Annotated in this window: 47 protein-coding genes, 2 tRNA genes and 1 other RNA gene (1 of these 50 running past the window's edge); 28 read left to right on the forward strand and 22 right to left on the reverse strand. The window is 74.0% G+C overall.

Translation table 11 applies throughout. The features are described 5' to 3' along the window. Positions 1–176 precede the first annotated feature (176 nt). Together ACWDD9_RS08910 and ACWDD9_RS08915 are read right to left on the reverse strand one after the other, a co-directional pair. Positions 177–860, reverse strand: a complete 684-nt coding sequence (locus ACWDD9_RS08910; protein WP_049650160.1) for a LytR C-terminal domain-containing protein — start codon at positions 858–860, stop codon at positions 177–179. A 271-nt stretch (positions 861–1,131) separates the two neighbouring features. After that, the gene (locus ACWDD9_RS08915; protein WP_030061387.1) at positions 1,132–1,428 is read right to left on the reverse strand and encodes a type II toxin-antitoxin system VapB family antitoxin; all 297 of its coding nucleotides are present in this window, start codon (positions 1,426–1,428) and stop codon (positions 1,132–1,134) included. 192 nt (positions 1,429–1,620) lie between these two features. Between ACWDD9_RS08915 and ACWDD9_RS08920 the strand changes: the two genes are divergently transcribed. Next, positions 1,621–3,201 carry a helicase HerA-like domain-containing protein gene (locus ACWDD9_RS08920; RefSeq protein ID WP_449811180.1) on the forward strand — a complete coding sequence of 527 codons (1,581 nt, stop codon included), beginning with the start codon at positions 1,621–1,623 and terminating at the stop codon, positions 3,199–3,201. A gap of 21 nt (positions 3,202–3,222) precedes the next feature. Here the strand turns inward: ACWDD9_RS08920 and ACWDD9_RS08925 are convergent, their stop codons facing one another. Together ACWDD9_RS08925 and ACWDD9_RS08930 are read right to left on the reverse strand one after the other, a co-directional pair. Next, the gene (locus ACWDD9_RS08925; RefSeq protein ID WP_449811181.1) at positions 3,223–4,389 is read right to left on the reverse strand and encodes a hypothetical protein; all 1,167 of its coding nucleotides are present in this window, start codon (positions 4,387–4,389) and stop codon (positions 3,223–3,225) included. A gap of 115 nt (positions 4,390–4,504) precedes the next feature. Beyond that, positions 4,505–5,164, reverse strand: coding sequence for a rhomboid family intramembrane serine protease (locus ACWDD9_RS08930; RefSeq protein ID WP_449811182.1), 660 nt, complete (start codon positions 5,162–5,164; stop codon positions 4,505–4,507). A 99-nt stretch (positions 5,165–5,263) separates the two neighbouring features. Between ACWDD9_RS08930 and ACWDD9_RS08935 the strand changes: the two genes are divergently transcribed. Continuing rightward, positions 5,264–5,782, forward strand: coding sequence for a YbhB/YbcL family Raf kinase inhibitor-like protein (locus tag ACWDD9_RS08935; RefSeq protein WP_449811183.1), 519 nt, complete (start codon positions 5,264–5,266; stop codon positions 5,780–5,782). A gap of 14 nt (positions 5,783–5,796) precedes the next feature. Continuing rightward, positions 5,797–6,693 carry a hypothetical protein gene (locus ACWDD9_RS08940; RefSeq protein WP_449811184.1) on the forward strand — a complete coding sequence of 299 codons (897 nt, stop codon included), beginning with the start codon at positions 5,797–5,799 and terminating at the stop codon, positions 6,691–6,693. A 23-nt stretch (positions 6,694–6,716) separates the two neighbouring features. On the opposite strand, the gene ACWDD9_RS08945 is transcribed toward ACWDD9_RS08940, so the two are convergent. Continuing rightward, complete coding sequence (locus tag ACWDD9_RS08945) at positions 6,717–7,715, reverse strand: helix-turn-helix transcriptional regulator (RefSeq protein ID WP_380779886.1); 999 nt, start codon at positions 7,713–7,715, stop codon at positions 6,717–6,719. Positions 7,716–7,844: 129 nt separating this feature from the next. Here ACWDD9_RS08945 and ACWDD9_RS08950 point away from each other — a divergent pair, with 129 nt between their 5' ends. Beyond that, positions 7,845–9,353, forward strand: coding sequence for an MFS transporter (locus ACWDD9_RS08950; RefSeq protein ID WP_375876733.1), 1,509 nt, complete (start codon positions 7,845–7,847; stop codon positions 9,351–9,353). Between the two features lie 108 nt (positions 9,354–9,461). On the opposite strand, the gene ACWDD9_RS08955 is transcribed toward ACWDD9_RS08950, so the two are convergent. Continuing rightward, on the reverse strand, positions 9,462–10,106 hold the full coding sequence (locus ACWDD9_RS08955; RefSeq protein ID WP_074001818.1) for an HhH-GPD-type base excision DNA repair protein: 645 nt from the start codon (positions 10,104–10,106) through the stop codon (positions 9,462–9,464). A 646-nt stretch (positions 10,107–10,752) separates the two neighbouring features. Here ACWDD9_RS08955 and ACWDD9_RS08960 point away from each other — a divergent pair. From ACWDD9_RS08960 to ACWDD9_RS08990, 7 genes are all read left to right on the forward strand, one after another. Continuing rightward, positions 10,753–12,072 carry a helix-turn-helix domain-containing protein gene (locus tag ACWDD9_RS08960; RefSeq protein WP_449811185.1) on the forward strand — a complete coding sequence of 440 codons (1,320 nt, stop codon included), beginning with the start codon at positions 10,753–10,755 and terminating at the stop codon, positions 12,070–12,072. 77 nt (positions 12,073–12,149) lie between these two features. Next, the gene (locus ACWDD9_RS08965; protein ID WP_387822386.1) at positions 12,150–12,932 is read left to right on the forward strand and encodes a toll/interleukin-1 receptor domain-containing protein; all 783 of its coding nucleotides are present in this window, start codon (positions 12,150–12,152) and stop codon (positions 12,930–12,932) included. Further along, positions 12,929–14,869, forward strand: a complete 1,941-nt coding sequence (locus tag ACWDD9_RS08970) for a hypothetical protein (protein ID WP_449811186.1) — start codon at positions 12,929–12,931, stop codon at positions 14,867–14,869. Before ACWDD9_RS08965 ends, ACWDD9_RS08970 begins: the two co-directional genes overlap by 4 nt. Further along, a complete protein-coding gene (locus ACWDD9_RS08975) occupies positions 14,866–15,897 on the forward strand; it encodes a hypothetical protein (RefSeq protein ID WP_375876729.1) in 1,032 nt (343 codons plus the stop codon). The genes ACWDD9_RS08970 and ACWDD9_RS08975 overlap by 4 nt, the downstream gene beginning before the upstream one ends. Positions 15,898–16,086: 189 nt before the next feature. Further along, the gene (locus tag ACWDD9_RS08980; protein ID WP_449811187.1) at positions 16,087–18,615 is read left to right on the forward strand and encodes a terpene synthase family protein; all 2,529 of its coding nucleotides are present in this window, start codon (positions 16,087–16,089) and stop codon (positions 18,613–18,615) included. A gap of 128 nt (positions 18,616–18,743) precedes the next feature. Next, on the forward strand, positions 18,744–19,541 hold the full coding sequence (locus ACWDD9_RS08985; RefSeq protein WP_117488588.1) for a VOC family protein: 798 nt from the start codon (positions 18,744–18,746) through the stop codon (positions 19,539–19,541). Between the two features lie 36 nt (positions 19,542–19,577). Continuing rightward, complete coding sequence (locus tag ACWDD9_RS08990) at positions 19,578–20,081, forward strand: DinB family protein (protein WP_049660190.1); 504 nt, start codon at positions 19,578–19,580, stop codon at positions 20,079–20,081. Positions 20,082–20,124: 43 nt separating this feature from the next. On the opposite strand, the gene ACWDD9_RS08995 is transcribed toward ACWDD9_RS08990, so the two are convergent. Further along, a complete protein-coding gene (locus ACWDD9_RS08995) occupies positions 20,125–20,820 on the reverse strand; it encodes an ArsR/SmtB family transcription factor (protein ID WP_449811188.1) in 696 nt (231 codons plus the stop codon). Positions 20,821–20,983: 163 nt separating this feature from the next. Here ACWDD9_RS08995 and ACWDD9_RS09000 point away from each other — a divergent pair, with 163 nt between their 5' ends. Further along, positions 20,984–22,450, forward strand: a complete 1,467-nt coding sequence (locus ACWDD9_RS09000) for a hypothetical protein (RefSeq protein ID WP_449811189.1) — start codon at positions 20,984–20,986, stop codon at positions 22,448–22,450. After that, positions 22,447–23,220: an isocitrate lyase/PEP mutase family protein gene (locus ACWDD9_RS09005; RefSeq protein ID WP_449811190.1), complete on the forward strand. Its 774-nt coding sequence runs from the start codon at positions 22,447–22,449 to the stop codon at positions 23,218–23,220. The genes ACWDD9_RS09000 and ACWDD9_RS09005 overlap by 4 nt, the downstream gene beginning before the upstream one ends. Positions 23,221–23,280: 60 nt before the next feature. On the opposite strand, the gene ACWDD9_RS09010 is transcribed toward ACWDD9_RS09005, so the two are convergent. Beyond that, positions 23,281–24,045, reverse strand: a complete 765-nt coding sequence (locus tag ACWDD9_RS09010; protein WP_049652296.1) for a TetR/AcrR family transcriptional regulator C-terminal domain-containing protein — start codon at positions 24,043–24,045, stop codon at positions 23,281–23,283. A 310-nt stretch (positions 24,046–24,355) separates the two neighbouring features. Here ACWDD9_RS09010 and ACWDD9_RS09015 point away from each other — a divergent pair, with 310 nt between their 5' ends. Beyond that, entirely contained in the window at positions 24,356–25,870 is a 1,515-nt protein-coding gene (locus ACWDD9_RS09015) for an MFS transporter (protein ID WP_449811191.1), read from the forward strand. Positions 25,871–26,017: 147 nt separating this feature from the next. After that, the gene (locus ACWDD9_RS09020; protein ID WP_449811192.1) at positions 26,018–26,758 is read left to right on the forward strand and encodes a helix-turn-helix domain-containing protein; all 741 of its coding nucleotides are present in this window, start codon (positions 26,018–26,020) and stop codon (positions 26,756–26,758) included. Here ACWDD9_RS09020 and ACWDD9_RS09025 read toward each other — a convergent pair. The 4 genes from ACWDD9_RS09025 to ACWDD9_RS09040 form a co-directional block, all read right to left on the reverse strand. Then, positions 26,755–27,168 (reverse strand): VOC family protein, encoded by a 414-nt coding sequence (locus ACWDD9_RS09025; protein WP_380779742.1) that lies wholly within the window; start codon positions 27,166–27,168, stop codon positions 26,755–26,757. The genes ACWDD9_RS09020 and ACWDD9_RS09025 overlap by 4 nt on opposite strands. A gap of 70 nt (positions 27,169–27,238) precedes the next feature. Then, on the reverse strand, positions 27,239–29,677 hold the full coding sequence (locus tag ACWDD9_RS09030) for a helicase C-terminal domain-containing protein (protein WP_449811193.1): 2,439 nt from the start codon (positions 29,675–29,677) through the stop codon (positions 27,239–27,241). 209 nt (positions 29,678–29,886) lie between these two features. Further along, the gene (locus ACWDD9_RS09035) at positions 29,887–30,996 is read right to left on the reverse strand and encodes an NHL repeat-containing protein (protein WP_063780175.1); all 1,110 of its coding nucleotides are present in this window, start codon (positions 30,994–30,996) and stop codon (positions 29,887–29,889) included. A 127-nt stretch (positions 30,997–31,123) separates the two neighbouring features. Then, a complete protein-coding gene (locus ACWDD9_RS09040) occupies positions 31,124–31,750 on the reverse strand; it encodes a TetR/AcrR family transcriptional regulator (protein ID WP_388044988.1) in 627 nt (208 codons plus the stop codon). A 110-nt stretch (positions 31,751–31,860) separates the two neighbouring features. Here ACWDD9_RS09040 and ACWDD9_RS09045 point away from each other — a divergent pair, with 110 nt between their 5' ends. Further along, on the forward strand, positions 31,861–32,544 hold the full coding sequence (locus tag ACWDD9_RS09045) for a hypothetical protein (protein ID WP_449811194.1): 684 nt from the start codon (positions 31,861–31,863) through the stop codon (positions 32,542–32,544). Positions 32,545–32,569: 25 nt separating this feature from the next. On the opposite strand, the gene ACWDD9_RS09050 is transcribed toward ACWDD9_RS09045, so the two are convergent. Next, positions 32,570–33,394, reverse strand: a complete 825-nt coding sequence (locus tag ACWDD9_RS09050) for an alpha/beta fold hydrolase (RefSeq protein ID WP_449811195.1) — start codon at positions 33,392–33,394, stop codon at positions 32,570–32,572. A 204-nt stretch (positions 33,395–33,598) separates the two neighbouring features. After that, positions 33,599–33,683, reverse strand: a tRNA-Ser gene (locus tag ACWDD9_RS09055). Positions 33,684–33,791: 108 nt separating this feature from the next. Between ACWDD9_RS09055 and ffs the strand changes: the two genes are divergently transcribed. The 10 genes from ffs (at position 33,792) to ACWDD9_RS09105 (ending at position 44,157) form a co-directional block, all read left to right on the forward strand. Continuing rightward, positions 33,792–33,888, forward strand: an RNA gene (gene ffs / locus ACWDD9_RS09060) — signal recognition particle sRNA small type. A 78-nt stretch (positions 33,889–33,966) separates the two neighbouring features. After that, positions 33,967–36,201, forward strand: coding sequence for a DNA polymerase III subunit gamma and tau (locus tag ACWDD9_RS09065; protein ID WP_449811196.1), 2,235 nt, complete (start codon positions 33,967–33,969; stop codon positions 36,199–36,201). 159 nt (positions 36,202–36,360) lie between these two features. Beyond that, positions 36,361–36,702: a YbaB/EbfC family nucleoid-associated protein gene (locus ACWDD9_RS09070; RefSeq protein WP_074001802.1), complete on the forward strand. Its 342-nt coding sequence runs from the start codon at positions 36,361–36,363 to the stop codon at positions 36,700–36,702. A gap of 283 nt (positions 36,703–36,985) precedes the next feature. Beyond that, positions 36,986–37,585, forward strand: a complete 600-nt coding sequence (gene recR, locus ACWDD9_RS09075) for a recombination mediator RecR (protein WP_049658152.1) — start codon at positions 36,986–36,988, stop codon at positions 37,583–37,585. After that, positions 37,578–38,291, forward strand: coding sequence for a DUF5063 domain-containing protein (locus tag ACWDD9_RS09080; protein ID WP_241852803.1), 714 nt, complete (start codon positions 37,578–37,580; stop codon positions 38,289–38,291). Before recR ends, ACWDD9_RS09080 begins: the two co-directional genes overlap by 8 nt. Positions 38,292–38,713: 422 nt before the next feature. Further along, on the forward strand, positions 38,714–39,994 hold the full coding sequence (locus ACWDD9_RS09085) for an aspartate kinase (RefSeq protein ID WP_074001801.1): 1,281 nt from the start codon (positions 38,714–38,716) through the stop codon (positions 39,992–39,994). A 60-nt stretch (positions 39,995–40,054) separates the two neighbouring features. After that, on the forward strand, positions 40,055–41,122 hold the full coding sequence (locus tag ACWDD9_RS09090) for an aspartate-semialdehyde dehydrogenase (protein ID WP_449811197.1): 1,068 nt from the start codon (positions 40,055–40,057) through the stop codon (positions 41,120–41,122). Positions 41,123–41,414: 292 nt separating this feature from the next. Continuing rightward, positions 41,415–41,960 carry a SigE family RNA polymerase sigma factor gene (locus tag ACWDD9_RS09095; protein WP_049658157.1) on the forward strand — a complete coding sequence of 182 codons (546 nt, stop codon included), beginning with the start codon at positions 41,415–41,417 and terminating at the stop codon, positions 41,958–41,960. 199 nt (positions 41,961–42,159) lie between these two features. Further along, positions 42,160–43,251: a hypothetical protein gene (locus tag ACWDD9_RS09100; RefSeq protein WP_416873723.1), complete on the forward strand. Its 1,092-nt coding sequence runs from the start codon at positions 42,160–42,162 to the stop codon at positions 43,249–43,251. Between the two features lie 126 nt (positions 43,252–43,377). Continuing rightward, positions 43,378–44,157 carry an SURF1 family protein gene (locus tag ACWDD9_RS09105; protein ID WP_049661142.1) on the forward strand — a complete coding sequence of 260 codons (780 nt, stop codon included), beginning with the start codon at positions 43,378–43,380 and terminating at the stop codon, positions 44,155–44,157. A gap of 112 nt (positions 44,158–44,269) precedes the next feature. Here ACWDD9_RS09105 and ACWDD9_RS09110 read toward each other — a convergent pair whose 3' ends face one another. The 4 genes from ACWDD9_RS09110 to ACWDD9_RS09125 form a co-directional block, all read right to left on the reverse strand. Beyond that, positions 44,270–44,875 (reverse strand): hypothetical protein, encoded by a 606-nt coding sequence (locus ACWDD9_RS09110; protein ID WP_449811198.1) that lies wholly within the window; start codon positions 44,873–44,875, stop codon positions 44,270–44,272. Beyond that, positions 44,872–46,728, reverse strand: a complete 1,857-nt coding sequence (locus tag ACWDD9_RS09115) for a S9 family peptidase (RefSeq protein ID WP_449811199.1) — start codon at positions 46,726–46,728, stop codon at positions 44,872–44,874. The genes ACWDD9_RS09110 and ACWDD9_RS09115 overlap by 4 nt, the downstream gene beginning before the upstream one ends. Positions 46,729–46,923: 195 nt before the next feature. Beyond that, positions 46,924–48,432 carry an MFS transporter gene (locus ACWDD9_RS09120; RefSeq protein WP_449811200.1) on the reverse strand — a complete coding sequence of 503 codons (1,509 nt, stop codon included), beginning with the start codon at positions 48,430–48,432 and terminating at the stop codon, positions 46,924–46,926. A gap of 112 nt (positions 48,433–48,544) precedes the next feature. After that, the gene (locus ACWDD9_RS09125) at positions 48,545–48,922 is read right to left on the reverse strand and encodes a nuclear transport factor 2 family protein (RefSeq protein WP_380739122.1); all 378 of its coding nucleotides are present in this window, start codon (positions 48,920–48,922) and stop codon (positions 48,545–48,547) included. Positions 48,923–49,101: 179 nt separating this feature from the next. Here ACWDD9_RS09125 and ACWDD9_RS09130 point away from each other — a divergent pair, with 179 nt between their 5' ends. After that, positions 49,102–51,870, forward strand: coding sequence for an AAA family ATPase (locus tag ACWDD9_RS09130; protein WP_449811201.1), 2,769 nt, complete (start codon positions 49,102–49,104; stop codon positions 51,868–51,870). Positions 51,871–52,137: 267 nt separating this feature from the next. On the opposite strand, the gene ACWDD9_RS09135 is transcribed toward ACWDD9_RS09130, so the two are convergent. The 4 genes from ACWDD9_RS09135 to ACWDD9_RS09150 form a co-directional block, all read right to left on the reverse strand. Beyond that, positions 52,138–52,211 (reverse strand) — tRNA-Pro (locus ACWDD9_RS09135). Between the two features lie 100 nt (positions 52,212–52,311). Next, positions 52,312–53,256: a metallophosphoesterase gene (locus ACWDD9_RS09140; protein WP_049658238.1), complete on the reverse strand. Its 945-nt coding sequence runs from the start codon at positions 53,254–53,256 to the stop codon at positions 52,312–52,314. Further along, positions 53,256–53,966 carry a CGNR zinc finger domain-containing protein gene (locus ACWDD9_RS09145; RefSeq protein WP_449811202.1) on the reverse strand — a complete coding sequence of 237 codons (711 nt, stop codon included), beginning with the start codon at positions 53,964–53,966 and terminating at the stop codon, positions 53,256–53,258. The genes ACWDD9_RS09140 and ACWDD9_RS09145 overlap by 1 nt, the downstream gene beginning before the upstream one ends. Before the next feature lie 169 nt (positions 53,967–54,135). Continuing rightward, the gene (locus ACWDD9_RS09150) at positions 54,136–55,446 is read right to left on the reverse strand and encodes a helix-turn-helix domain-containing protein (protein WP_449811203.1); all 1,311 of its coding nucleotides are present in this window, start codon (positions 55,444–55,446) and stop codon (positions 54,136–54,138) included. Positions 55,447–56,217: 771 nt separating this feature from the next. On the opposite strand from ACWDD9_RS09150, the gene ACWDD9_RS09155 reads away from it, so the two are divergent. Then, positions 56,218–56,585: the 5' portion of a GatB/YqeY domain-containing protein gene (locus ACWDD9_RS09155; protein WP_049658244.1), read on the forward strand. It continues 85 nt past the right edge of the window; 368 of the gene's 453 nt are visible here — the first part of the coding sequence; it begins with the start codon at positions 56,218–56,220; its stop codon lies off the right edge, out of view.

Genomic DNA, 56,585 nt, shown 5'->3' on the forward strand with positions numbered 1-56,585 from the left:
GCCGAACTCAACGGCCGCCCACGCAAAACGCTCGGCTGGGAAACCCCAGCCGAGCGCCTGCATAAACTGATCGCGGCTTGATCAACTAACCACGTGTTGCAACGACCCCTAGAAACCGCCGCGTCTGCCGGGGGCTCTCGGTGTTCGGTGGTGCCGCGCGTCCGGCCGGTGCCGTCTCAGCAGCTGCCGGTGGCGGTCGGGGCGGGGGAGGGCTTGGTGGCCAGCGCGAGGGCGGCGGCCGCCTGGGTCTCGTCCAGCAGGGCGTTGTAGCTGTCGCCGATCACGAAGTCCACGGTGGTGTCGGTGCGGGCGTCGGCGGTGACAGCGGCCCCGGCGATCTGCGAGCCGACCAGGGTGCCCGCGCCGGCGCCGGCCGGCCCGGCGATCACCTGGGCGGTGCCGGGCACCTTCTTGTCCAGCTCGGCCGGGGCGTTGCCGACCTTGCCGATGACGAAGCCGCGCTTCTTGAACTCCTCGGCCGTCCGGCCGGCCAGCCCGGCCTTGGTGGTGGCGTTGTAGACGTTCACGGTGACGGCGGAGGCCTGCGGGACGGCGTGCGGGTCGCCCTGCGCGGCGGCGGGCGCACCGGAGGCGGCGGGGGTGCCCGGGGCGGCCCCCGGCGTCGGGGCGGCCAGCGGCTTGCCGGACGGGTCCGCGCAGGCCTGGGCCGAGGCGTTCTTGTTCCTGCCGGTGAAGATGTCGTACAGCTGCACGCCGCCGAGCGCGACCAGGGCCAGGGCGAGCAGGCCGGCGAGTGCGGCGATCACCTTGCGGCTCTTCTTCGGAGGCCGGCCCAGGCGCGGGTAGGTGTTGCCGGTGACGCGGTACTGCTTCCCCTTGAGGCCTTGGGGAGTCAACATGCTCACGGTTTGTCTCCCCCTCGTACCAGGGCGGGGTCGGGATGACGGATCGGCCGGGTGGGGGCTTCCCCCGGTGCGGGCGGAATCCCCTGGTCGCGGCCGTAGTCAGCAGCGTAGTGCCGGACAGCCTCGAAGGTACTAAACGATCATCATCTGGCGTACCCCGGTACCCGAAAGGGGGTACCGGGGTACGCGCGGACCGCCCTCCGCCGGGTGGCGAGGGGGCGGTCCGGAAAGCCCGTGGGGGTCCGACGGCCCGGTCGGGGGTCCGTCACTCCATTTCGAGGACGCGGGCGTGCAGCACCTGGCGCTGCTGCAACGCCGCCCGGACGGCCCGGTGCAGGCCGTCCTCCAGGTAGAGGTCGCCGTGCCACTTCACCACGTGGGCGAAGAGGTCCCCGTAGAACGTCGAGTCCTCGGCCAGGAGGGTTTCGAGGTCGAGTTGGCCCTTGGTGGTCACCAGCTGGTCGAGTCGCACCGGGCGCGGGGCGACGTCAGCCCACTGGCGGGTGCTCGTCCGGCCGTGATCCGGGTACGGCCGCCCATTGCCGATGCGCTTGAAGATCACACGGAAAGCCTACCGTTCGGACGGCGGATGGCGCAGCAGCCGAGGCTCCGCCACGCGCGCCGGTGTGAACTGCGCATGGACGAATGCCGCTGTTTGATGGGAAATGTCGCGAACATCGCCCGGTGCCGATCGGGTTCCGTGCCGATGCCGAAGCGTTCCGAAGCGTTCCGATCCGCTCAGGAGTGTTCACCGATGGACTCCGACCTCACCCCGCAGGCCGTCCGGGAGATCGCCGCCGGGTACGCCTTCACCGGCCCTGCCCTCGACCTCGGCGCGGTGCTGCTGGACGGCACCGCGTACCCGGACGCCCAGGTGCGCATCCCGCTGGGCGTGCTCAACCGGCACGGGCTGGTCGCCGGGGCCACCGGCACCGGCAAGACCAAGACCCTCCAGCTGATCGCCGAACAGCTCTCCGCGCAGGGCGTGCCGGTGTTCCTGGCCGACATCAAGGGGGACGTCTCCGGTGTCGCCGCGCCCGGGACGCCGAGCGAGCGGACCGGTGCCCGGGCCGCCGAGGTGGGGCAGCAGTGGGAGCCGCGCGGCTGCCCCGCCGAGTTCTACGCGCTCGGCGGGCAGGGCGCGGGCATCCCGATCCGGGCCACCGTCACCAGCTTCGGGCCGCTGCTGCTGGCCAAGGTGCTCGACCTGAACGAGACCCAGGAGTCCTCGCTCACCCTGGTGTTCCACTACGCCGACGCCAAGGGCCTGGAGCTCTACGACCTCAAGGACCTCACCGCGGTGATCGCCTTCCTCGCCTCGCCCGAGGGCAAGGAGGAGCTGCGGACCATCGGCGGGCTCTCGGCCGCCACCGCCGGGGTGATCCTGCGGGCGCTCACCGTGCTGGAGAACGAGGGCGCCGGGGCGTTCTTCGGCGAGCCCGAGTTCGACACCGCCGAACTGCTGCGGACGGCCCCGGACGGCCGGGGCGTGGTCTCGGTGCTGGAACTGCCCGCCGTACAGGACCGGCCGCGGCTGTTCTCCACCTTCCTGATGTGGCTGCTCGCCGACCTCTACCAGGAGCTGCCCGAGGTGGGCGACCCGGACAAGCCCAAGCTGGTGTTCTTCTTCGACGAGGCGCACCTTCTGTTCAAGGGCGCCTCCAAGGCCTTCCTGGAGGCGATCACCCAGACCGTGCGGCTGATCCGCTCCAAGGGCGTCGGCATCTTCTTCGTGACCCAGACGCCGCGGGACGTCCCGTCCGACGTGCTGGCGCAGTTGGGCAACCGGGTGCAGCACGCGCTGCGCGCCTTCACCCCCGACGACGCCAAGGCGCTGAAGGCCACCGTCTCGACCTTCCCGCGCTCCTCGTACGACCTCGGCGCGGTGCTGACCTCGCTGGGCACCGGCGAGGCCGTGGTCACCGTCCTCTCCGAGAAGGGCGCGCCGACCCCGGTCGCGGCGACCAGGCTGCGGGCGCCGCAGTCGCTGATGGGGCCGATCGAGGCGGCGGACCTGCGGGCGGCGGTGGACGCCTCGCCGCTGACGGCGCGCTACCGGGACGCGATCGACCGGGAGTCGGCGTACGAGAAGCTGGCGGCGCGCGCCCCCCGGCCGGAGGCGGCGCCGGCCGGGGGGCGCGCGTCGGCTCCTCCCGAGCCGGCGGCGCGGCGGGAGGAGCGGGAGGGGAAGGCGCGGGAGCAGGCGGGCGTGGGCGGGCTGCTCGGGTCGCTGCTGAACAACCCGAGCGTCAAGTCCTTCGCGCGCTCGGCCGGGAAGCAGCTCGGGCAGGAGATCTCGCGCAGCCTGTTCGGGACGTCCAAGCGGCGGCGGTGACCGGTTCCGGGGCAGGCGGCCTCAGGCGGAGAGCGCGGCGCCGATCCGGTCCAGGGAGGACAGCCGCATCAGGCCGTAGTGGTAGAACTCGACCTCGGGGACGCCGAGTTCGCGCAGGGTGGCGATCTTGGCGGCGAGGTTCTCCGGGCCGTCGCAGTCGGAGGACATCGGGCGCAGGATCACCGCCATGGACTTCGGGTGGACGCCGTGCAGGGCGAAGGCGGCGAGCTTCTCCCGGACGGCCTCCGGGGTCCTCGCGTAGCCGAGGGTCTCGATCTGGTCGGCGGCTCCGGCGAGGGCGGGCAGGTCGATGCCGGCCAGCCAGCCGGTGCCCGGGCCGCCGCCGTCCATGAAGCTCAGCCGCATGCCGTGCCGGCGGGCCTGCTCGGAGAGGTCGGCGGCCAGCGCGGTGACGGTGGCGGCGGAGGCGTCCACGTAGGCGGCGAAGGCGCCGTCGGCGAGGGCGCTGAGGTCGGCGGGCCGGGCGGCGGCGGACTCGTCGGCCAGCCGGTGGCGCAGCTCGGCGCGGACCGCCTCGGCCACCTCCTCGGCCGGGACCCCGGCGGCGGTGGCGGCGGCGCGGCAGTGCGGGCAGAAGCAGACCCCGAGCAGGGCCTCGGCGGTCGGGCCCAGCTCCTCGAAGTAGCGCTCGTGGTGGTAGCCGTGGCGCAGCCCGTGGAAGTGCAGGGACTCGGCGCGGACCGCGTCCACGCCGTACCGGGCCAGTTCGGCCACCAGGGTCAGCGCGTACTCCCGGACCTCCGGGTTCGCCGGGCAGAGCTCGGTGAGGTGGCGGTCGCCGAAGGCGTTGGCGGGGGCGCAGTCGGGGTGGGCGAAGCCGAGCCGGTCGTTGTGGCAGAAGACCGTCCAGGCGTGCAGCTTCAGGCCGCGGCGGCGGGCCTCCTCGCCGGCCTCGGCGAAGGGGTCGCGGTCGCCGATCGCGGTGGACGGCGCCGGGGCCAGCCGGCGGCCCCGCCAGGCGGCCGGGTCGGGGCGGAAGTACGCCGCGCCCGGCTCCAGGTAGCGGACCACCCGGCGGGGGTTGTGCGGGAAGACGTCGCGGGCCTCGTGGTAGACGGAGGCGAGGGTGACGCCGCCGACCCCGGCGCGGTCGGTGAGGTTGCCGAAGAAGGTGTCGGCGCCCTCGTCGAGCAGGTCGGTGGCGAAGGCGAGGACGGACGACTCCACGGTGCGGCTCCGGAGCTGGGGGAGGGTGAGCCGTCCACGCTAGCCGCAGGGGTGGGATTGGTCTATACCTGATGGCCCGGGTGGGCTACCGGGCCGACGGCCGCCGGGCCGGGGGCTACAGGCCCAGGTCGTCCAGCTGCTTGAGCAGGGCGGATCCGGGGCTGTCCGGGGCGGCGGCGGGCTTCGGGGCCCGCTGCTCGGCCGGCCGGCTGCGGAGCAGGAAGGCGGCGGCCAGCCCGCCGATCAGTCCGCCCAGGTGGCCCAGCCAGCTGACGCCCGGGGTGACCGGCAGCACGCCGATCAGGATGGTCGAGTAGACCGCCGCGATGACGATGCCGACCGCCGCGTCCAGCACGTTGCGGTCCAGGACGCCGCGCAGCACCACGTAGCCGAGGTAGCCGTAGACCAGGCCGCTCGCCCCGGCCGTCACGGTGTTCGGGCTCTCCAGCAGCCAGACCAGCAGCCCGTCGGACATCGTGATCACCAGGCTGGCCAGCAGGAACTTCTTCATGCCCCGGTAGGCGGACAGGAAGCCGAGCAGGAACAGCGGCCAGGCATTGGCCGCGATGTGGTCCCAACCGAAGTGCAGGAACGGCGAGGTGAAGATCTCCGGCAGGTCGCCGATCCGCTCCGAGCGCAGGCCGAACTCCTGCGACAGCCCGTAGTCGTCCAGCCAGTTGACCACCTGGACGGACCAGATGACGGCCTGGAGGCCGATCATGGTGAACAGCGCGTCGCGCGAGTCGGAGAGCAGACGGGTCATTCTGGAGGCCATGCCGTCGACTCTAGGGGCGGCGGGATCGCACACGCACCCGATTACGGCGAGCCGTTTAGAGTGACCTGTGTCATTCCGACCGTGAGAGGTGACCAGCCCATGAGCAAGCGCGCGCCGCTGCCGTACGAGTTCCTTCCGCAGGTGCCGTCCTTCCCGCTGAGCAGCGAGGACATCACCGAAGGCGGCACGCTGGGCCCGGAGTTCGTCCACGCCGACGGCAACCTCTCGCCGCAGCTGGCCTGGTCGGGCCTGCCGGAGGGCACCCGGAGCATCGCGGTCACCTGCTACGACCCGGACGCGCCGACCGGCTCCGGCTGGTGGCACTGGCTCGCCCTGAACCTGCCCGCCGACACCGCCGGCCTGCCGCGCGGCGCCGGCTCCTCGGACGCCGACCTGCCCGGCGAGGCCTCCTTCCACGGCCGCAACGACTTCCCGGGCAACCGGTACGACGGCGCCGCCCCGCCGCCCGGCGCCCCGCACCGCTACGTCTTCGCGGTGCACGCGCTGGACGTGGAGGAGCTGGACATCGCCGCCGACACCCCGCCGGCCCAGGTGGGCTTCAACCTCACCTTCCACACCCTGGGCCGGGCGCTGCTGACCGCCGAGTACGGGGTCTGAGCGGGGCCCGATCGATGTCGATACCGGTGTCCGACCGTCCGGTCGAGGTCTGGCGGCTGCCCGCGGAGGACGTCCGGGCCGGCCACCGGGCCCTGACCTGGACGGTCGGGCCGCAGGGGGAGCTGGCCGTCCTGGTGGTGCCGGAGCGGTACGCGGCACCGGCCGGTTCGTGGCCGTGCGCCCGGCTGCCGTTCGACGGCGAGGTGGTGGTGCGCGGCCCGCGGGGCGAGTGGCGGGTGCCGCTCACCGGGGTCGGGGTCCCGCCGGACTTCCTGGCGCTGCTGCCGGGCGGCCGGGTGCTGCTGGTCGGAGGCAGGGCCGAGGAGTCGGCGGACGGCTGGGAGCGCAACGGCCAGGTCTTCGGGCCGGACGGCCGGCTGACCCGGGAGCTGCAACTCGGCGACGCCGTCCAGGCGTTGACCACCGACCGGGACGGCCGGATCTGGCTGGCCTTCGGGGACGAGGGCAACTACGGGGACAACCCGCTCGGCCAGTACGGCCTGCTCGGGCTGGACACCGCCGGACGGGTCGTCTGGCGGCCGGACTTCGGGCAGCTGGGCGACCAGCCGCTGGAGGGCCTCGCCGCCGCCACCGAGGGACGGCGGGCCTGGCTGGCCTGGTACGGGGACAGGAGCCACCTCACCGGGATCGACCCGGACGGGGGCGAGCCCGTCGTCATGCGGCTGCCGGCCCGCCAGCCGGTGGGCTTCGCGATCGCCGGGGACCGGGCCGTGTTCCTCCAGCCCGGCGGCGAGCTGATCCGGTGCGAACGGGAGAGCCGGAAGGGCTGGCGGGAGGTGCGCCGCGAGCGGGTCGGCGTCCCCGGCGGCCTCGACCGGGGGCGCGCGCACGGCCGGGACGGGGCGCTCTGGTTCCGCTCCGGCAACGGCTGGTTCCGGGTCGAGGCCTAGGTTCCGGCCCTCGGGTCGCGGCCTCAGGTGCCGGCTTTCAGGGCGGGGCCCGGGGTCCGAGCCTCCGGGCCGGCCGCGTGGTGGGCGCGGTCGGCGAGCCGGCGCAGGTGCTCGCGCAGCGCCGGCGGCTCGTGCACCTCGAAGGGGCAGTCCAGCGACAGCAGCCGCATCGCCGTCCACTCCAGCGAGTCGGAACGGGAGCGGAGCCGGCAGCTGTGCCCGTCGATCGGTTCGACCTCGGAGTCGCCCGGCCGGAGGCTGTCGCGGACCCGCTCGGCGGGGGCGTGCACGGTGGCGACCACGGTGCCGCTCGGCGACGGGCGGCGCAGCTTGCCCGCCACGTACGCGGCGGCGTCCTCGGCGGGGAGCGGGCGCGGGGTGAAGCGGACGCCGGTGGCGGCCGGGCCGCTCAGCCGGTCGACCCGGAACAGCCGCCAGTCCGCGCGGTCCAGGTCGTAGCCGACCAGGTACCAGCGGCGGCCGACCGAGACCAGCCGCTCGGGCTCGACCTGCCGACTGGTCTCGGCGCCGTCGTACGCCCGGTAGCCGAAGCGCAGCCGCTCCCGGGCGGTGACGGCGCGGGCGAGCACGGTGAGGTCCTCCGGGTCGACGGTCGGGCCGTCCCCGGCGAGCAACGGCACGGTCGCGGAGTTGAGCGTCCCGACCTGGTGCCGCAGCCGGCCCGGCAGCACCTGGAGCAGTTTGCCGAGCGCCCGTACCGAGGCCTCCTCGATGCCGACCACGGCGTGCCCGGCCGCCGCGCGGAGCCCGACCGCGATGGCCACCGCCTCCTCGTCGTCCAGCAGCAGCGGGGGCATCGCGGTGCCCGCGACCAGCCGGTATCCGCCCTCCGCGCCCATGCTGGCCCGCACCGGGTAGCCGAGCTCGCGCAGCCGGTCGATGTCGCGCCGGATGGTGCGGGGGCTGACGCCGAGCCGTTCGGCGAGCTCGCTGCCGGGCCACTCGCGCGGGGTCTGGAGCAGCGAGAGGAGGTTCAACAGCCGGGCCGGGGTGTCGCTCATGTGCGCCTCTCGATGCTTCGCTCGCTCGTGCCGTCGCTCGTGCCGTCCAGAATGCCGGACCAACTGGGACAGATTCTGACCTAGATGCCCGCTACTGTCGTGGACGTGGAAAAGGTAGAGGAGTACGGAATGGGCACCGCGGCAGCGGAGCGCCGGAGGTGGATCGCGCTGACGATCGTGATGGTCGCCTCCTTCATGGACCTGGTGGACGTGACCATCGTCAACATCGCCATCCCGAGCATCCAGCAGGACACCGGCGCCTCGTTCAGCGCCGTCCAGTGGGTCACCGGGGGCTACGCGCTGGCCTTCGCGATCGGGCTGATCACCGGCGGCCGGCTGGGTGACATCCACGGCCGCAAGCGGGTGTTCCTGATCGGGATCGGCGGCTTCACGCTGGCCTCGGCGCTGTGCGGGCTGGCCTCCAGCCCGGAGATGCTGATCGCGACCCGGGTGCTCCAGGGCGGCACGGCCGCGCTGATGGTGCCGCAGGTGCTGTCGATCATCCACGCGACCTTCCCGGCGGAGGAGCGCGGCAAGGTGTTCGGCCTGTTCGGCGCGGTGGTCGGGCTGGGCGCGGTCTCCGGTCCGATGATCGGTGCGCTGCTCACCGAGTGGGACCTGTTCGGCCTGGCCTGGCGGCCGATCTTCCTGATCAACCTGCCGGTCGGCATCGCTGGACTGCTGCTGGGCCGCCGCTTCATCGACGAGTCCAAGGCCGACCAGGCGCTGAAGCTGGACCTGGTGGGCGTGGCGCTGGCCAGCCTCGGCCTGCTGATGCTGATCTACCCGCTGACGCACGGCCGGGAGGCCGGCTGGCCGCTGTGGGGCTACCTGTCGATGGCCGGGAGCCTGCCGGTGTTCGCGCTGTTCGTGGCGTACGAGAAGGTCAAGACGCGGCGGGACGGCTCGCCGCTGGTGGAGCTGGCGCTGTTCCGGGTGAAGTCCTTCGCGGCCGGGATCTGCGTGCAGCTGGCCTTCGGCGTGGCACTCGGCATCTACTTCCTGGTCTGGACCCTCTACATGCAGATCGGGCTGGGCTGGAGCCCGCTCAAGGCCGGCGCGACCGGCATCCCGTTCTCGATCGCGGTCTCCACGGCGGCCGGACTGTCGGTGCAGAAGCTGGTGCCGCGGTTCGGGCGGAAGGTGCTGCAGACCGGCGCGCTGGTGATGGCGGCGGGCGTGCTCGTCTACATCTGGGAGGCGGACCGGTACGGGACGACGATCACCGCCTGGCAGATGGCGCTGCCGCTGGTGGTGATGGGCCTCGGGATGGGGCTGATCGTCGCGCCGATCACCGACGCGGTGCTGGCGGAGGTGCCGCGTGAGCACGCCGGTTCGGCGTCCGGGCTGATCAACACCGTGCAGCAGGTGGGCAACGCGCTCGGGCTCGGCCTGGTGTCGGTGGCCTTCTTCGGGGCGATGGACGACGTGGTCGCGCCGGAGGCGGTCGGGACGGCGTTCGGCGGGGCCTTCGTGCACGCGATGTGGTGGGTCGCCGGGGTGCTGCTCGCGGTCTTCCTGCTGATGTTCGCGCTGCCGCGGCGGCGCAAGGCGCTCGGGGCCGTGGCCGGTTCCGGGGGCGCGGGTGGCTCCGCGGACGGTTCCACCGCGGAGCAGCAGGCGCCCGTCGTGGCCTGACGGAGCGCTCCCGTTCACGGGCCCCGGTCGCGCTGCGCGGCCGGGGCCCGCGTCGCGCTCTGGGCGGGGCCGGCCCCGGTACGGCCGGCCGGGTGGGTCAGCCGGTGCTCAGCGCACACCGGTCGGGGTGGGGGCGGCGGACGTGCGGGTGGTGGTGCGCGGCTTGGCGGCGGCCTTGGCCTCCTTCGCGGCGCGCTTCACCTCCTGCTTGAACTCCCGTACCAGGGTGAGCGATTCGGGGCCGGTGATGTCGGCCACCGAGCGGTGCGCGCCCTCCTCGCCGTACACCCCGGCCGCCTCGCGCCAGCCCTCCGGCCGTACCCCGTACTGCTTGCCGAGCAGGGCCAGGAAGATCTGCGACTTCTGCTTGCCGAAGCCGGGCAGGGCGTTGAGCCGGCTGAGCAGCTCCTTGCCGGTGCGGACGTTCTTCCACAGTGCGGCCGCGTCGCCGTCGTACTGCGCGACGAGGAACTGGCAGAGCTGCTGCACCCGTTTGGCCATCGCGGCCGGGTAGCGGTGGACCGCCGGTTTGGCGGAGAGGAGCGCGACGAACTCCTCCGGGTTGTAGGTGGCGATCTCGTGGGCGTCCAGGTCGTCGTGGCCGAGGCGCTGGGCGATGGTCAGCGGGCCGGTGAACGCCCACTCCATCGGGACCTGCTGGTCCAGCAGCATGCCGACGAGTGCGGCGAGCGCGCTGCGTCCGAGCAGTTCGTCGGCCTCGGGCTGCTGTGCGAGCCGGACGGTGACGTTCATGGGCTTGCCCTCCTCGGAGTTGACGTCGGGTCGGCGCCCAGTCTGGTGGAAGCGGCGTTGGCGTACGCGGTCAACACGCCCGTAGCCGGGGAAGTCTTGTCTGTTCAAGGCCTTGCCAGAGCTGCATTGTTCGTTGGCGGAGCGGTTGCCGGGGGTGCCGGCGGGGGCGCGAGGGATATTTTTTGCCCGTGCCTGTCGCATCCGCCGGGGGTCCCGGAGCGGGGGCGCGTCGAACCGAACAGCCGTCGAATGGAGGGCGCTCCAAAGCCCGTCGCCCACACCGTCGTCACCGCTCGGCGTCCGCGCCCACGCTTCCTTCCCTCTTTTCTGTCTGGCGCCCACCTCCCCCCGCCCTCGCCCTCGGCCTCGCGGCCTGAGCCGGAACCGCTGCTCCCGCCCGGGCAGGCCACGACCGGCCCGCCCGGGCGGGAGCGCGTTCATATGTGTTGCTCTGGTGCGTGGACATGTCGCCAACTCGTTTTGTTCGCATGGTCATTCGAGGGGGAAAGAGGAAACGGGAAACCCCGTCGATCGCCGTTTGACCGGCTTGATCGCATGCCAAGATTCCAGGCGGAAGCGAGGGGTGACCGCTTCCGGCCCGTGATGCAGCAGATGCCAGGGCGGTCGGATCCAGACGGGGGTTGGCATGAGCGTGTCCAGATTGTCGTCCGGAGAGTTCGGTCCGGAACTGCGCAGACGTCGGATCGCCGCCGGGCTGACCCTCACCCGGTTGGCCGAACTGCTCAGCTACAGCAAGGGACACCTGAGCAAGATCGAACGTGGGCACAAGCCACCCCCGCCTCAGTTGGCGCGTCGCTGTGACGTTCAGCTCGACGCGGGCGGCGAGCTGGAGCGGCTGCTGGCGGGACGTGGTGGGGCCGAGTCGGCGCCGTCCGGCGGACCGGTGCAGAGCGGCGTCGTCGGTGAAGCGGAAGCAGTGATCGGGGCCGACCAGGAAGGGGTCCGTTGGCCCGGGGCCTTTGGACGGCGGCAGCTGCTTGCCGTCGGGGCCACTTCACTGATCGGTGGCGGGCTGACCGCGACCCTGCCGACGGAGGCCTCGGCGACCGCCGTCGCGGAATCCGGCCCGGTCGAGATCTTCCGGGCCCAGTTCGACCAGATGCGACAACTCGGCCAGTCCGGTGACCCGGGCACGCTGATCCCGCTGCTCACGGTCCAGACCCACACCTTGCGCGAGCTCGCCGCCCGGGCCGACCCGGTGAACCGGGGCCGACTGCTCGTGCTGGCCGCGCGGTACGCGGAGTACACAGGCTGGATGGCGCAGGAGGCGGACGACAACACCTCGGCACTGTGGTGGACCGCCCGGGCGGTCGAACTCGCACAGGCAGGCGGAGACCGCGACCTGGCGTCGTACGCGCTGGTCCGACGCGCCCTGATCACCTTTTACGCAGGTGACGCGACCCAGACCGTACAACTGGTCGAACCGGCGCAGGACGACGCCCTGCCACCACGGATCCGGGGCCTCGCAGCACAGCGGGAGGCTCAGGGGCACGCTCTCACCGGCGACCACACCGCTTGTCTGCGCAGCCTCGACCGGGCCCGAGAACTGCTGGCCAGGGCCGACACCGAGAACGGCGGTACACCTCTGCTCGGCACCACCCACCTGGCCGACCCGGCGGCCGTGGTCACCGGCTGGTGCCTGTACGACCTCGGCCGCCCGCGCCAGGCCGCCGAAGTGTTGGACCACGAGTACCCGAGGATCCCGGCGCACGCCGTCCGCAGCCGCGCCCGGTACGGCATCCGGCGCGCCCTCGCCCACGCGGCCACGGGGGAACCGCAACGCGCCTGCGAACTCGCCGCGGAGCTCCTGCCCTTGATCCCGGCCTTGCGGTCGGCCACCATCCGGTCCGACGTCCGCAGGCTCGCCCACGAGCTGCACCGGTTCCGGGCCGGCCGACCCGTGCAGGCCCTCCAGCCCCTGCTCGCGCAGGCGCTGCACCCGTAGACCGCCTGAACTCCCGGCCCGTCCCCGGCCGCCACACCGTTCCTCATCCCTCACTCACCTGGAGAGGTGATTTCGTCATGCCCGAGATCTTCGTCAACTACCGCACCAGCGACGAGGGCACGGCCGCCACGGTCATCGAGCGCGAGCTCTCCCAGCGGTTCGGAACCGATCGGGTGTTCCGCGCCAGCAAGTCCATCAAGATCGGCCGACCCTTCCCCCAGGAACTGCTGACCGCCGTCCGCCGTAGCAGCGTGCTCATCGCGGTCATCGGTCCGCGCTGGACCGATGCCCGTACGGCGGACGGTCGACGCGCGCTGGACGACCCGGAGGACTGGACCCGGCGGGAGATCGTCGAGGCCTTCGAGAACGAAGCCCTGGTCGTTCCGGTCCTCGTCGGCCGCCTGACACGGCTCGACCGACGGACCCTCCCGCCCGAGATCGCCGAGCTGGCCGACTGCCAGTACCGCCGGTACGACGATCGCGACGCCGAGCACTGCCTCCTGCGCCTCGGTGACGACCTTGCCGAAGCGGTCCCCCGGCTCGCGGAGGCGGAGCGGCAGATCGCCAAGTCGAAGGGGGCGACGGAGACCCGCAACGAGGTCGGCCGGGTGAACGGCAGCGTGGTGCAGGCCGGGGACTACCGGCACGACCAGAGCGGAGGGATCGGCAACGTGGGCCGCGACGTGGGGACGTTCATCAACAACGCGAGCGGCCCGGTCCACACCGGCAACGGCTCCCAGCACAACACGATCCGGCACGGCGGTGTGGAGTTCCACGGCGACGGCGGCACCTACCTCGAACGCGGCACCGTCAACCACACCTTCGGCGACCGGGGTGACCGCAGGGGACGGCGCCGGTGAGCGACCACGGGGACGCGACGTGGATCGGCAACGCCCGGGGGCAGACGCACACGGGCAGTGGGAACCAGTACAACTACTTCGTCTCCGACACGGACAGGCTGATCCGCAGCGGAGGGGATCCGCTGCGGATCGCGGCCGAGCGACGCCTTTGGCTTAGTGAGCGCTTCGTGCCACCGGACGGATACGCGGAGGCGCTCCGGAAGTTGGAGGAGCCGGGCACGGCCGTCCTGGTCTCCGGAGCCGAAGGCAGCGGACGCCGTACGGCTGCCGTGGTCTTGTTGCACTGCTCGGGTGAGCCGGGCGATCCGTTCCGCGAGGTCACCTCCGACGATCAGCAGGCGGAACTGGGCGAACTCTCCCACGGTGAACGCGTCCTGATCGACCTCACGGACCTCTCCGACCAGCAGGTCGTCGACGCGCAGGGCCTGATGAAGTCGTACTGGGCCAAGGTCGAGGGCGTTGCCGGCCGACTGGTGGTGGTTCTCTCGCGGGACCACGAGCACCTCCTGCAGCCGGATGTCCGGCAGTTGCTGATACGGCTCGGCCGACCTGCGGGCGGCGAGGTGCTGGCCAGTCACCTGGGGTGGGCCGGAATCGAGGTGTCCGTCCCGGAGCTGCGACAGTCGAGCCTCGGCGAGCTTCTGGACAGCTCTCCCATGCGGGAGTTGGAACGACTCCACGAGCTCGTGGTCGAAGCGAGTTCGGCAGGCGGTGACTTCGCGGAGTGGGCGGACAAAGCCGGTGCGGCCCTCAGTGAGCGCCTCGACGAGGTGGCCCGGCAGATCGCCAAACTCGAGGACGGTCGCCAACGGGCCTTGCTGTTTACGGCGGCCATGCTGGACGGAGCCCCTGCGGTCGCGGTGTTCCGTCTTTCCGACCAGTTGCTGACGAGGGTCGGCCACCCGGAGGACGAACGGCCCCGCCTCGACCGGGCCGACCTGAGACAGCGGGTGCGGGATCTGGGAATGGTGGTGGAGGAAGGCCGGATCGGCTTCACGAAGCTGGCATACGCGGCGGCGGTTCGAGACCATGTCTGGTCCTACTACCCGGATCTGCGGGACGCGTTCGGGGCGTGGGTCGGAGACGCGATCAGGGCGACGACGTGGCTGGACGCACCGGATCGCCGGCGGATGGTCGCCCGCTTCACCGAACAGGCCCTGCAAGCCGGCGATGTGGGTCTGCTGACCGACCTGGTGGCGTCCTGGGCGAAGGAGAACCGGCTCTTGCCGGTAGCGATGCTGGTGCTGGAGGAGGGCGTCACGAGTGGGACCTGCGGTTCGGCGTTCCGGGCGAAGACCTATGAATGGTCGGTTGGCCCGCCGCTGCCGACCAATCTGGTGCGGGGCCTCGCGCGGATCTGCGTCGATGTGATGGCAGTGCGTCATCCCGGCCAGGCCCTCGTCCGCCTGCACCACCTCGCACGGAGGGAAACCGCGGACGGTCCGCGGCATGCCCGGGATGCCTTGCGGGAGCTGGTCGGCCGGGACAGGTACCTGTACTTGGGGCTGCTCTCCCGAGTCCTGGATGGGCTGGAGAGGAGCGAGCCGGTGCTGTCGGACGCCGAGATCTTCTTGGAGCTGGTGGACCCGTTGCCGTTCTGGGTGTCCGACCGGGACGCCGTTCGGGGTTGGAGGGGGATGCTGGCGGTGGCTTCGTTCCGGGAGGCGTGCGAGGTCGGAGTCCGGAACTGGCTCGAGGCCGCGCGAAGGGCGCGGGACGGCGGTGAGCGGCTGCTGGGCATCCTCGTCCGGGCCGCCGACGGCCGAGTCCCGGTACTCAGCCGCTACTACCTGCTGGCCCATGAGTGGGCGGCCGGACCCGAAGATCACCCGGGGCCGGTGAGCCGGGCGGAAGTCGCGACGCGCTTCTGCCGAAAGATCGACCACGTCCAGGGGATCGAACCACTTGTCGGGGCGACCGGGGGGAGAGGGCTGTGAAGGGTACGGGGAAGGCGCCGCTGGTCGGGCTGGCGCTGGCGGCGGGCTCGGTGACCGTGGTACTCGGGTTGTTGGCCAGGTGGCCGGTCTGGCTGTGGGCGGTGCCGGCCACGATGGCCCTCCTGTTGGCCGTCCTGCAGGCATCGGCCAGGGCTCCGAAGCCGGCGGAGCCGCCGTGGGAGAAGACCAGGGTGGCCGGAGTGGCACTGCCGAGCCTGGTGCCGGACTACGACTTCCACTTCTCGGCCACGGTGTGGTGGCGTCCGATCCCGAACCTCACCGGGCTGGTGCACGCGGACCCGGCGGGCCTGGCGGTCGAAACGGTGCTGGAGCGGGCCCGTGAGGTGACGGCGTGCGAGATCCCGGGGCGGCTGGACCTGGTGCAGCACCGGTTGAACGGTGTTCTCGGAACGCAGAGCCAGGACCGGTCGGGCCTGGTGGAAGCCATGGGCGGGCGGGTCGAGCTCCGGCTGTCCGAGGACGACCGGCACCGGCTCGGGAAGTTGTCGGAGGTGCGGAAGACCGAGGAGGTCTGGGAGCACGAACGCCGCCACGAGCAGAGTAAGCGGGCCTATCTCGGCGACGACGTCCTGAAGTCGCCGGGAAGTGCGATGGTGTGGTGGCTGGCCCGCCACGACGAGCAGATCAGGGAGGCGGTCGACCTGATCGGCCCGCTCGCACAACTCTCGGCTGCTGCCAACGACCAGGCCGTGAGCGAGCTGTACACGCACCTGGTGCCGGGAGCCGGGCTTTCTCCGGACGACTCAGGGGACGATGACGAGGAGGGGCCCGCGGGACCGGCCGGGCCGTACGGTCCGGCCGGGGGGCCCTCCGTGATCGGGCCGTTGAGGCAGTTGCTGGACGACGTCGAGCTGGACGAGGACTCCGCCGAACGGAAGGTCTACACGCACCGTGTGGCGGACTTCACCGCTGCGGCCGGCCGACCGGAGTTCGCACGGCTGATCCGGGCGAAGCTGTTGGGGGAGGACGACGTCGTGCCCGGTCAGCCGGGACCGACGGACGAGTGACGACTGAAAGCTCGAACGTAGTATCGGATGCCGGGGCGTGGGGGGTTGGGGAGGGCGCTCGGCCGGGTGGGTGGTTCTGGACGGGGGGAACGAGTCATTTCATATGACTGTTTCTGTTGTGACGGTGCGGCGAGCTGACGGCGGGTCATTCTTGGTCCAATTCGACACGTCCAGAAAGGCCCGCCCGCCGTGACCCAGCCGTTCGAACTGCCGTCCTTCTACGTGCCGCACCCGGCACGCCTCAACCCGCATCTGGACGAGGCACGGGCCCACTCCACCGGCTGGGCCCGGGAGATGGGGATGCTGGAGGGGTCGGGGATCTGGGACCAGGCCGACCTGGAGGCCCACGACTACGGACTGCTCTGCGCGTACACCCACCCCGACGCCTCCGCCGAGGCGCTGTCCCTGGTCACCGACTGGTACGTGTGGGTCTTCTTCTTCGACGACCACTTCCTCGACATGTACAAGCGCACCAACGACCGCGGGGCGGGCAAGGCCCACCTCGACCGGCTGCCGCTGTTCATGCCGGCCGACCCGGCCGCCGAGCTGCCGGAACCGGAGAACCCGGTCGAGGCGGGACTGGCCGACCTGTGGCGGCGCACCGTGCCGGTGATGGGCGAGGACTGGCGGCTCCGGTTCGCCGCGAGCACCCGGAACCTGCTCAACGAGTCGCTGTGGGAGCTCGCCAACATCAACGAGGGCCGGGTGGCCAACCCGGTCGAGTACATCGAGATGCGCCGCAAGGTCGGCGGCGCGCCCTGGTCCGCGCAGCTGGTCGAGTACGCGGCCGGCGCCGAGGTGCCGAAGGAGGTGTCGGGTTCGCGGGCGCTGCGGGTGCTGATGGACGCCTTCTCCGACGGGGTGCACCTGCGCAACGACATCTTCTCGTACCAGCGGGAGGTGGAGGACGAGGGCGAGCTGAGCAACGGCATCCTGGTGCTGGAGCGGTTCCTGGAGTGCTCCACCCAGCAGGCCGCCGAGGCGGTCAACGACCTGCTCACCTCGCGGCTGCAGCAGTTCGAGAACACCGTGTTCACCGAACTGCCGGTGCTGTTCGCGGAGACCGGGCTGGACCCGGCGGGCCGTGCCCGGGTGATGGCGTACGTCAAGGGCCTCCAGGACTGGCAGTCCGGCGGGCACGAGTGGCACCTGCGCTCCAGCCGGTACATGAACGGCGGTGGGGCGGCGGCGAGTTCGTCCGGTTCGGCGGCCTCGGGCGCTGAGGTGGCGCCCGGTTCGGGCGGTGGGCTGCCGGGGCTGCCGGGGCTGCCGGGTGGGCCCGGGGGCGGCAACTGGTGGGACCAGTACGCGATCGGCGGCATTGGGACCTCGGCGCTGGACATCCTGCGCAGCACGGCCGCCGGGGCTTCGGCGGCAGCGGCGGAGGCGGCCGCGGCGGAGGCGAGCCCGGCGGAGGCGAGCCCGGCAGAGGCGAGCCCGACGGGTGCGGCCGAGGGTGCGGCGGGCCCGGCCGTGCGGCGGGCGCGGTCGCACGGCCACGTGCCGCACCAGGCCGTCGGGCCGTCCCTGCTGCCCGAGTTCGAGCTGCCGTACGAGCTCCGGCTGAGCCCGCACCTGGACGGCGCCCGGGAGCGCGTGATCGAGTGGGCCGGGCGGATGGGGCTGCTGGCGGCGGAGCCGGGCGTCCCCGCGTCCGGCATCTGGGACGCCGAGTCGATGCGCGACTACGACCTCCCGCTCTGCGCGGCCGGCCTCCACCCGGACGCCACCGCCGACCAACTCGACATCGCCTCCGCCTGGTTGGCCTGGGGCACCTGGGCCGACGACTACTACCCCCGGGCCTTCGGACGCACCCGCGACCTGGGCGGCGCCAAGGCCGCCAACGCGCGGCTGTCCCTGTTCATGCCGGTGGACGGCACCCCCGCGCCGGAGCCCGTCAACGCGCTGGAGCGCGGCCTCGCCGACATCTGGGAGCGCACCGCCGGCCCGATGGCCGTCGAGGCCAGGGGCCGGTTCCGGGTGGCCGTCGAGGTGATGCTGGACAGCTGGATCTGGGAGCTGGCCAACCAGATCCAGAACCGGATCCCGGACCCGGTGGACTACCTGGAGATGCGCCGCTCCACCTTCGGCTCCGAGCTCACCACGAGCCTCTCCCGCCTCGGCCACGGGCAGACCGTGCCGCAGGAGGTGTACGACCACGGCTCGATGCGCGCGCTGGAGAACTCCGCGATGGACTACGCGTGCATGATGAACGACCTCTTCTCGTACCAGAAGGAGGTCGAGTACGAGGGCGAGCTGCACAACGCCGTCCTGGTGGTGCAGAACTTCTTCGGCTGCGACTACCCGTCCGGGGTCCGGATCGTCGACGACCTGATGCACTCGCGGCTGGGCCAGTTCCAGCACGTCGCGCAGAAGGAACTCCCGGTCATGTACGAGGACTTCGGGCTGGAGCAGGCGGCCAGGGAACTGCTCGACGGGTACGTGGGGGAGCTGGAGAACTGGCTCGCGGGCATCCTCAACTGGCACGGGGGCTGCCTCCGGTACGGCACGGCCGACCTGGAGCGGCACTTCGGCGCCGAGCGGGACCTGGTGGAGGCCTCGCAGGCCCGTCGGGCGGCCACAGCGGCGGCCGCCGAGGCTCCGGTGGCGAGCACCGCACCGGTGGTTCCGAGCGTGCCGGTGCCCCCGGTGCCCCCGGTGCCGCTCGGCCCGACCGGCCTGGGCACGGCCTCGCTGCGCCTGTCGGCGGGCGGCTGACCTCGAAGGTCCGCACCCGCGCGGGTTCCAGCCCGCGCGGGTGCGGCGCGTCGTGGCTAGGCTGACGAACCGGGGGCCGGCGTACGCCCTCCCGGCGCGCGCACTTCGCCACACACGAGGGCAGAGAGATGGCTGCGCTACCTGAGGGCACACCCTGTTGGGCCGACGCGATGTTCACCGACCTGGAGGGCGCCAAGGCCTTCTACGGCGACGTGCTGGGCTGGACCTTCGGCGAGAGCTCGTCGGAGTTCGGCAACTACACCCAGGCGTACTCGGACGGCAAGGCGGTCGCCGCGGTCGTGCCGCCGATGCCCGGCGCGGAGGCCCAGTCCGCCTGGTGCCTGTACCTGGCCTCACCGGACGCCGGTGCCACCGCGGCGCGGATCCGTGCCAACGGCGGCGAGGTGGTCATGGGGCCGATGCAGGTCGGCGACTTCGGCACGCTGGTGATCGCCAGGGACCCGGGCGGCGTGGTGTTCGGCGTCTGGCAGGCCGGGCGGCACGAGGGCTTCGAGAAGCAGGGCGAGCCCGGCGCGTACAGCTGGGCCGAGGTGGTGACCCGCGAGCCCGCGAAGGCGGACGCCTTCTTCCCGGCGGTCTTCCCGTACGGCGTGCAGAAGATGGCGGGCGGGGACTTCGACTACCGGATGTTCCAGGTCGGCGGCCGGCCGGTGCTGGGCCGGATGGGAGCGGAGGGCGACTTCCTGCCGCCCGAGGCCCCCTCGTACATCAGCGTCTACTTCGCGGTGGACGACACCGACGCCGCGATCGGGCGTCTGACGGCGCGCGGCGGCACGGTGTACTTCGGGCCGATGGACAGCCCGTTCGGCCGGTTCGCGGCGGTCGGCGACCCGCAGGGCGCGGCCTTCGGGTTGATCGACCTCGACCGGCGGGTAGGGGAGCAGCCGGAGACGGAGGACGTCTGATGCGTCCGACGGGACGACGAACGACAGGGGTGGCCGATGGGTGAGCGCGAGGAACTCGTCGAGACGCTGGACAAGCACCGCGGACTGCTGCGGCACACCGTACGGGACCTCACCGACGCGCAGGCGGCCGAGCGCACCACCGTCAGCGAGCTGAGCCTCGGCGGCCTGATCAAGCACGTGGCGGGGGTCGAGGCGCGCTGGGCGCGGTTCATCACCGGCGGTGCGGAGGCGATGCGGAGCGGGGACGCGGGCGCCGCCGACCCGGACGCCTGGGCGGCCCAGTTCCGGATGGCGGAGGGCGACACGCTGGCCGGGCTGCTCGCCGAGTACGAGCGGACGGCGCGCGGAACGGACGAGCTGGTCCGGAGCCTGCCCGACCTCGACGCCGCCCACGACCTGCCGCCCGCGCCCTGGTTCCCGCCGGGCACGGCCTGGTCGGCCCGGCGGGTGCTGCTGCACCTGATCGCCGAGACCGCGCAGCACGCCGGGCACGCGGACATCATCCGGGAGGCGCTGGACGGGGCGAAGTCGATGGGCTGAGCCGGAGCGGCGCCGTTGAGCGGGAGCGGCGCCGGGGCGGCCGTCAGGGCAGCTCCACGCCGAGGAGTTCGCGCAGCGCCCGGCCGCCGTCCGGGGTGACCCGGAGGGCCCGGCCGGAGCCGATCCGCTCCACCCAGGCGCGGTCCAGGGCGGCCCGGCAGAGGGCCGCGCCCAGCGCCCCGCCCAGGTGGCCGCGGCGCTCCGTCCAGTCCAGGCAGCTGCGCACCACCGGGCGTCCGCCGCGGCGGCCCGCGCCCGGCGGCAGCTCGATCGCCTGCGCGGCCAGCCAGTCCCGGCCGCGTCCGGTGACGGCCAGCCCGTCCTCCTCGGTGACCAGGCCGCGCGCGAACAGCGCGTCCGACACGGCCACGCCGAGGCGTCCGGCCAGGTGGTCGTAGCAGGTGCGGGCGCGGGCCTCGACGCTCAGCCGGGTGGCCTCGGTCAGGTTGCGGGGCGCGGTCGCGGGGCCGGGACCGGACTCCGCGAAGACGGTGAGGTCCTCGATCAGCGTGGCCACCGCGGGCGAGGCCAGCCGGACGTACCGGTGCCGGCCCTGCCGCTCCTCGGCCAGCAGCCCGCCCGCGATCAGCCGGGACAGGTGCTCGCTGGCCGTGGACGGCGCGACGCGCGCGTGCCGGGCCAGCTCACCGGCCGTCCAGGCACGGCCGTCGAGCAGGGCGGAGCAGATGGCGGCCCGGGTGGGGTCGGCGAGCAGGGCGGCGAGGGCGGCGAGCGTCATGCCTCCATGGTCGGGGCACGGCGGTGCGTGGATGCCCTGGTGCGGGGGACGGGGCGGTCGCGGCGGCGGGGCCGCGTGGGGGAACGGGGCCGGGGACATGCCTCCAGGGTCGCCCCGGCACGGTTCGGCCAGGGCCGAAACGACCCGGGGCCACGATGACGGCATGAGCGAAACCACGGTGGTCCCCGGGGCGGCGACCACGACCTTCTCCCGCTACGACGATGTGACGGCGGCCCTGGCCGATCCCGCGCTGGTGCCGCTGCCCGCGGCGGCCCCCGCGCCTGGTGTGCCGGGCGGCGCCCCCGGCACGGTGGCCTGGCTGCGGTCCGCCGTCGCCAGGTTCAGCTCCGGTGAACCGCACGCCCGGCGCCGGGCGCTGGTGCTGGCCGACCTGGAGCGGCTGGACCCGGACCGGCTGCGGGTGGCCGCGGCCGGCGGCTTCGAGTCCGACGTCCGGCTGCGGGTCGTCCGGGTGCTCGCGGCGGAGCTCGGTCTGGCCGACCCGGAGGCCGTGGCGCGGGACGTCGCGACGGTGTCCCGGGCGTACTTCACCGACGTGCCGGCCTGTTCGGCGGTGGACGGCCCGGTGGCGGACGCGGCCGTGGACCCGGCGGTGGACGGCGCGTCGGCCGACCCGGTGGCCGATGCGGCGGTGGCCCGGCTGCTGCCCGCGATGGGGGACCGGGACGAGGAGACCGCCGCGAACCGGATCGGCCTGCTGGTCCAGGCCTGCGACGCCACCGCCGCGCTGGTCGAGGGCGCCCGCCGGCACGAGGACGGGTTGGCCGGCGTGCTGCGCACGGACCCGCCGGTCCGGACGATGCGGCGGATCGCCGTCCGGGCGACCGAGGTCGGCGGGGTCGCGGTGCCGGCCGGGACGCGGGTCCTGCTCGACATCGCCGCCGCCCAGGCCGGGGCGCCGGCCGGGGTCGCGCTCACCTTCGGTGCCCCGCCCCGGAGTTGCCCGGGCCGCTCGCAGGCCCTGGTGATCGCCGAGGGCATCCTGTACGGCGCCTCCGATCCGGCGGACACCGGGACGCCGCCGTCGACCCCGGGCCTCGACAAGGCCGAACTGGCCGCCCTGGTGCCGGAGATGGTCACGTACGTGCTCGCCCTGGCGGTCGGCTGGACGGCCTGGGACGGCCGTCCGATCGTCAACACCGACGGCCGAACCTACGCGCCGCACAAGGCCGTTCGCCGCATCACCGACCATCTCGTCGACCACCTCGCCGAGGTGGAGGCCCGGCTGGTCGGCGAACCGACCGAGCCCGACCGCTGGCACGCCTCCAACGCCACCACCCCGGCCGACCTGGCCCCGTTCACCACCGCCGACCTGGACGAGGCCCGCAGCCGGCTGACCCGGCTGGCCGGGATCTGGTCCCGGCGGGTCGCGGCGCTGCCGGACGAACGGCTGGACGACTCCCCGGGGACGGGCTGGAGCTTCCGGCAGATCGTCTGCCACGTCTCCGAGGCCGGGTACTACTACGCGGACTCGGTCGGGAGCCTGGCGGGTGCGAGGGGCGGCGCCGCGGATCCGACGTGGGTGACCAAGAGCCCGACGTGGGTGGCCGACAGTCCGGCGGACCCGACCGGACACCGTGCGAACGAGCCGATGGAGACGACCCGATGACCCCCTTCGCCGCCCTGCACCACCGCCCCGGGTGCCCGCTGCTGCTCCCCAACGCCTGGGACCACGCCTCGGCCGTCGCCCTCGCCGCCCAGGGCCACCCCGCGATCGGCACCACCAGCCTGGGCGTGGCGGCCGTCGCCGGCCTCCCCGACGGCGCCGCCGCCACCCGCGCGGAGACCGTACGGCTGGCGCGCAGGCTCGGTCGCGGCGGCTTCCTGCTCAGCGTCGACGCGGAGTCCGGGTTCAGCGACGACCCGGACGAAGTCGCCGAGCTGGCCGTGGAGTTGGCCGAGGCCGGCGCGGTCGGCATCAACCTGGAGGACGGCCGGGCGGACGGCACGCTGGCCCCGTCCGCCCGCCACGCCGCGAAGATCGCCGCGGTGAAGGCGGCTACCCCGGAGCTGTTCGTCAACGCCCGTACCGACACCTACTGGTGCGGGCAGGACGCCCCCGAGGCGGAGACGTTCCGCCGCCTGGACGCCTACCAACAGGCGGGCGCGGACGGCGTGTTCGTCCCCGGGGTGACCGGTCCGGCGGCGATCGGCCGGCTGGTCGGCGCGCTCGCCGTCCCGCTCAACATCCTCTGGACGCCGACCAGCCCGGGCCTCGCCGAGCTGGCCGCGCTCGGGGTGGCCCGGGTCAGCCTCGGGTCGCTGCTGTACCGCGCGGCACTGGCGGCGGCGGTGGCCACGGCGGCGGCCGTCGCGGCGGGGGAGCCGGTCGGTCCGGTGCCGGGGTACGCGGAGGTGCAGGCGCTCAGCGGGAGCTGAGCCGCGCGGTCGGGGCGGCGCTGGGCCGCGTGGTCGGGGCGGGGGCGGCCCCCGGAGGGCTCAGTGCTGTCCGCGGGCCGTCCTGGCCGCTTCGATCCCGTCCAGGATGACGTTGACGCCCCGGGCGAAGGTGCTGTCCCGGCCTCCGGCGACCTCGTCCGGAACCGAGGTGGTGTACAGCCGGTGCAGCCGCGGGAAGTCCTTGGTGGCCTCCGTGACGACGGGCAGCAGCCGGTTCATCCACTCCTGCTCGTCCTGGCCGCTGCGGGCCAGCGCGGCCAGCCAGGCGGCCTCCACGCAGGCGGTCCCGATGGTGTAGCCCATGACCGCGTTCATCGCGTCGTTCGCCTCGACGATCTCGAAGCCGGCCGCCTCCAGGACGTCCAACAGGGCTTCGGAGAGCCGCATCCAGTTGGGGCCAAGGTAGATCATCCCGACGTCTCCGATCACCCCGACCATCCACGGGTGGCGGATGATGGCCGTGCGCATGCTCTCGGCGCACTCCGCGATCTTCGCGCGCCAGACCTTCGGCTCCTCGGACCCCTCGGCCGAGGGGTGCGGGAGGGTGCCGAAGACCTGGTCGACGACCAGGGCGAGCAGCTCGTCCTTGTTGGCGACGTGGGTGTAGAGCGAGGTGGCGCCGGCGTTCAGCCGGGCGGCGAGCTTGCGCATGCTCAGCGCCTCGATGCCGCCGGAGTCCAGCAGCGCGAAGGCCTCGGCGACGATCTGCTCGCGGCTGAGGGCGGGCTGTTCCCGCCGTCGCTCGGGGCGGTTCCACGGCATGGGGATGCCCGGGGTCGTGCCGTCCTCTGTCCTGGCCGCCATCGGGCCCTCCTCACCAATCGTCCGGATCCGGTCCGGTTCGGCGCCGCTCGCCACGGGCTGATGCGAACAGTGTACGGCGCGACGAACAGCGTGCGGAGATCGAACGGTGTGCGGCGTTGCGAACAGTGTGCGGTGTCCGTACAGTGTTCGGAGCGGCGCACACCGTTCCCCTGGGGACGGAGGACGGTGTGCCCGCGACGACTTCCGCGCGGCTCCGGCGACACAGCCCGGCCCGCGCGCCCGTTCCGACGCTCGACGCCCGAGCTCGGAGTCCGACGCTCGAAGCCCGAAGTTCGAAGGGGGAAACGCCGTGGAACGTCATCCGCAGCGCTGGCTCATCCTGGTCGTGCTCTGTCTCAGCAGCCTGGTGCTGGTGATCGACAACATGGTGCTCACGGTGTCCATCCCGCCGATCGCGGAGGACCTCAAGGCCGGGGCGCAGGACATCCAGTGGATCATCGACTCGTACATCCTGGTCTTCGCCGGCCTGCTGCTCACCTCCGGCAGCCTCTCCGACCGCTTCGGACGGCGGAGGGTGATGATCGTCGGGCTGGCGCTGTTCGGCGCCGCCTCACTGGTCGCGGCGTACGCCGGCAGCCCCGGTGAGCTGATAGCCGGGCGTGTCCTGATGGGCGTCGGCGGCGCGCTGGTCATGCCGAGCACGCTCTCCATCCTGATCACCGTCTTCGACGACGAGGAGCGCCCGAAGGCGATCGCCGCGTGGACCGCGGTGGCCATGGTCGGCCTGGTCGGCGGTCCGGTGCTGGGCGGCGCGCTGATCGCGCACTTCTGGTGGGGCGCGGTCTTCCTGCTCAACGTGCCGATCGCGGCCGTCGCCATCGTCGCCGCGGTGCTGCTGATGCCGGAGTCCAAGGGACCGTGGCGCCGCCCCGACCTGCTCGGCATGGTGCTGTCGATGGTCGGCATGACGGCGCTGGTGTGGTCGATCATCGTGCTGCCCCAGGACGGCTTCACCAGCGCGAGCACCCTCGGCGCACTCGCCCTCGCGGTGGCCTCGCTGGTCGGCTTCGCCGTCCGGCAGGTCCGCACCGACTCGCCGATGGTCCCGATCAAGCTGTTCCGCAACCGGGTCTTCACCGGCGCCAGCTTCTCGCTCATCCTGCTGACCTTCGCGACCGGCGGGCTGATGCTGGTCCTCACCCAGTACCTCCAGTTCGTGCTGGAGTTCTCGCCCACCGACACCGGCCTCGCCTTCATCCCGCTGGCCATCGCCTCGCTGGTGTTCAACGCGCTGGGCGCGGTGCTCGGCAAGAAGGTCCCGGCGCGGGTGTTCACCTCGATCGGCATGCTGATCATCGCGGGCGGCTTCGGACTGCTCGCCACCCTCTCGGTCGGCGACGGCTTCACCAAGGTCTCCCTGGCCATGCTGGTGCTCGGCATCGGCTCCGGCCTCGCCATGCCGGCCGCCTCCAACGCGCTGATGAGCGCCATCCCCAGTGAGCACGCCGGCGTCGGCTCCGCGCTCAACGACACCATCCAGCAGTCCGGTGCGGCGCTCGGCGTGGCCATCCTCGGCACCGTGCTCTCCAGCACCTACACCGGCGCGATGCCCGCGGCCGCCCCCGCCGCCGCCCGCCACGACATCACCGGCGCGCTCGCGGTGGCCGGCTCCACCGGGGACGGCGGCCTGGTCGCGGCCGCCCGGGAGGCGTTCAACACCGCCACCTCCACCACCTTCACGGCGGGCGGCATCGCGGTCGTCGCGGCGGCGGCGCTCACCCTGGTGCTGATGCGCGACGGCCGGAAGACCGCCGGTACGGGGGCCGAGCCCCCGGCGGTGCCGGAGGCCGAGCCGGTCGCCTGACCGGCCCCTCTCCCCGGACAGATCGCCCCGGCCGCCTCGTGCGGCCGGGGCCGTCGGCGTCCGCCCGCTGTCCTGCAGCCCTCCTGCTGCTGTCCTGCTGCCGTCCGCCCGCCCGCCGGGTCCCTGCGGGGCGCGTAGCCTCGGATCATGGAACCGTCCGCCTCGTACCAGGAACGCGCGTGCCGGCTGCCCGGCGCGGTCCTGTGGACGAAGCCGGCCCTCGGGCGTACGGGCGGTCGTGCGAGTGCCGGGCGTACGGGCGCCGCGCGGGCCGGGCTCGTCCTGCCCGACGGCTGCATGGACCTGCTGTGGACGGAGGGCCGGCTGCTGGTCGCCGGACCGGACACCCGCGCCTTCCATCCCGGCCCCGGACTGCGCGGCCCCTGGGCGGGCGTACGCTTCCGGCCCGGCTCCGCCCCCGCCCTGCTCGGCGTCCCCGCACACGAACTGCGGGACCGCCGCGTCGAGTTGGCCGACCTGCGGTCCGCCGCCGAGGTCCGGCGGCTGACCGAAGGCATCGACGCGGCCCCCGACCCGGCCGCCGCCCTGGAGGCCCTGGCCCTGCGGCTGGCCGCCGACGCCCAGCCCGAGGACCGCCTGATCCGCGCCGTGGCCGCCTCGCTCGCCGCCGGCCGCTCCGTCGCCGCGACGGCCGAAACGGTCGGCCTCGGCGCCCGCCAACTGCACCGCCGCTCCCTGGCCGCCTTCGGCTACGGGCCCAAGACCCTCGCCCGGATCCTGCGCCTCCAGCGCGCCCTGGCCCTCGCCCGCTCCGGCGTCCCGCAGGCCGAGACGGCGGCCCGGACCGGCTATGCGGACCAGGCCCACCTGGCCCGCGACGTACGGGAGTTGGCGGGCCTGCCGCTGACCGCGCTGCTCTCCTCCTAGGGCCTGTCCTCGAGCGGTGCCAGCAGGTCCACCCCGTTGCCGTCCGGATCGTGCACCACGGCGTACCGCTGCCCCCAGAAGGCGTCCCACGGCTCCAACTCCCCGTGGTACCCGGCGCCGGTCAACTCTCCGTACACCGCGTCCACCTGCGCGGGACTCGCGCAGCGGAACGCCAGTGCGGACCGGCCACCGCCGCTCGGCGGCCGCCAGCCGGGATGGAACGACCGGATGGTGGCCTCGGAATCGAGTACCAGAAGCGGCCCGCCCGGCACCTCACCCTCGACGTGCGGCTCCCCCTCCGCCCCCTCGGGAAACCCCACCCCCAGCCGCCGGTAGAAGCCGACCGAGGCGGCCACATCCGCAACGGCCAGCCCGACGAACGCGAACTGCGGTACACCTGTGCTGTTCATGCCCCCACGCTAGGCACCCCCGCCCCACCCGGTCTTGAACGAATCGGACACCGGCCGCCCGACGGCTCGGCTACGAGGGCATCACCCCGTGGATGCGGGAGAGGGTGAAGACCCGTTCGGCGTCGCGCAGGTGGCACCAGGCGTGGAGGTAGGGCGCGTCGAGTTCGAGGCGGCTCAGGGTGCGGACGGTCGTGTTGCCCGAGGTGGCGGTGTACTCGACGGTGATCGATTGCTTCTCGTTGACGGCGTGGGCCAGTTGGCGGACGTCGGTGAAGGACAGGTTGCGCGCGTGCCCGGCGATGATCTCCTCGGTGTCGCTGGCGTAGGGGCGGCCGTCGTCGGGGTCGGGCTCCGGAGCCTCCTGCGGGGCCGCCAGTAGCCGGGCGGCGACGGCTGCCAGGTCGGTGGCGGTCCGGGCGCCCGCGACGCGGACGGCCTTCCGCCGTGGGCCGGCGGGTCGGCGCGGGGTCGGGAGTGGGTTCGTTGCCCGGTGTCGCCGGGTCCGCTCGATGCGGACGGATCCGTCCTGCTCCTCGGCGACGGGGGCGTAGCCCGCCGACCGCAGGGCCGCGAGCGTCTCGTCCGGCGGGGTCCGGCTGATCAGCACCGTCGGTGCCAACTGCCGCAGGCCGAGCGGGGCGAGCCTGCGGTGGGCGGCCAGTTCGGCGAGGAGGGCGGGTTCCGCGCCGTGGATCACGCAGGCCGCGGAGACGACGCGCACCCGGCCGTGGCCGCGCGCGGTGTCGCGGATCAGGTACGCGAGCGGTTGTGGCAGCGGTTCCGTGGTGGTGGCGACGGCGATGGCGGCGAGGTCGGCCGTCAGCGTGTCGGCGGTGTGGCCGGCGTCGAGGGCGCGGCGGACGCTGTCCGGGCTGAACCGCCACACCGACGCCGTACCGGTGGCCTCCCGGTCGGCGACGGAGTCCAGCAGCGTGACGAGGGGCGTCGAGGGCGTGCCGGCGACCACGGCCGTGAGATCGCTGCCGAAGCGGGCGGACCCGGTGGAGGCGGGCAGCAGCCGTCGACAGGCGGCGGCCACCGCGTCCGGGCCGTCGGCGTCCAGGGCCGCCCCGAGCGGGGACAGGGCGCCGAGGGCGAGGACGCCGAGCAGCTCCGATTCGCGGACCAGGGTGGCGAACGGGCTGGCGTCCTGGGCGAGTTGGTCGACGAGCGGACGCTGCCACGCGATCAGCGCCCCCAGGTCCGCCGGGTCGCTCGCCCCCTCACCCGCCGGGAGCCGCGCCGCGGAGGCGAGCAGTCCGTGCCGGGCCTGGACGCAGCCCCCGCGGGGCGGGGCTCCGGCGAGGGCGGGCAGCGCCTTCCCCTCCTCGTCGCGGCTCCCGCCGGGGGTCAGCGGCAGTGTCCACCAGGCGCGGAGGAGCACGGCGAGCCGGTCGGCGGGTTCCCCCTCCGCCCAGCCGTCGTAGGCCTCGGTCGCCGCGACCCGGTCGCCGTCCCGGGCCAGCAGCCCGGCCGCGGCGGCCGACTCCAGCGCGATGCGCACCACGGTGTCGTCGCACTTCGCGGCCTTGCCGAGCCGGGACAGCTCGCGGGCTCCGATCCCGCCGGACTTCAGCCGGGCCGGGGGAGCGGCGGCGCACGCCGCGAGGACGGAGGAGGCGTGGGCGGCGAACGCCATCGCCGCGGCGGAGGCCTCCCGGTCGACGGCCGATCCGGTGACGGGCCGTGTCCGGACCGCGGGCGGGACGGGCGTGAACGGGGCGTGCCAGCCGGTGCCGCGCAGCGCGAGGGCCACCTCCGAGGGCATCCGGGCGGGCCCGTACCAGCGCCCGTCCCGGATCAGCAACCCCCGTTCCAGCGCCCACCGTTCGCCCGGCCCGGGATCCGGCCGCGGGAGGCCGTACAGGATGCGGGCCGACCGCTCCGGTGCCTGCCGCGCACGTTGCTCCAGGAGTTTCCGAGTAGCCGCGGGGGCCTTGGCGACCAGCGCGGTGACCCGGTCCGGATCGCCGTGGTGGTCGATCAGCGCGGCCAGCCGCTTCTGCTTGGTGCCCGTCGACGTGATGCCGACGGCGGCGAGCATGCGGCCCAGATCGGTGGAGGTCGTGTCCGCGAGCAGCCGTGCCAGTGGCGCGTCCAACCCGAGGGGTGCGGCCCACACCTGCCGCAGCGGCGCCGCCACGTGCAGCCGCCCGTCGCCGCCCGGCCACACCAGCGCGCGATCAGCCAACTCCCGCAGTACCGCGTCCAGTTGGTGAGCGCGCTCCCCGTCCGTCGCGTCGAGGAGGTTCGCCAGTACGTCCCGGGTGGCAGGCGCCAGCGCGGCGGCGCCCTCCGCCACCTGGAGTTCGGGCAGCGTGAGCCGGGGGATCGCCAGCGCGACCGAGGCCGGGCGCTGGAGCCGGTCCGCCAGTTCGCCGACCGATCGCGGCTCCGGCTCCACCGCGGCGTCCGGGCGCGAGGCCAGGACCCGTACGACCTGTGCCGCGTCGGCGCCGCGCAGCCACGCGACCAGGGTCGATCCACTTGTCTTGCCGATGGGGAACACCTCACCACAGAGGACGGACGCCGTCCCAGGTCGGAACCGGCCGGGGCTCAAGCATGGCAAACACGGTGTGCCGGCGGGCGGTTCGGGCCGCACGGCGAAGCGACCGGCGGGCGGTTCGGGAGACAGCGAGGGCCCGGGCCGCGGTCGGTGGTCGCGGTCCGGGCCCTCGGGGACGGGAGCGTACGGGAGCAGCACCCGCGGCAGGGCGGTCAGTGCAGGACGTTCAGGGAGTTGGTGGCGTCGTCGACGAAGTACACGGCGTCGCGGTCGAGGTCGACCGCGAGCCCGAACAGGGCGCCGGCGCCGGGCGGGGTGCCGCTGTCGTCGAGCGTGCGGACGGCGACCTGGTCGCCGGCGGGGGTGGTCTCGACCAGGTTGCCGTCGCCGGAGTTCACCGTGAGGACGTCGCCTCCGGGGGCGACGGCCAGGCCGAGCGGCCCGTTGAGGTTGCCGCCGGTGCTGACGGTGGTGCCGGTGCCGGCGTCGGAGACGCGGTGGACGGCGTCGGGGATCGCGGCGATCCGGTTGGCGAGGGTGTCCGCCACGTAGAGCGTGTCGTCGTGGCCCAGGCCGACGCCGGTCGGGCCGATCACCAGGGCGGCCGGGTCGGTGCGCTGGCCGAAGCCCGAACCGATCCGGGTGGTCGCGATCCGCTGCGGCGGTGCGCCGCCCGGCCGGCACAGGGTGATCCGCAGGACGGTGCCCTGGTCGACCTCGGCCCCGCCGCCCGCGACCGTGCCGTTCAGCAGGTTGGTCACGAACAGCTCGTCGCGGTCGCCGGAGCTGACGGCCGTCATGTCCCACGGGCCGTTGATGCCGTCGCCCGCGATGGTCTCGCGGACCGTTCCGTTGCTGTCCAGCACCAGCAGGCAGCCTGCCTGGACGGTGGCGGAGGTGCCGTCCGTGGTGGGCGTGCTGCCGACCACGACCCAGCCGCCCGGCAGGACGGTCAGCGCCGTCGAGAGCCCGACCCCGCCGGGGCACGGCCCGGGCAGGTGCGCCGGGTCGATCTGGGCGAACGTGCTGACGGCGCCGTCCGGACTCACCTGGACCAGGGTGGTCCCGGTGCCCTGCTGGTTCTGCGCGTTGTTGAAGTTGCTGATCAGGACGTTGCCGCGGTGCAGCCTGCCCGTGCTGTGCCGGATCACGAACGTGCCGTACGGGTTCACGTCCCCGTTCGCGGGCACGGTCGAGGCGACCGGGGACACGGTGTTCAGCGGCCCGAGGAACGGTGCTCGGCCGACGGCGCCCCCCGCCGCCGTGGCGCCGAGCACCACCACGGCGGCGGCGACCACGCCGGCCTGCCCCCAGAACCTCATGCGCGAAGAGTGAAGTCTCATAGCGCGAAGTTATGTCGTGGTCGAATCGCCTGGCGCGCGGAGTTCACCCAGCGGGGTCCCGCGGGGACGCCAGGGGTCCGGGCCCGCCTCGCCCGGGAGGGCGCCGCTAGGAGAGCGCCGCGAAGCCGGTGCAGAGCAGGCGGACGCTCCGGGTGAACTTCTCGTCCTGGCCCACGCGCGGGATCAACGGGCCCATGAGCAGGGGGAACCGCTCGCACAGCTCGGCGTACTGCTCCGCGGTGACGGGCGGTGGCGCCGCCGGCTGGTTCTGCTCCTGGAGCACGAAGCCGGTGACGTGGCTGAGCAGGGTGTCGGCGGCGATGCCGCAGTGCTCGGCGGGGAGGCCGGCGTCGAGGAGGGTGCGCAGCAGGCGTTCCATCAGGGAGAGGGCGCCGGGGCTGAGCACGCCGGGGCTCTCGGCGAGGAGCTGGGCGCCGCCGGGGTGCTGTTTGAGGCTCAGGCGCAGGGCGGCGGCCTGGGCCTCGACGCGGTGCTGCCAGGTGGCGGTGGGCGGGAGGGCGGCGAGGGCCTCGGTGCCGGCGTCGTACGCGCTGCGGCAGACCCGGTCGGCCATCAGGGCGAGCAACTCGTCCTTGCCGCGCACGTGGTAGTAGAGGCTGCCCGCGTGGGCGTCCAGGCGGTCGGCGACCTGGCGCATGGACAGGTTCTGGTAGCCGACCTCCGCGAAGACGGCCATGCCCGCATCGACGATGCGCTCCTTGGTGAGCTTCATGCGGTCCACCGTACAACGTTTTCCAACACTGTTCGAAAACTGTGCTAGCTTGGCGTCATCAGGTTTTCGAACGGCGTTGGAAAACGCCGGAACCGGGGGGAGGGCCAGACATGGGAGCGATCGTCTTCAACGTGACCACGGCCGCGCTGATGGTCATGATGGTCAACTGCGGGCTCGGCGTCGTCGGCCGCGACACCCTGCGCGGACGGCCGCTCCCGTGGGCGGCGGTCGCCCTGACCGCGCTCGCCGTCGGCGGCGTCCTGCTCCAGCTGCTCTGGTCCGGCGCCATGGACGCGCTCGACGCGGACCCCGCCAAGTCCGGCTGGTGGCGCGAGCTCACCTCGGTGTTCATGCAGAACGGCGGCCTCTTCGGCGGCCTGTGGAACCTCGTCACCCTCGCCGCCGTCGCCGCCCTCGCCCAGTGGTACTGGGGCGGCCCGCTCACCCTCGGCCTCTTCCTCGCCGGCATCCTGCTGCCCGGCCGCGTCGACAGCCTGCTCGGCCTCGGCGGCGGCCCCAGCACCGACCCCCGCAACTTCGCCGGCAGCTCCGGCGCCACCTACTTCCTCGGCGCCACCCTCGCCCTGGCCTTCCTCACCCGCACCCGCCTCCCCAAGGAGCTCGCCCTGGCGGCCGGCGTCCCCGCCCTCGGCCTCGCCATGTGGATCGCCCAGGAGAACGGCCACGGGCTGGTCTCCGTCTACGGCTTCGCCCTCGCGGCAGCCGCCTGGGCCGTCCGCCGCCGGCTCCGCCCGGCCGGCGCGTCCCACCCGGCCCCCGGCCGGGCGGCCTGACCCGCGGCCCTGCCCTGGAGACCGGCTAGGGAGTCCGGCCGACTCCTTCGATGAAGCCGGTCACGCGCTGCGCGTAGGCGTCCGGATGGCTGAGGTGGGGGACGTGCCCGGCTCCCTCGAAGGTGTGGGTCTCGGCCTGCGGCAGGGCCGCGGAGAGCCGGGCGACGATCGCGGCGAACCAGGGCGGGCTCTGCGTCCCCTTCGTCAGCAGGGCGGGCCCGGTGTAGTGGGAGAGGCGGCCGAGGTCGAGGTTGGCCCACTGCGGGTCCGCCTGCTCGTCCGCGAAGGTGGGGGCGTTGGCGACGAAGGTCTCGCGGAGCTGCTCCGGCAGTCGCTCCCAGGCGCCGGGCCCCAGGGCGACCTCCTCCACGAACCGGCGGGCCCCCGCGAGGGTCCGGCCGGCCGTCAGGAGGGCGAGGACGGATTCGATCCTCTCCCCGGTGGCCGCCGTCAGCGGCAGCAGCCGGGGGTCGTCGGCGACGGTGCCCAGGAGCGGGGGCTCGTGGGCGACGAGGCCCCGGAAGAGCTCGGGCCGCCGGGCCGCCAGGCCGAGCGCGGTCGAGGCGCCGAAGGAGTTGCCCGCGACGTATGCCGGCGCGAACCCGAGGGTCTCGATCAGCGCGGCCAGGTCCTCCTCGTCCTCGAACCGGGACCCCCGCCCCGGCGGGCGTTCGCTCCGGCTGTGCCCCCGCCGGTCGTAGACGAGGACCCGGAACTTCTGCGCGAGGGCGGGCAGGACCGGCCCCCAGCTGCCGTGGTCGCCCCACGAGCCGTGCACCAGGACCAGCGGCTCGCCGTCCCCGTCCACCTCGTAGAAGAGCTCGACCCCGTTCACCGCGACCCGTGGCATGCCGCCCTCCTCACCGACAGGCGGCGGTCGCCGCCGGGGCCATTGAGGCACCCCGGGCCCGGCCCCGCAACCGCCACGGGCCCGACACCACGCGCACGGCCGCCCCGCGCGATTGGGGCGGATCAAAGCCCTGACGGGACGGAAGCCCAAGGACGCGGAAACGACGAAGGCCCGGACCGCTGAGCGGTCCGGGCCTTCTGCCGGCGGAGGATACGAGATTCGAACTCGTGAGGGGTTGCCCCCAACACGCTTTCCAAGCGTGCGCCCTAGGCCTCTAGGCGAATCCTCCGTGGGAGAGCTTAGTACATGTTTCGGGGTGCTCGCGACCACCTGTCCCGCAGGCGGGAGGGTGGGGGTGGCCTGTGGATCGTTGGGGCGGGGATCCGGTACTGTGGGGGTCAGCCCCTCGTGTGGCGTCATCTCTCTGAACCCCCCCAGGGCCGGAAGGCAGCAAGGGTAAGAGGGCTCTGGCGGGTGCGCGAGGGGTCTTTGCGTTCCCGGGGCCCGGTCGGGGACGGTCGGCGGAGTGAGGGGCGACGCGTTTGTCGGTCCGTCCCGATATCGTCGGGGGTGTGTCCCTAGCCCTGTACCGCCGCTACCGCCCCGAGACCTTCGCGGAGGTCATCGGGCAGGAGCACGTGACCGCTCCGCTCCAGCAGGCCCTGCGCAACAACAGGGTCAACCACGCGTACCTGTTCAGCGGGCCGCGCGGCTGTGGCAAGACGACGAGCGCGCGCATCCTGGCCCGTTGCCTCAACTGCGAACAGGGGCCGACGCCGACGCCCTGCGGGGAGTGCCAGTCCTGTCGGGACCTCGCGACCGGCGGGCCCGGGTCGATCGACGTGATCGAGATCGACGCCGCCTCGCACGGTGGTGTGGACGACGCGCGCGAGCTGCGCGAGCGGGCGTTCTTCGCGCCGGTGCACAGCCGGTACAAGATCTTCATCCTGGACGAGGCCCACATGGTGACCTCGGCCGGCTTCAACGCGCTGCTGAAGGTGGTCGAGGAGCCGCCGGAGCACCTCAAGTTCATCTTCGCGACCACCGAGCCGGAGAAGGTGATCGGGACGATCCGGTCCCGGACGCACCACTACCCGTTCCGGCTGGTCCCGCCCGGCACGCTGCGCGACTACCTGGCGGAGGTGTGCGGCCGGGAGGGGATCCAGGTCGAGGACACCGTGTTCCCGCTGGTGGTGCGGGCGGGGGCCGGGTCGGTGCGTGACTCGATGTCGGTCATGGACCAGCTGCTGGCCGGGGCCGGCGAGGGCGGCGTGACGTACCAGATGGCCACGGCGCTGCTCGGGTACACCGACTCCGCGCTGCTGGACGAGGTGGTGGACGCCTTCGCCGCGCACGACGGGGCGACGGTGTTCCAGGTGATCGACCGGGTGGTCGAGGGCGGGCACGACCCGCGCCGCTTCGTCACCGACCTGCTGGAGCGGCTGCGCGACCTGGTGATCCTGGCCACCGTGCCGGACGCGGGGGAGAAGGGGCTGATCGACGCCCCGGCCGACCGGGTCGCGGTGATGCAGGCGCAGGCGGACGCGTTCGGCGCGGCCGAGCTGAGCCGGGCCGCCGACCTCGTCAACACCGGGCTGACCGAGATGCGCGGCAACGCGGCGCCCCGGTTGCAGCTGGAGCTGATCTGCGCCCGGGTGATGCTGCCGGGCGCGTACAGCGACGAGCTGTCGTTGCAGGCGCGGATGGACAAGCTGGAGCGACGGGCGTCCGCGGGCGGGTTCGCCGCGCCGATGGCGGTGCCCGGGGGCATGCCGATGGCGGCTCCGACGGCGACGCCTCCGATGGCGGTGGCGCCGGTGGCGCCGGTGGCGCCGGTGGCCGAGGTGCCGGTGGCGCCCGCGCCGGTCCAGTCCGCCGTCGCACCGGCAGCGCAGGCCCCCCAGCCCGTACAGCCCGTACAGGCCGCGCCGCCCGCCGCCGCGCCCGCCGGGCCGGCGCCGGGTGCCTGGCCGATCCCGCGCAGCTTCCCGCCCGCCGGCGGGGCCCCCGCTGCGGCTCCCGCGGCGCCCCCCGTGGCGCCGCCGCAGGCCGCCCCGGCGCCGGCCCCGGCGCTGGCCGCCGCTCCGGTGCCCGCCCCGGCCCCCGCCCCGGTGGCGGCTCCCGGTGGGCAGCCGTCGGCGTCCGCGCAGCAGGGTGCCGCGCAGGTGCGGCAGCTGTGGCCGCAGATCCTGGAGGCGGTGAAGAACCGCCGCCGCTTCACCTGGATCCTGCTCAGCCAGAACGGCCAGGTGGCCGGGTTCGACGGCAGTGTGCTCCAGGTGTCCTTCATCAACGCCGGCGCCCGGGACAGCTTCGTCGGCAGCAACAGCGACGACGTGCTGCGCTCCGCGCTGGCCGACGCGCTGGGCGTGGACTGGCGGATCGAGTGCATCATCGACCCGTCCGGCGGCGTCGGCGGCCCGTCCGGCGGTGGCCTGTCCGGTGGTGGCCAGAGCGGCGGCGCACCGGGGGGCGGTGCCCAGGCCGGTGGCGGCTGGGGAGCCCCGGCGGCGCGTCCGGCGGCCGCCGCGCCGCCGATGCCCGCGCCCGCCCCGGCGCCCGTGCAGGCTCCGCCGGTCCAGGCCGCGCCGGCGCCCGTCCAGGCCCCGCCCGTGCAGCCCGCGCCGGTGCAGGCCCCGCCGCCGGTGGCGGCGCAGGCCCGTCCGGTGCGGTCGGTGGCTCCGGAGGACGACGTCCCGGAGGCGGACGACCCGGACCTCAAGGAGGACGTGTTCTCCGGCCAGGAGCTGATCATCCGCGAGTTGGGGGCGACGGTGCTGGAGGAGATCCACCACCAGGGCTCCTGAACCGGCCCCCGGGTCCTCCGGCCCAGGTCTCCGGGCCTACGGGCCCCTGAGCGGACCCTGATCCGGGCCCGATCCGGGGCCCGGACCGGCGGGCAGCACGTAGGCTCGGCGGTGACGGACGAAGCGCCGTACGACAGCCGTGACAGCAAGGAGACAGCCGTGTTCCCCGGTGGTGGCCAGCCCAACATGCAGCAGCTGCTGAAGCAGGCGCAGAAGATGCAGCAGGATCTCGCGAACGCCCAGCAGGAGCTGGCCGAGGCGAAGGTGAGCGGTTCGGCGGGCGGCGGCCTGGTCGAGGCGACGGTGACCGGTGCCGGTGAGCTGGTGGCGCTGAGCATCTCCCCGGCCGCCGTGGACCCGGACGACACCGAGACCCTGGCCGACCTGGTCCTGGCGGCCGTCCGGGACGCCAACCAGACCGCGCAGAAGCTGCAGGCCGAGCGCATGGGCCCGCTGACCCAGGGCCTGGGCGGCGGCGGCATCCCCGGCCTGCCGTTCTGACGTCGTCCAACGGCGGCTTCCAAGGCCAGAAGGTCTGAAGTTCAGACGACAGACCCATGTGATTTATGTGGGAGTCGGGCGTCGGGCGCTGTGTCCGACGCCCGATTCGTTGGATGATGGCACCGGAGCACCACCGGCCGTCCGGCACCACCGGCCCCGGCCGTCCGGCTCCACCAGCTTTCCGGCTCCACGGGCCGCCAGGCCCCACGGGCCGCCAGGCTCCACCAGCCACCCGGCTCCACCGGCCGTCCGGCACACCGACCATCCGAGGGAAGGCGCGACGTTGTACGAGGGCGTGGTTCAGGACCTGATCGACGAACTGGGCAGGCTGCCCGGCGTCGGGCCCAAGAGCGCGCAGCGGATCGCCTTCCACGTGCTGCAGTCCGACCCGACGGACGTGCGCCGGCTGGCGCACGCGCTGCTGGAGGTCAAGGACAAGGTCCGCTTCTGCGCGGTCTGCGGCAACGTCGCGGAGGCCGAGCGGTGCCGGGTCTGCCTGGACCCGCGCCGCGACCTCGCCGTCATCTGCGTGGTCGAGGAGCCGAAGGACGTCGTCGCCATCGAGCGCACCCGTGAGTTCCGCGGCCGCTACCACGTGCTGGGCGGCGCGATCAGCCCCATCGAGGGCGTCGGCCCGGACGACCTGCGGATCCGCGAGCTGCTGTCGCGCCTCGCGGACGGCACGGTCACCGAGCTGATCCTGGCCACCGACCCCAACCTGGAGGGGGAGGCGACCGCCACCTACCTGGCCCGGCTCTGCAAGCCGATGGGCCTGAAGGTGACCCGTCTGGCGAGCGGCCTGCCCGTCGGCGGGGATCTGGAGTACGCGGACGAGGTCACCCTCGGCCGCGCCTTCGAAGGGAGACGACTGCTCGATGTCTGACCGGACGATCAACCAGCAGCCCCACACCCCCCACCAGCAGTCCCACGGGGAACCGGGGGCGCACGCCCCGCACGTCCACGGCCACGGCTCGGAGCCGGACGACTTCGCCGTGCAGATCGCCGACTCGGTGGAGAGCTTCGTGCTCGCCGTCACCGAGGTCGCCAAGGGCGACGAGCCCGGCAGTGCGGTCTCGCTGCTGCTCCTGGAGGTCTCGCAGCTGCTGCTGGCCGGCGGCCGGCTGGGCGCGATCGAGGACGTCGTCCCGGAGGACCGGTTCGAGCCGGACACCGGCCCCGAGCCGGACGGCGAGCAGCTGCGCGAGCGCCTCGCCGAGCTGCTCGCGCCGATCGACGTCTACCACGAGGTCTTCGACCCGTACGGTCCGCCGGAGAAGCCCAACGCCTTCCGGATCTCGGACGACCTGGCCGGCGTGGTCAGCGAGCTCCAGCACGGCCTGACCCACTACCGCGAGGGCCGGGTCAGCGAGGCGCTGTGGTGGTGGCAGTTCTCGTACCTCTCCAACTGGGGCACGACCTGCACGGCGGTGCTGCGGGCCCTGCAGTCGCTGATCGCCCACGTCCGGCTGGACAGCCCGATCGGCGCGGCGCCGGACGGCGCGGACACCGACGACGACGGGCTCACCGACGAGCAGCTGGAGCAGCAGGCGGGCGACCTGATGGCGGCCGAGCTCGGCCTCGGGCGGTAGTTTCCCGGACGGAAATCCGGTGGAATCCGGCGGATCGCGGGCAGATCGTGGCACGGATCCCGGCACGGATCGCGGGCACAACGCGGCACGGATCCCGGCACGGATCCCGGCACGGATCGCGGGCTGATCGAATGCGCCCTCGGATTGTGACGAATGCCTCAGCGCCCCGGCCGGAAAAGAAATCCGGCCGGATCGCCGTCCCCCGGTCGGGCGATTCTTCGGAGCGGTACCGAATCGCCCGCAGACCTGACGGCGGAGCCGCCCGTACGGCCGCTCACGTGCTGAAACTACCGTCTCACGATATGGAAAGCGCCGGTCGGAGCACCCCTGCTCGGTAGACTGACGACGACCGCACCCCCCTCTCCCCCGGGGGGTACGGGGGCCCGTAGCCCCCGGAAAAGACTTCGAGTCGAGGAGCGCACGTGGGCCTTGTCGTGCAGAAGTACGGCGGCTCATCCGTTGCGGATGCCGAAGGCATCAAGCGCGTGGCCCGCCGAATCGTTGACGCCAAGAAGGCCGGCCATGAGGTCGTCGTCGTGGTGTCCGCGATGGGCGACACGACGGACGAGCTCATCGAACTCGCGGAGCAGGTGTCACCGCTGCCTGCCGGCCGTGAGTTCGACATGCTGCTGACCGCTGGAGAGCGCATCTCCATGGCGCTGCTCGCCATGGCGATCAAATCCCTGGGGCACGAGGCGCAGTCCTTCACGGGCAGCCAGGCCGGTGTCATCACCGACTCCGTGCACAACAAGGCGCGCATCATCGATGTGACGCCCGGTCGCATCCGCACCGCCCTGGACCAGGGCAACATCGCGATCGTGGCCGGCTTCCAGGGCGTCTCCCAGACCAGCAAGGACATCACCACGCTGGGCCGGGGCGGCTCGGACACCACCGCCGTGGCGCTCGCCGCCGCGCTGAAGGCCGAGGTCTGCGAGATCTACACCGACGTGGACGGCGTGTTCACCGCCGACCCGCGCGTGGTGAAGAAGGCCCGCAAGATCGACTGGATCGCCTACGAGGACATGCTGGAGCTGGCCTCGTCGGGTTCCAAGGTGCTGCTCGATCGGTGTGTCGAGTACGCCCGTCGCTACAACATCCCGATTCACGTACGCTCGTCCTTCTCGGGTCTTCCCGGGACGATCGTCAGCAACGACAACCCGAACAAGCCCGAAGGGGGCGAGATGGAGCAGGCCATCATCTCCGGAGTCGCCCACGACACCTCCGAGGCCAAGGTCACCGTCGTCGGCGTGCCCGACAAGCCGGGCGAGGCGGCGCGCATCTTCCGCGCCATCGCCGACGCCGAGGTCAACATCGACATGGTGGTGCAGAACGTCTCCGCCGCGTCGACAGGCCTGACCGACATCTCCTTCACCCTGCCCAAGACCGAGGGCCAGAAGGCCATCGACGCGCTGGGCCGGGTCAAGCAGGGCATCGGCTACGAGTCGCTCCGCTACGACGACGCGATCGGCAAGATCTCGCTGGTCGGCGCCGGCATGCGCTCCAACCCGGGCGTCACGGCGACCTTCTTCGAGGCGCTGTCCGCCGCGGGCGTCAACATCGAGCTGATCTCCACCTCGGAGATCCGCATCTCGGTGGTCACCCGCGCCGACGACGTGCCGGAGGCCGTCCGTGCCGTGCACAGCGCCTTCGGCCTGGACAGCGAGAGCGACGAGGCCGTCGTCTACGGCGGCACCGGGCGATGACCCGGGAACGGAGCGGGAGCACCGGGCGATGACCCGGGCACCGGGCCGGGACGCCGGGCGATGACCCGGCGTCCCAACCTCGCCGTCGTCGGCGCCACCGGCGCGGTCGGTGAGGTGCTGCTCGGGCTGCTCTCCCTCCGCCAGGACGTCTGGGGCGAGGTCCGACTCGTCGCCTCCCCGCGCTCGGCCGGCCGTACGGCGCTGGTGCGCGGGGAGACCGTCGGGGTCGTCCCGCTGACCGAGGAGGCCTTCGCGGGGATCGACGTCGCGGTCTTCGCCGTCCCCGACCAGGTCTCCGCCCAGTGGGCGCCGATCGCGGCGGCCAAGGGCGTCGTGGTGGTCGACGACTCGGCCGCCTTCCGCACCGCCGAGGACGTGCCGCTGGTCGTCCCGGAGGTCAACGCGGCCGCGCTGCGGATCCGCCCGCGCGGCATCGTCGCCAGTCCGGCCGGCACCACCCTCGCGATGATCGCCGCGGTCGGCGCGCTGCACGCCGAGTACGGGCTGGCGCAGCTCGTGGTCGCCTCCTACCAGGCCGCCGGCGGCGAGGGCCGCGACGGCGAGGCGGCGCTGCGCGCGCAGACCGGGCTGGTGGCGGGCACCGCGGTGGGCCGGCAGACCGGCGACCTGCGCGCGCTGATCGCCGATCAGGGGCCGTTCGCCGCCCCGCTCGCGCTCAACGCCGTGCCCTGGACCGGCGGGCTGCGCGACGGCGGCTGGTCCGCCGAGGAGATGGGCATCCGCGACGAGTCCCGCAAGGTCCTCGGCCTGCCCGTCCTGAAGGTCTCGGCGACCTGCGTCCACATCCCCGTCATCCGCACCCACGCGCTGGCCGTGCACGCGCGGTTCGAACGCGAGGTCACCCAGGAGCACGCGCAGGAGATCCTGCGGGACGCGCCCGGCGTGGTCCTCTACGACGACCCGGCGGCGGGCGAGTTCCCGACGCCGAACGACGTGGTCGGGACGGACCCGGTCTGGGTCGGGCGGGTCCGGCGGGCGCTGGACGAGCCGGAGGCGCTGGACCTCTTCCTCTGCGGGGACAACCTGCGCAAGGGCGCGGCGCTCAACCTGGTGCAGCTGGCCGAGCTGGTGGCGGCGGAGCTGACGGCGGGAACGCCGACGGATTAGAGAGTGACGGGCCCTCACGGGTTCCGATGTGCCCGCTTGTGTCCACACCTGTGTCCATACCTGTGTTCGCTCCTCGACACAATCTGTCCGGAATCCCGTGGGAATCCCCTGGAGGCCTCTTCAGCCGATGCGGAAGAATGGGCCCCGGGCCGGGCAACCATGACAGGGGATCGAGTGTCCAACGTGCGTGGCGAACGTGATGGTGGGGGCAAGGGCGGGCATCCCGGCAAGAGCCGCGGTGTCCTTCCCCTCGCGCGCCCCGAGGCCTGCGAGTAGGCCGGAAGAAGACCAGATGACGGCGGCCGCACCCGGTGCGGCGGACTCCGGTGCCGGTACCGACGCGGGTACCAGCGAGGACCTGCTCACCGCGACCTACCAGGCGCACTACCGCTCGCTGCTGCGGCTCGCCGCGCTGCTCCTCGACGACCTCTCGACCTGCGAGGACGTCGTCCAGGAGGCGTTCATCCGGGTGCACGCCGCCCGGCGCCGGGTGCGCGAGCCCGAGAAGACCCTGGCGTACCTGCGGCAGACGGTCGTCAACCTGTCCCGCTCCACGCTGCGCCGCCGCATCCTCGGGCTGCGACTGCTGCCGAAGCCCATGCCTGACATGGCCAGTGCAGAAGAAGGTGCTTACGATGCCCTGGAGCGCGACCAGTTGAAGGCCGCGCTGCGTGGTCTGCAACGCCGTCAGCGGGAGGTTCTGGTGCTGCGTTACTTCGTGGACATGACGGAGGCGCAGGTCGCCGAGACCCTGGGCATCTCGCTCGGCTCGGTGAAGGCCTACGGCTCGCGCGGGCTCGCCGCCCTGCGCGTCCAGATGGCGGCCGGACATGGCTGAGGCGGACGGCGACCGACGGCGGCCGGCGGACGGCACTCCGGAGGCGGGCGGGCCTGAGGTGAACGGACCCGGGACGCCCGGGGCGAACGAGCCCGGGGCGACCGGGCTCGGGGCGACCGGGCCCGGCGCTTCCAGAGCGAGCAGGTCCGGGGCCGAGGCCCCGGAAGAGCTGCTGTCCCTGTCCACCGAGGAACGGGCGGTGCGCGAGCTGCTGCACGGCGCCGTCTCCGGCATCCAGCCCGCGGCCGGCGGGCTGCCGCGGATCCGGCGGGCGGTGCCCCGCCGCCGGGCCGCCCGGCGCGGTGCCTGGACCGGGGCGGCCGCGCTCGCCTTCGTCGTCGCGATCGGCCTGCCCGTCCTGCACGAGGGGGAGCACCTCGGGCTCTCCGGCGGCCCCGGCTCGGCCGACGCCAAGAGCCCGGCCGCCACCTCGCCCAGCGGCACCGCCGGGACGACCGGCGGCACCGGGGCGGCCTCGCACGCGAACCCGAGCGGCCCCGGCGACACCACCCCGCCGCCCGGTACGGCCTCGGCCCCGCACAGCCCCGGCGGCGGGCAGGCGAGCACCGACGGCGGCGTCGCGCCCAGCGGGACCTCCGGCGCCGGTGACGGCGGCATCGTCCCGCTCTGCACCCGGACGGACCTCGGTGAGGGCCTCGCCCAGGTCGGCACGGCCGACGGCGACGGGCGGATCTACGGCTCGTTCACCGTCTACAACGTGTCCGGGCGCAGCTGTCGGCTCGGCGGGCCGGGCTCGGTGGCGGTCACCGCCGTCAGCGGCGGCGACCGCGGCCGCATCCGCACCGCCGACCACGCCCCGGGCGACCCGGCCGCCGGCCTGCCCGCGATGGACGGGGAGCCGCCGGTGCTCGCGCCGCGGGCCGGGTACCGGGTGCCGTTCGCCTGGGTCCCCGACCAGACCTGTACCGGCTCGGGCACCCTGAGCACCCCGTCGAACAGCGTCAACCAGGTGGCCCTGCGCTCGGACGTCCCCGCCGCCGAGTCCGGCGCCCCGGCCTCCGTCCCCACCAGTGAGGTCAGCGCCAACCCGCCGGCCTCCTCGTCCCCGTCGGCGGGCCCCACCACGGCCCCCAGCCCGACCGCGACGCCGACCGGCAACCCGACCACCGCGCCGCCCGCCGTGACCATCGCCCACACCCCCGCCCCCGGCAGCCCGGCGGCCGCCACGGCGACCCTGCCGGTGGCGTGCAGCGGCACCGTCTACCGCGGCGGCGTCCAGGGGCTGGGCGGCCCGGCGCCGCAGCCGTCGGGCTCGCCGACGGCTCGGTGACGGCTCGGTGACGACGGCCTGAGCGTGGCCGCCGATGTAGAGGAGAGGCCGGGGCGACCGCCCGGAGGCGGCCGTGTGCGGGGCCCGGGGGACGGGGCGGGTGTGAGGAGTGGATACCGTGGGGGTGTGTACCGGTTCCTCCTGACTCCGCGCTGGCTCGGCGGCACCGTCGTGGCCGTGGCGGCCGTGGCGGTGTGCCTGTGGCTGGGTTCCTGGCAGCTCGGCCGCTTCGAGGACCGGGTGTCCACGCACCAGGAGGCCAAGCAGGCGGTCACCGCTTCGGGTGACGCCCGGCCGATCGACGCGCTGCTCAACCAGGCGACCCCGCAGGTGAGCACGGAAACCGTCGGCAGGACCGTCACGGTGACCGGCAGCTACGACGGCGAGCACCAACTGCTCGTCCCCAACCGCGTGGTGGACGGCAAGCAGGGCTACTACGTGCTCACCCCGCTGCGCACCGCCGACGGACACGCCGTCGCCGTGGTGCGCGGCTGGTCGGCCGGGGACCCGGCCGTCGCCGGGCCGCCGCCGGGCGGAGAGGTGACGGTGACCGGGCGCCTCCAGGCCAACGAGTCGGTGGGCAGCAACGGCGCGGTGGCGGGCGGTCTGCCCGCCGGGCAGCTCGGCATGATCAACCGGGCCTCGCTGCTGAACGTGCTGGAGTACGACGGCTGGTACGACGGCTGGGTGGCCGCCGACGACGCGCCCGCCGGGCTGGCCTCCGTACCGACCGTGCAGCCCCAGGGCGGCGACGGGCTCACCCTGCGCGCGTTCCAGAACCTGGGCTACACCCTGGAGTGGTTCGTCTTCGGCGGGTTCGTGGTCTTCATGTGGTACCGCCTGGTGCGCCGGGAGGCGGAGGCGGAGCAGGACCGGGCCCTCGGGCTGGACCCGGTCCTGGACTGACCGGCGGCGCCTTGACGCAGACGCCGGTTCGGCGCTCGGCCGCTCCGGTTCGGCGCTTGGTCACCCCGGTTCGGCGCTTGGTCACCCCGACTCGGCGTTCGGCCGCCCCGGCTCAGCGCTTGGTCGGCAGGGCCGGTGCCGGTGTCGGCTTGACCGCCGGCGGGGGCGTCGTCGGCGTCGGCGTCTGCGGGGGGAGCAGCGGCTGGGTCGGGGTCGACGAGCCGGTGGGCAGCGGCGTCGGGTCGCTGTGGCAGTGGCCGTTGCCGTTGCCGCCGCTGCCGTTGTGGTCGTCGGAGTCGTAGTGGTCGATGTGGTGGTGCACGCTGCGACCGGTCTTGGAGCCCTTGGACCCCGACCCCTTCGAACCGGACGAGCCGCTCTTGCCGCCCCCCTTGGCGAGCTGGACCGGGTCGCCCCCGTCCGCGGGCGGCGTGTACACCGCCCGTACGACGGCCGCCCCCGGACCCGCCGCGCCCGCCTTGGTCGCGGTGCCGGCGTGCGGAGTGACGGGCGGCGCGACGGGCGGCGCGACGGGCGGCGTCGCGGCGGCGGTCGGTGACGCGGGCACGGCCGGCGCGGGCGCGACGGCCGAGGAGCTCGGTACCGGCGGGCCGGTCGGGGGCGGGCAGGACGCGGTGTTCCGCTGTGAGCCCGAGCAGCCGGTGAGCACCAGGGCCCCGGCGACCGCCACCCCCGCGAGCATCAGCAGGCGTCTCACGCAGCCCCTCCGTCTCCGTCACGCCCGGCCGTGCCCAGGTGCCGCCGCACGAAGTCGATCTCCAGTCGCAGCTGCTTGATCCGCTCCTCCACCACCAGCGAGCCGTGCCCGGCGTCGAAGCGGTACACCTCGTGCGGCTTGCCGAGCCGCTCCAGCCGCTCGACGTAGTTGTCGATCTGCCGGATCGGGCAGCGCGGGTCGTTGACCCCGGCGCTGATGTAGACCGGCACCCGCACCCGCTCGACGTAGGTCAGCGGCGAGGAGGCGGTGAAGCGCTCCGGGACCTCCTCCGGGGTGCCGCCGAAGAGCGTGCGGTCCAGCGACTTGAGCGCCTCCATCTCGTCGGCGTACGCGGTGTGGTAGTCCGCGACCGGGACGGCGGCGAGGCCGAGGGCCCAGTCGTCGGGCTGGACGCCGAGGCCGAGCAGGGTCAGGTAGCCGCCCCAGCTGCCGCCGGTGAGGACCAGCCGGGCCGGGTCGGCGAGGCCGCTGTCGACGGCCCAGGCGCGGACCGCCGCGATGTCCTCCAGCTCGATCAGGCCGACCCGCTCGTGCAGCGCGTCCGTCCAGGCCTGGCCGTAGCCGGTCGAGCCGCGGTAGTTGACCCGGACCACCGCGAAGCCGTGGTCCAGCCAGGCGGCCGGACCGGCGGCGAAGGAGTCGCTGTCGTGGTGCGTCGGGCCGCCGTGGATCTCGAACACGGTCGGGTACGGGCCCTGCGCGGGCGTCGCCGGCCGCTGCACCAGGGCGTGCACCCGCCCGCCGGGCCCGTCCACCCAGACGTCCTCGACCGGCACCGAACCGGGCGGCACCGCGCCGGGCGCCCGCAGCACGACCGTCCCGGCGGTGGAGCGGACGGCGGAGGGCTCGGCGGCGGAGGACCACAGGTACTCGACGGTGCCGTCCGGACGGGCGGTGGCGCCGCTGACGGTGCCGCGCGGGGTCTCCAGGCGGGTCAGCCGGCCGTCGGCGAGCGCGTACGAGAACAGCTCGCTGCGCGCCTCGTACTCGTGCTCCACCAGCAGCGCCTCGGCGCCGGGGCGCCACTGCGCGGAGACGTCGCCGGGCAGCTCGCGGCCCTGCTCGTCGCGCAGCGGGAGGGCGGTCTCGGCGCCGGTGGCGACGTCCCAGATCATCGGCTCCCAGCGGCCGGTGCGCTGGTGGGCGACCAGCAGGCGGGTGTCGCCCTCGACCGGGGCGAAGCCCAGGCAGGCGACGCCGCGCGGCTCGTCCCGGCCGGTGACCTCGTCCAGCTCGGCGACGGTCTCGACGCCGCCGTCGGCGGTGATGCGCACGACCCGGATCGCGGAGTGCATCGCGTCGCCGTGCTCGGTGTGGTCGATGGCGAGCAGGGTGCTGTCGTGGCTGAGGTCGCCGATGCCGCCGTACTCCTCGTGCCGGTAGACCTCGACCGGCACGGTGGCGCCGGGGCGGCGCAGGTGCAGGGTGGTGCCGTCCTCGTCGGTCGAGCGGCCGACCACCACGGTGCCGTCGCGGCCCAGGGCCAGGCCGGCCGAGTAGGAGGCGGCGAGGCCGGGCACGGCCTCCTCGTCGGGGCCGCCCGCGAACGGCTGGCGGCGCCAGACGCCGAACTCGTCGCCGTCGTGGTCGTCGAACCACCAGACCCAGTCGCCGTCGGGGGACAGCTCGGCGTCAGTGGTGCCGTTCGGACGGTCGGTGACCCGACGGTGGGCGCCGGTGGTGCGGTCCCAGGCGTAGACCTCGTAGGTGCCGGTCGCGTTGGACACGTACAGCGACCGGTCGGGGGCGTCCTCGGCCCAGTCGGGCAGCGACACCCGGGCCGCCCTGAACCGCTGCTCCCACGCCGGTACGGCGCTCTTCTCCTCGCTCATCCGACCATCCAACCCGATCGGGGGGAGGGAAGGGAACGGGCGGGTGGGCTTCGGCCCACCCGCCCCGTGCCGCCGGGGTGGCGGCGGGGTGCCGGCGCAGGTGTCGCCGTGCGCGGCGGCCGGGGCGTCCACGAACGCCCGGCCCGGGGCCCGGGTTCCGTGGGGCCGGGGCGGGTGCCCGGGGCCATGCCGGGGTCAGCCCTCGCGCGGCGCTTCGTGCGCTCGGTGCGCTTCGGCCGCTCCGGGGGCCCCGTGTGCTCCGCGCGGCAGGAACCGGACCAGGCCCACGAGCACCAGCTCCAGCACCGCCAGGGCCAGGACACTGCGGCCGAAGGCGGCGGCCGGGTCGCCGGCGCCGTAGTAGACCAGGCCGATCAGCGCGATCCCGAGCGCCCCGCCGACCTGCTGCACGGTGGACACCACCCCGGCCGCGGAGCCGGCCAGCCGGGGCTCGACGCCGGCCAGGACCACCGAGGTCACCGGGGCGATCACCAGGCCCATGCCGAGGCCGTCCACGAACAGCCCGGGTGCCAGCCACCGGACGCCCGGGCTGTTCGCGGTGAGGGCCAGCAGGCCGAGCCCGAGGGCCATCAGCAGCCCGCCGAGGGCGATGGTGCGGCGCTCGCCGAGGCGGGCGGTGACGCGGTGGGTGGTGTTGGAGGTGATCAGGTAGCCCAGGCCGATCGCGGTGAAGACCAGTCCGGCGCCCAGCGCGTCCAGGCCGCGGCCGAACTGGAGGTGCAGGGCGAGCACCAGGAAGAAGGAGCCCTGGCCGAGCCAGAAGGCGAGTTGGGCGAGCAGGCCGGCGCTGAAGGCGCGGTCGCGGAAGAGCCGGGTGTCGACCAGCGGGGTGGTCGCGCCGGTGGCGGTGGCGGCGGTGGTGGTGGCGGCGGTGGCGCGGTGCTGGTGCACGGCGAAGACGGCCAGCAGGGCGAGCGAGCCGCCCAGGCAGAGCCCGGTCCACAGCGGCCAGTGCAGCTGCGGGCCCTGGATCAGCGGCAGCACCAGGCCGGTCAGCGCGGTGGTGACCAGCAGCACGCCCACCGGGTCCAGGCCGGGCCGCTGCGGGGCGCGGGACTCCGGCAGGCTGCGGCGGACCAGCGGGAGGGCGGCCAGTCCGATCGGCAGGTTGATCAGGAAGCAGCTGCGCCAGCCGAGGCCGAAGAGGTCCGCGCGGATCAGCAGCCCCCCGATCAGCTGGCCGAACACCGCGCCGACGCCCATGGTCAGCCCGTACCGGGCGAAGGCCCGAGCCTGGGCGGCTCCGCTGAACGCGGTCCGCAGGATCGCCAGCACCTGCGGACCCATCAGCGCCGCCGACAGGCCCTGCGCCACCCGGGCGCCGACCAGCGCGACCGCCGTGGGGGCGAGGCCGCAGGCGGCGGAGGCGAGGGTGAAGAGGGCCAGGCCGAGCCCGAACACCCGGCGGCGGCCGTACCGGTCGCCGAGGCGGCCGGCGGTGACCAGGCCGGCCGCGAGGGCCAGGCTGAAGCCGGCCATCACCCACTGGACGGCGGCCGGGCCGGCGCCGAGGTCGCCCTGGAGGGAGGGGAGGGCGACGTTGACGACGAAGATGTCGAGGGCGGTCATGAAGGTGGCGGTCAGGACGACCGGCAGCAGCCCCTTGGGGGCCGTCTGCGCCGTCCGCGCCGTTGCCCCGGTCTCGGCCTCGGCGGGCCGCCGGGTGTTCAGGGAGGTGCTCATCTCGGGCTCTCCTCAAGGGGGTTGGCGACTCAAGCGGGTCGGCGGCCGGTGCCGAGGGGCGGGCGCGGTGGGGAGCGCCCCGCCCCTCGGCCGGAGCGGCGGTCTGAGGGGGTCAGGCGCCCGGTACGCGGTCGAGGAAGCCGTACACCGCGCCGATCCGGCCGTCCGGGGTGGCCGCCAGCACGTCGAAGCCGATCACCACCGGCTCCGCGCCGGTCGGGCCCAGGTTCCAGGTGAAGCGGGCGACGTCGTGGTGCGCGTCGACCGGGCCGAGGGTGAACTCCAGCCCCGGGAACTGGGCCTGGGCGGCGCCGATCAGCGCGTCGATCGCGTCCCGGCCGGTGACGGCGGCCAGCGGGTCGGTGTAGCGGCCGTCCTCGGCCCACACCTCGTCGACCAGCTTGCGGCGGGCCGCCGGGTCGGTCTCGTTCCACACCGCGAGGTAGCGCTCGGCGAGCTGCTGGAGGGCGGCGGTGGTGATCTCGGTCATCGTCATCTCCCGTGTTCCGGTGGGTGGTTGGCCGGGTCGTTCCCGGTGCTCACCACGGTAGGGACGGGCGGCCGACGGCGAATCCGTCACGTATGGGTATGGGGGTACGTAGCCTCCGCGAAGGTGTACCGGTGCCGTGGTCGGCAGTGGTGCGCGGCCCTGCTGGGTAGGGTCGGGGCATGCTGTACGGGAGGGAAGGCGAACAGGCCGCCGTGGACGGGCTGTTGGACGGGGCGCGGGCCGGACGCAGCGGAGTGCTGCTGCTCCGGGGCGAGGCCGGCATCGGCAAGACCGCGCTGCTGGACGACGCCGTCGCGCGGGCGGGGGAGGCGTTCCGGGTCGTCCGGGCGGCCGGCGTCGAGTACGAGGCCGAGCTGCCGTACGCCGGGCTGAGCCTGCTGCTCGCGCCCGGCCTGGACCGGCTGGACGTCCTGCCGGGCCCGCAACGGCGGGCGCTGGAGGCGGCGTTCGGACTCTCCGACGACGAGCGGACGGGCGACGACGGTGGGGCGGGCGGCGGCGGTGCGGGCGCCGACCGGCTGCTGGTCGGGCTCGCCACGCTCGGCCTGCTCGCCGAACTCGCCGCCGACCGGCCGCTGTTGTGCGTCATCGACGACGTGCAGTGGCTGGACCGGGCCTCCCTGGACGCCCTGCTGCTGGCCGCCCGGAGGCTCCAGGCCGAGGGGGTCGCCCTGCTGCTCGCCGCCCGCACCGGCGGCCCGTCCGGGGCCGGCGGCAGCCCGGCGGAGCGCCCGCTGGGCCTGCCCGAACGGCAGGTGACCGGCCTGTCCGAGGCCGACGCCACCCGGCTGCTGGCCCGGCGGGTCGGCCCCGACCTGCCGTCCACCGTCCGCGACCGGCTGCTCGCCGAGGCGGCCGGCAACCCGCTCGCGCTCACCGAACTCCCGGTCGCCGCCGGGCCGCAGCTACCGGCACCGGGCGGCCTGCCGCTCACCAGCCGGCTGCTGATCGCCTTCCACGGCCAGGTCACCGGCCTGCCCGCGGCCACCCAGACACTGCTGCTGGTCGCCGCCACCGAGGAGGGCGGGGCACTGGACGTCGTCCTGCCCGCCGCGGCCGCCCTCGGCGTCACCGCCGAACACCTCGCGCCCGCCGAGGCGTCCGGCCTGGTGACGGTCACGGCCGACCGCCGGATCGCCTTCCGGCACCCGCTGCTGCGCTCCGCGATCCTCCAACGGGCGCCGCACCACCAGAAGACGGCGGTCCACCGGGCCGTCGCCGGCGCGCTGCCGGACGGCGACCGCCGCACCTGGCACCTCGCCCTCGCCGCCACCGCCCCCGACGCCGGCCTCGCCGACGCGCTGGAGCGCACCGCCGTCCGCGCCGGACGCCGCGGCGGCCACGGCGGCGCCGCCGCGTACGAGCGCGCCGCCCGCCTCACCCCGGACCGCGACGGCGCCACCCGCCGGCTCGTCCTGGCCGCCGAATCCGCCACCGAGGAAGGCGAGTTGGTACGGGCCGAGGCGCTCGCCGACGAGGCCTCCGGCCGTACCGACAACGTCCTGGCGCACGCCCTGCTCGACCAGGTCCGGACCACCGCCCACTTCTGGCGCGGCTCCTACCCGACCGCCCACCGGCTGCTGCTCGACGCCGCCGGCACCGACATCGACCCGTCGTACGCCGTCCGGATGCTGCTCCAGGCCTTCCATGCCGCCTGGTACGCGGGGGAGGAGCCGGTGGCCGCCGTCCTGGACCGCCTGGCGGTCCTGCCGCTCGCCGCCGACGACCCCCTCGCCCCGCTCGCCCGCCACCTGCCCGCGGCCGTCCTGCCCGCGCTCGGCCGGCCCGCCGGCCCGCTGCCGCCCGTCCGGGAGGCCGCCGAGGCCGCCCGCCGGGCCGGGGCCGAGAGCCCGGTCGACCTCGTCCAGCTGTGCGGCGCCACCCTGGTCCTCGGACGCGACGAGGAGACCGCCGAACTCGCCGCCGAACTCGTCGCCGAGGCCCGCGCCAAGGGCACCGTCGGCGTGATGCCCACCCTGCAGTTCTTCCTCGCCGAGGCCGAACTCTTCCACGGCCGCCACCGCGACGCCGAACTCACCGCCACCGAAGGCCTCGGCCTCGCCCGGGACACCGGCCAGCACCAGTGGGTCAGCCAACTCACCGCGCTGCTCGCCCACCTGGCCGCGCTCGACGGCCGCACCGACCACTGCGCCGAACTCGCGGCCACCGCCCTCGCCACCACCGGCCCGCAGACCGCCGCCCCCGCCGCCGGCCAGGCCTGGGCCCAGTGGGCGCTCGCCCTGCGCGACCTCGGCCAGGGCCGCGCCGGCGACGCCGCCGACCGGCTCCACACCCTCACCACCGGCCCGCACCGCCACCACGTCAGCGCCACCCGGGCCGTCCCCGACCTCGTCGAGGCCGCCGTCCGCCTCGGCACCCCCGAACGCGCCGCCGAAGCCTACGAACGCTTCGCCCGCTGGACGGCCGCCGCCGACCGCCCCTGGGCCGAGGCCCTACGGCTGCGCTGCCAGGCCCTGCTGGGCCCGGACGAACTCGCCGAGACCACCTACCGCGCCGCCCTCTCCCGGCACGAAACGGCCCACCGCCCCTTCGAACAGGCCCGCACCGCCCTCCTCTACGGCGAATGGCTGCGCCGCACCCGCCGCCGGACCGACGCCCGCCCCCACCTGCGCGCCGCCCTGGAGACCTTCGACCGCCTCGCCGCCCACCCCTGGGCCGCCCGCGCCCGCACCGAACTCTCCGCCACCGGCACCCCGGCCCCCACCCCGGCCACCCCCACCGGCACCCCCCAGTCCCCCCTCACCCCCCAGGAACTCCAGATCGCCCGCCTCGCCGCCCAGGGCCTCACCAACCGCGACATCGCCGCCCAGCTCTTCCTCAGCCCCCGCACCGTCGCCCACCACCTCTACAAGGCCTACCCCAAGCTCAACATCACCTCCCGCACCGAACTCCCCACCGCCCTCTGACCCGCTCGGGCCCGGCGACGGCGGCGCGGCCGCGGAGCCCCGGACGCACCGGCGCTGTCCGTACGGGGAGTTGGACTTGCCCGCAGCGCGGCTCGCCCGGCGGCCGGGGCGGGGCGTCGTGTGCGCGGTGGAGCCTGCCTGCGGTCGGCCGGTGGAGGTCGCGGACGGCACCCGGGCGTCGGACCCGGCTGAGGAGTGGTCACCCGGCCGGTCGCGCACAACGACAGAGGGCCTGCCGGATTTCTCCGGCAGGCCCTCTGTACTGGGTCGGGGTGGCGGGATTTGAACCCACGGCCTCTTCGTCCCGAACGAAGCGCGCTACCAAGCTGCGCCACACCCCGGTCTTGCGGTTTGTCGCTCCGTCTCCTTCGCGACGAGTAGAACTCTACCGGACGCTCGCCGAGACACGAAATCCGGTTTCGAGCGGGCGTCCGGTGGGGGTCAGCGGGCTGCCGGGACGAGGGTGAGGAGGGTGGCCTCGGGGGGGCAGGCGAAGCGGACGGGGGTGTAGCGGTTGGTGCCGCAGCCGGCCGAGACGTGGAGGTGGGAGCGGTGGCCGCCGGCGGTGTGGGTGGAGAGGCCCTTGACCCGGCGGGTGTCGATGTCGCAGTTGGTGACCAGGGCGCCGTAGAAGGGGATGCAGAGCTGGCCGCCGTGGGTGTGGCCGGCCAGGATCAGCGGGTAGCGGTCGGCGGTGAAGGCGTCGAGGACGCGCAGGTAGGGCGCGTGGACGACGGCGAGGGAGAGGTCGGCGTCGGGGGACGGGCCGCCGGCGACCTCGCTGTAGCGGTCGCGCCGGATGTGCGGGTCGTCGAGGCCGGTGAACTCCAGGTCGAGCCCGTTCACGGTGAGCCGGCCGCGGGTGTTGGTGAGGTCGAGCCAGCCGGCCGCGTCGAAGCCGTCGCGGAGCTTCTCCCAGGGGTTGTGGACGGCGCCGGTGATGCCGCGGCGGGCGGTGCCGTCGGGGTTGTTCATGCCGTGGGCGCCGCTGCGCATGGCCTGGAGGTAGCGGGCCGGGTTCTTGCGGGCCGGGCCGTAGTAGTCGTTGGAGCCGAAGACGTAGACGCCGGGGAACTCCATGAGCGGTCCGAGCGCGTCGAGGGTGGCCGGGACGCCGAGCGGGTCGGAGAGGTTGTCGCCGGTGTTGACCACCAGGTCGGGGCGCAGGCCGGCCAGGCTCTTCAGCCAGCGCTGCTTCTTGCCCTGCCCGCTCACCATGTGGATGTCGGACACCTGGAGGACCCGGATCGGGCGGGCGCCGCGCGGGAGGACGGGGACCTCGATCCGGCGGAGGCGGAAGGCCCGGACCTCGTACCCGACGGAGTAGGCGAGACAGGCGGCGCCGGTGGCGGCGATGCCGAGGGGAACGGAGTACAGCGGTCGCATCAGCCCATGCTCTCAGACGGTCGATCAGCCTGTGTACGCCCGGAGTCGGGGGTGGGGGCGGTGGTCGGCGGGGCCTCCTCGGAGTCCCGGCGGGCGCGTAGCGCGCGGACCTTGTGGCGGTTGCCGCAGCGCTCCATGGAGCACCAGCGGCGCCGGCCCGGCCGCGAGGTGTCGACGAAGATCAGTTGGCAGTTGTCGGCGCCGCATTCCCGGACCCGGTCCGCGTACGGGCCGGTGAGCAGGGCGATGGCGTCCCGGGCGAGGGTGGAGACCAGCTGGGCCCCGTCGGCGGGCAGCGGGGCGGCCGCGGTGCCGTCGGGGGCGATCCGGGGGACCAGCGGCGGGTGCTCGGCGGCCCGGTTGAGGACGGTGTGGTCCGCGGGCGTGCCCCGGCCGCCGTGGGCGCGGGCGGCGGCCAGGCGCCAGAGGGCGTCGCGCAGGGTGCGGGCGGCGGCGAGCTGGGCGGGGGAGATCCGTACGGCGTCGGCGGGCAGTCGCAGCCGGGACGGCGGGAGCCAGGCGGCGAGGTCGGCGGGCCGGTGCAGCACCTCGTACCGGGCGTACGGGCCGGGGCCGCCGGTGGTGAGCAGTTCCAGGCAGAGGGCGCCGGGGTCGAAGTGGAAGCGCCCGCCCCCGGGGGTGGTGAGGAGCAGCCCGGGCGGGGTGGCGGGCGGTCCGTCGGCGGCGCTGCGGCTGGCTGCGTCGGTCATGCGGCCCAGGATAGGTGTAACTGGGATGAAGGGTTACGGGCCGGGAGGGCGGGCTATCAGGCGGGGGCGGCGGTCCGGTCCGGCCGCGACGAGCTGACCCGCGCTCAGAAAGCCCGCGCCGCCCGTGCCAGGAGCAGTGCTCCAGGCGCGGGCGGCGCGGGGCCGGCCCTCAGGCCGGGATGGCGTTGACGTACTCGCGCATCATCCGGGGCACCCGGTACGCGTACTGGTGGCCGCGCTTCACCTGGACGACGGAGAAGTCGACCAGCTCGGCCAGCACGTCGAGGTTGCGGGAGGGCTCCCGGCCGCCGTCGACCGGCTGCTGCCGGACGTCGTCGATGGAGAACTCCTCGGGGAACCGGGAGAACCGTCTGAGCGCCCGGCGCTGCCGTTCGTCGAGGAGCCCGTACGCCCAGGCGAGGCTGCGGTGCAGCGAGCGGTGGTGGGAGAGCCCGCCGACCTCCTCCTGGCCGAGGATCGGGAGCACCCGGCACTCGTCCACCAGGACGTGCAGGGGCACCGAGCGCATCCGGACGGCGGCGTTCTCGATCGCGAGCGCCAGGCCGCCGAGGCGTCGGCAGAGCTCGACCACCTGCGGCATCTGGTCGCCGAGGTCGAGCGTCGGGACGACCGAGTGCACCCGGCGGCAGAACAGTTCGGCGGCGGGCGGGCAGCCGTAGGAGCCGTCCGGGTGGTCGACCGACAGCGGCGCCACCTCCCACAGGTCGGCCGGGACCCCGGCGGGTGCCCGCAGCGAGGTGATCATGATGTGGAGCGCCGGGTGCCGCGCCAGCAGTGCCCTGACCTGCCGGGCCACCGTGTCGATGACGTGCTCGGCGTTGTCGACGACCAGCAGCAGCTGCGGCTCGGGGTCGGTCCGCGGGTCGCGGCCGACGCCCCGCAGGAGGGTGTCGAGCGCGCGCTGGGCCTGGGCCGAGGCGGCGGCGGGGTCGACGGCCTCGGGGGTGACCGAGCCGAGCTCCAGGACCGCGACACCGTCCCGGAAGCGGTCCAGCAGGTGGGCGGCGGAGTCCAGCGCCAGCCGGGTCTTGCCGACCCCGGCCGGTCCGGTGAGCACCAGCGGGCGGCCCGGCCGCAGGGCGGTCACGACGTGCAGCAGGTCGGCCTGGCGGCCGACGGTGACGTCCGTCTTGGGCCGCAGCCCCTGCCACCGCGCGTTGTCCGGGAGTTCGGCGACGCGGACCGGCGGTCCGGGCTCCGGCCGGGCGGGCAGCAGCCCGGCCGGGGCGCCCGCCTGGACGGCGTGGGAGAGCAGGGGGTCGTCCCGGTTGGTCGCCGCGGAGAACAGCGCGCCCACCAGGAGTTCCACGGAACTGCGCCGCGGATTCCGGATGGCGCCGGTTTCCAGATTACGAATGGTGCGGACGCTGACGGTGGAGTGTTCGGCTAATTGCTCCTGGCTCCATCCGACCATCTTCCGTTGGGTTACCAACATCGAGCGAAGCTGATTGTTGTCCATTCCCCCGCGCTTCCTGCTGTCGTGAGCAGAATAAAAGTCAGAAATCAGTGCGCCGTGCTGCGGCGCCAATCACTCCGAAAAACGATCGCCGTCGGCCGTCCGGCGGAGCGCAGGCGTGAGCGCCCGCGCCGACCGGGACCGCAGGGCGCCCGGGCCGCAAGGTGTCAGGGTTGCAGGGCGCCTGGCCGGCAGTGTGTCAGTGCCGTGGAATAATGAATCGGGGACATGGTGACGGTTTGTCGCGGCTGATCGTGGCGGCCTTCGGCGATGATTCGGGGATGATTCGACGGTGAGGTGACCGCCGCCTTCGGGCTGCTCGGGCGACGCGCGAACGAGTGTACTACGCGGACTATTTTCGGCGAAGCGGTCGCAGTGTTCGATGTACCCCTGCGGAACCGGCAACTTCGCTCCGGAACAGGCAGTTCTCGGCATTTCGGCCGAGAATGTGCGGGCATTATCGGCCACCTTGGCCGAATCCCGTCGTCCGTTCCCGGCCGGGGGCGTCGATTGTTCACGGACTCGACCGCCGCCCGTTCCCGGGCCGGACCGTTTCCCTGACCGTTTCCCGGGCTGCTTCCCCGGCTGCTTCCCGGGTCGGCCGGCTACCGCCCGCCCCGCCGCGCCCACAGCCGTCAGCGGGGCGGCAGCGGCGCGCCGACGGGCGACGGTCGGCCGTACTTGTCGGGGATACTCGTTCAACTGCGGAAACCCCGGTGGATGCCCACGGGAAACCGGTTGAGCCCACCCACAGCCGAAGGATAAGAAGAGGAAATGACAACGCTCAAGGAGCAGCTGCACGAGGACCTCACGGCTGCCATCAGGGAACGGGACGAACTGCGCTCGTCCACCATCCGGCTCACGCTGTCCGCCGTCACCAGCGAGGAGGTGGCGGGCAAGCAGAAGCGCGAGCTGTCCGACGCCGACGTGCTGAAGGTGATCGGCCGCGAGGCGAAGAAGCGCCGGGAGGCGGCCGAGGCCTTCGGGAACGCCGGCCGGACGGAGCAGGCGGCCCGGGAGCTGGCCGAGGGCGAGGTGCTGGCGGGCTACCTGCCCAAGCAGCTCTCCGACGAGGAGCTGGCCGCGATCGTGGCGGCCGCCGTGGCCGAGAGCGGCGCGACCGGCCCCCAGGCGATGGGCGC

This window comes from Kitasatospora sp. NPDC001119 (assembly GCF_053598475.1).

Excerpts from the sequence above, each read along its gene's own strand:
- ACWDD9_RS08910 (WP_049650160.1), bottom strand. The coding sequence starts at position 860 with ATGTTGACTCCCCAAGGCCTCAAGGGGAAGCAGTACCGCGTCACCGGC.
- ACWDD9_RS08920 (WP_449811180.1), top strand. The coding sequence starts at position 1,621 with ATGGACTCCGACCTCACCCCGCAGGCCGTCCGGGAGATCGCCGCCGGG.
- ACWDD9_RS08930 (WP_449811182.1), bottom strand. The coding sequence starts at position 5,164 with ATGGCCTCCAGAATGACCCGTCTGCTCTCCGACTCGCGCGACGCGCTG.
- ACWDD9_RS08935 (WP_449811183.1), top strand. The coding sequence starts at position 5,264 with ATGAGCAAGCGCGCGCCGCTGCCGTACGAGTTCCTTCCGCAGGTGCCG.
- ACWDD9_RS08940 (WP_449811184.1), top strand. The coding sequence starts at position 5,797 with ATGTCGATACCGGTGTCCGACCGTCCGGTCGAGGTCTGGCGGCTGCCC.
- ACWDD9_RS08945 (WP_380779886.1), bottom strand. The coding sequence starts at position 7,715 with ATGAGCGACACCCCGGCCCGGCTGTTGAACCTCCTCTCGCTGCTCCAG.
- ACWDD9_RS08950 (WP_375876733.1), top strand. The coding sequence starts at position 7,845 with ATGGGCACCGCGGCAGCGGAGCGCCGGAGGTGGATCGCGCTGACGATC.
- ACWDD9_RS08955 (WP_074001818.1), bottom strand. The coding sequence starts at position 10,106 with ATGAACGTCACCGTCCGGCTCGCACAGCAGCCCGAGGCCGACGAACTG.
- ACWDD9_RS08960 (WP_449811185.1), top strand. The coding sequence starts at position 10,753 with ATGAGCGTGTCCAGATTGTCGTCCGGAGAGTTCGGTCCGGAACTGCGC.
- ACWDD9_RS08965 (WP_387822386.1), top strand. The coding sequence starts at position 12,150 with ATGCCCGAGATCTTCGTCAACTACCGCACCAGCGACGAGGGCACGGCC.
- ACWDD9_RS08985 (WP_117488588.1), top strand. The coding sequence starts at position 18,744 with ATGGCTGCGCTACCTGAGGGCACACCCTGTTGGGCCGACGCGATGTTC.
- ACWDD9_RS08990 (WP_049660190.1), top strand. The coding sequence starts at position 19,578 with ATGGGTGAGCGCGAGGAACTCGTCGAGACGCTGGACAAGCACCGCGGA.
- ACWDD9_RS08995 (WP_449811188.1), bottom strand. The coding sequence starts at position 20,820 with ATGACGCTCGCCGCCCTCGCCGCCCTGCTCGCCGACCCCACCCGGGCC.
- ACWDD9_RS09000 (WP_449811189.1), top strand. The coding sequence starts at position 20,984 with ATGAGCGAAACCACGGTGGTCCCCGGGGCGGCGACCACGACCTTCTCC.
- ACWDD9_RS09005 (WP_449811190.1), top strand. The coding sequence starts at position 22,447 with ATGACCCCCTTCGCCGCCCTGCACCACCGCCCCGGGTGCCCGCTGCTG.
- ACWDD9_RS09010 (WP_049652296.1), bottom strand. The coding sequence starts at position 24,045 with ATGGCGGCCAGGACAGAGGACGGCACGACCCCGGGCATCCCCATGCCG.
- ACWDD9_RS09020 (WP_449811192.1), top strand. The coding sequence starts at position 26,018 with ATGGAACCGTCCGCCTCGTACCAGGAACGCGCGTGCCGGCTGCCCGGC.
- ACWDD9_RS09025 (WP_380779742.1), bottom strand. The coding sequence starts at position 27,168 with ATGAACAGCACAGGTGTACCGCAGTTCGCGTTCGTCGGGCTGGCCGTT.
- ACWDD9_RS09035 (WP_063780175.1), bottom strand. The coding sequence starts at position 30,996 with ATGAGGTTCTGGGGGCAGGCCGGCGTGGTCGCCGCCGCCGTGGTGGTG.
- ACWDD9_RS09040 (WP_388044988.1), bottom strand. The coding sequence starts at position 31,750 with ATGAAGCTCACCAAGGAGCGCATCGTCGATGCGGGCATGGCCGTCTTC.
- ACWDD9_RS09045 (WP_449811194.1), top strand. The coding sequence starts at position 31,861 with ATGGGAGCGATCGTCTTCAACGTGACCACGGCCGCGCTGATGGTCATG.
- ACWDD9_RS09050 (WP_449811195.1), bottom strand. The coding sequence starts at position 33,394 with ATGCCACGGGTCGCGGTGAACGGGGTCGAGCTCTTCTACGAGGTGGAC.
- ACWDD9_RS09080 (WP_241852803.1), top strand. The coding sequence starts at position 37,578 with ATGTCTGACCGGACGATCAACCAGCAGCCCCACACCCCCCACCAGCAG.
- ACWDD9_RS09090 (WP_449811197.1), top strand. The coding sequence starts at position 40,055 with ATGACCCGGCGTCCCAACCTCGCCGTCGTCGGCGCCACCGGCGCGGTC.
- ACWDD9_RS09095 (WP_049658157.1), top strand. The coding sequence starts at position 41,415 with ATGACGGCGGCCGCACCCGGTGCGGCGGACTCCGGTGCCGGTACCGAC.
- ACWDD9_RS09115 (WP_449811199.1), bottom strand. The coding sequence starts at position 46,728 with ATGAGCGAGGAGAAGAGCGCCGTACCGGCGTGGGAGCAGCGGTTCAGG.
- ACWDD9_RS09120 (WP_449811200.1), bottom strand. The coding sequence starts at position 48,432 with ATGAGCACCTCCCTGAACACCCGGCGGCCCGCCGAGGCCGAGACCGGG.
- ACWDD9_RS09125 (WP_380739122.1), bottom strand. The coding sequence starts at position 48,922 with ATGACCGAGATCACCACCGCCGCCCTCCAGCAGCTCGCCGAGCGCTAC.
- ACWDD9_RS09130 (WP_449811201.1), top strand. The coding sequence starts at position 49,102 with ATGCTGTACGGGAGGGAAGGCGAACAGGCCGCCGTGGACGGGCTGTTG.
- ACWDD9_RS09140 (WP_049658238.1), bottom strand. The coding sequence starts at position 53,256 with ATGCGACCGCTGTACTCCGTTCCCCTCGGCATCGCCGCCACCGGCGCC.
- ACWDD9_RS09145 (WP_449811202.1), bottom strand. The coding sequence starts at position 53,966 with ATGACCGACGCAGCCAGCCGCAGCGCCGCCGACGGACCGCCCGCCACC.
- ACWDD9_RS09150 (WP_449811203.1), bottom strand. The coding sequence starts at position 55,446 with ATGGACAACAATCAGCTTCGCTCGATGTTGGTAACCCAACGGAAGATG.